Here is a 57,671-nt window from a genome sequence, read left to right on the forward strand (position 1 = left end):
CCACACACCCGACAAAGGCGGCAGTGAAAGCCAGCCACTCGTCCATGCTGCGCGCGCTCTGCGCAAAGCTGCTGCCCGTCACCACCACCGACTCACCCAGCGCAATGATCACGAACAAGCTGCAGCGCTCGGCAAAGTGGCCGCCTTCCACGTCCCATTCGCTGGTCAAGGAACGGCCCAGCCCCGGCACGTAGAAGGCCGCGGCCGGCCCCAGATACTCGATGACCATGGCCACCCCCCATAGGGCGAAGCGCGTTTGCCCCTGCATGAAACCGCCGGTCAACCACAGCGCACCGGAAACCACCAGCCAAAGGGTGATGCGATAGAAATTGCGGCGCGCCGCCAGCGGCGAGCGGCGCAGCGCCCAGACCATGAACAGCGAGCGCCCCACCTGCATGAAGGTATAGGCACCTGCAAACAGCAACGCATGCCCATCGAAGGCGTCGGGCAACGAGGTAGAGAGCAGCAGGCCCGCAAACATCAGCACCAACAGCAACAGGCGCACCGCCAGGCGCTCCGGGTCCAGCCAATTGGTGATCCACCCGGTGAAGATCCACACCCACCACACGGCGAGAAAGAGCAACAGCACGTGCAGCGCGCCGAGCACGCTCAAGTCTCCAAACAACGTATGGGAAAGTTGGGTCACCGCATACACAAACACCAGATCGAAGAACAGCTCGATATTGGTGACCTTGCCGTGCATACCCGCCTGACGGGCTCGCAGCAGACTCGGCGAAGGGGTTCCCCCCACATTCAGCGTTTCGGACATGACGCCACCTCTCCGGAGCGGCGTCCGTTATCGCATGAGCGGCATGCACGCCGCCATCTCCTGTACTCAACCGCTTCCGTCGCGGATGGCGCTGACCTTGCCGTCGGCCACCACGATAGTGATGACCCTGTTACCACTGCGGTATTGCCATTGCTCGCCGCCAGCTGATTTCGAGCCTGACCGCCGCGACTTGCTGCTTTTTCCTGAGCTGCGACCCGCGGGGGCCTTGCTGTGTGAGCGGTAAGTGGGCTTGCCCAGCAACTCCTGGACGCGGGTGGCGCTATCGCCCACCACCAGCACCTGACTGCCCACACGCAAGGTGCCGCTACCGGCCTGCACAGCAAAGGCCAGCGACAGGCCGAGACAGAAAAGGGTTCCACGCATGGACGTCTCCGTGTCCGAATCGCCGCGCGTCGCGCGCGGCGACATCACCTTAGCGATGGAACCCCGGACATCGGCAGGCGTCTGCACCTCAACCGCGTGTAGGTTGCGGGCGCAGCGTCCATCGCCGGTGTTTAGCGGGAACGATCCTCGATGTCTGACACCTTGCCGTTGATGATGGTGATGATGACGATGCGCCCGTTGTCCTTCGCATACTGCCAGCGCTCACCCTGGTAACCCCCGAATTCGCTTTCCACCGGCTCCTTGAAATCGGGCGAGCCCATCAACTGCATGGCACGCACGGCACTGTCACCCACGGTGAGCACTTCGCTGCCGACTCGGTAGGTGTTGGCGGCGTGCGCAGCCAGGCTGAGGGACAGCAGCGCAACAGCGAGAGTACGACGCATGGCGAACTCCTTCTCGAATGTGGGGTGATGCTCAGAAACCTGCGCCGGGACTGGCCAGATAGACCTGCTCAGAAGCGGTGTTTTCGCGACCGAGCACGGCGTTGCGGTGGGGAAACCGCCCGAATCGGTGTATCACATCGTGGTGGCGGCGGGCGTAATCAAGGAAGCCCTCGAATGCCGATCGCTCGGTGTGAGGCAAGGACGCCACCAGCTGTTCAAACAGGTGTACGCAATGCTGCTGCAATGCCAGATCCTCGGCATGCTCCAGCGGCAGGTAGGCAAACAGGCGCTGCTGCGGCGTCAGCTGTTGATCGTCGCCACGTGCGATGCCTGCCAGCGCGATGGCCTGTGCCTTGGCGTCCGTCTGCCATGCACGCGCGTCGTCGCGATAGATGTTGCGGCTGAACTGATCGAGCAGGATCAGCAGGGCCAGCCAGCCGCCGGGCGTGGCCGCCCAGTGGTCGAGTTCGCCGCGAGCAGCGGCCATCAGGGTTTCGCCGAAGCGCTGGCGGATGCGGGCATCAAGTGCATCGTCACGGTCGAACCAGAGCGCCTCGGTCGCGCGGTCGAACCAGAAGTCCAGCACCTGTCCCGGTGTCGTCAACACGCCTATCTCTCCCTGAAAATCGCCGCGTTCAGCCGTGCGACGTACCGGCCAGGCAGTGCATGTCCCTATGGATGCCATACAGGCGGGAAAGCTGCACGCTGAGCACGTGCGCCGAATCCGCGTTGGCGTTGGCCATCTGCTGTTCGAAGCTGTGCAGCAGAGCGCACTCGTTGCGGGCCAGGCTGTGCACCCACGCGGTATCGCGATTACTGGCCAGGTTGGCGGCCATTTCTGCAAGAGCACTGCGCACGGCGCCTGCCAGCGTGCCGTGACGGGCGGGCGTGCGCCCACTGGCGTGCACCTGTGCCTGCAGATCGCCGATCAGCATATCGAGGGTTTGCAGGTTTTCCGCCAACAGCGCTTGCAGGCCAGGTTCACGCACCTGCCCCAGCGCGCGCCGGTAAAGGTCCCGGTCGTCGATGCCCTGGCGGATCAGATCGTTGTAACGCGGTACTCGAGCGTGCGACACAAGGCCGCCTCCTACACCTAGAGGTTTACAAAGGCCATCCTGTGCCCTCCCTACTTAGCGGAAGGTTAATCGGAATCCAGCGTCAGCTTTCTACTCAGGCGGCGTTCTATTGCCCAACCTGCAATAGGTTCAGCGGCTGCCCCTGGGGCGTACGGATCCCCTGCTGCAGTTCCGCCAGCTGTTGAACCGAGGGGCACAAGGCGTGGATCTGCGGCGTCAGCGCCTGCATCCGCTGCTCCAGACGCGGCCGCAACTGGGTGGTGAGGTCGGCTGCGGTATCGCGCAGGTTGGCGGCGGCCTGCAGGTCGCCGGTCAAGGCGGCGTTGATGGCCTGCTGGCCGAGGTCATTGGCCAGCAGCGGCAGCAGGTCGGACGCCAGCTGGTTGGCGTACTGGTCGGCCAGGTTGCCCTGCCAATCGTGGGTGCTATGGCTGGCGGCAATGCGCTGCTTGAACTCGACGGCACGGGCGGCTACCCGGCGGTCGAGTTCGGCGCGCGTGTCCGCGTCGAGTGACAGGCGGGCGCCTTCGTCGTGCATGGCTGCCGCCAGCAGATCCACCCCGTGGTTGGCTACCGCCTTTACCCGGGGCTCCAGCGCGCGGAGGTCACGCTCGAACAAGGCCAGGCGATCCTGATCTTCTGCTCGCAGGCTCACCATGGCGCCATCGGTACGCAGGCTGCCGTCGCGCAGCTCCACCCGCTGGGGTGTGGGCTGGGGGCGGTCGAACAGCAGATGATCCGGCGCCAGCGTGAGGTCATAGCTGCTAGTGGCGTGACAGGTGGTGGCCAGATCCTGCGCATGCAGCGCGACACTGCCGGACGAGAGCACGAGGAAGAGAGCCAGACGGCGCAGGCGCATGGGAGACTCGGAAGAGGACAAGGTCTGCAGCGATAACCTGTTCTGCGGCAACCGTGCCTGAACCAATGCTGCCAGCGCCTGTCGCGAGCGCCCACATAGGCGCCTCACGGTCATCCCCGCGCAGGCGGGAAGCGCTTTACAACAGCGAAGCTGGTCATCTGGCGACTTTCGGTTTTCCCCAACGCATCAAACGGCACTGGATCCCCGCCTTCGCGGGGATGACGGTGAGGATTTTTTTGTGGGGACCCGAAAGTTTGAACCGTCTGTCAGCGCAGCTTGCGAAAGCCCGCCTTCACCTGCGGCCGCCCCAAGCACCAGGCCAGCCACAGCAGGATCGGCACGGCGATCGCCTTGGCCCCCAGCGCCATCATGAAACTGTGCCGGGCATGGTCCAGTGCCAATTTCGACGCCTCATCCAGCGGTGCCTGGGCATTGGTCATCGCCACGCCCTGACTGAATTCGCGCCACTGGGACAGCAGCATCAAGCCGCCAGCGAAGCCCCAACCCAATGCCAGCAGAATCGCGGCCACCTGCAGTGCCGGACGCGCCCACGCCTGGCGGAGAATCACCCCCGCGCAGATCACGATGAGCGCGAACGCGGCGACGAAGTAGCCCACGTCCCAGGCCAGAATCTTGCGCAGCTGGGCGATATCTCCGGTGTTCTCCGCCGGCAGCTGATTCAGGACACGCCAAACCTGCTCACCATGCAGCATGTACTGCAGGCAGCCGTAGGCCGCCAGCAGCAGGATCAGCCACACCAGGATGCGCCAGAAGGCGAAGCCATTGCGTCGGCTACCGTCGTTACTCAACTTCTGCAGCATCAGGACGCCGCCTTGAGCGTAGCCAGGTCAGCCAGTACCTGGGCGGAGTTCTTCTCCGGGTCCACGTCCTGGTAAACCTTGGCAATCTTGCCCTGCGGATCGATCAGGAAGGTGGTGCGACGCGCGTACTTGAAGCCTGCCTTGGAGGTCAGCACGCCATAGGCCTGCGCCGTCTTGCTGTCGGCATCCGACAGCAGCGGGAACGGCACGTGGTACTTGGCGGCGAAATCGGCGTGCGACTTCACGTCGTCCAGGCTGACGCCCAGCACATCCGCCCCTTCCTTGCGCAGCTTGGCGATGTCATCGCGGAAGGTGCACACCTCGGTAGTGCAACCCGGCGTGAAATCCTTGGGGTAGAAATACAGCACCACCCAGTGCCCCTTGTGATCGGCCGGCGTATGCCATTTGCCGTTCTGGTCCTGCAGGCGGAAGTCGGGAGCGGCCTGCCCTGCTTGCGGCAGTGCAGCAGGTTCATCGGCGTACACGGGCACGATCAGGCCCAACAGCAACGTAAGCATCATCAGCAGTGAAAGGCGGCGCATGGCGGTACTCCGGGCATGGGAAACCACCAGAGTGTACGCGCTCTAAAACGAAGGGCGCCATGCGGCGCCCTTCGAGTCCCGGGAGGCTCAAGCCATCACTGCTTGATGATCGAGAACGCTCCTATCGAAATGCCCAGGTTCACGCCCTCGCCGCTGCCATGCAGCGCCAACGAGGTCGTGCCCTTGCTCAGCACCTGCGCCTCGCCCGACTTGACCACACCGGCCTCGGCGCTGGCCTGCACGTAATCCCCGAACACGTCGTTGATGTTGCGCACATGGGTGATATCACCTCGGCCGTTGTCGATGCGGTACTTGCCGGCCGTGATGCCGCCGCCATTGACCTTGATCTTTACCTTCGCGTGCTCCCCGTTGTTGCACGTCACGGTGCCTTCGCCGGACGCATACTTATAGATAAGCGACCAACCCGAAAGGCTGAACGACAACTGGCACTTCACTTCGGCTTCGGCCGCCTGGGCCTTTGCAGTGGGCAAAGCCGACGTGGCGCATGCGCAGGCGACCACCAGGGCTGCCATACCAAACGTACGCTTGATCATCGTTGTCTCCTTGTGTGTTGGAAAACATCGGACGACAACCGCCATTGTCGGCAGCCATCCTGAATACCCCCAGACACGCGTCCGGTACCGTTCATCCAAGGGCAGTGACCGTGAAAGGCATGTGGAAACGCACCGGTTGATACTCCAGTAACAGGGTGCCGCGCACACTGTTATCGCGCGAATGCGGAAGAGCCGGCCGTGAAAATCCGCGCCACCATGCGGTAAACAACCACCAGGGCCACCCGTTGGCGAGGGTGGCGGACACTGTCAGCGGCGCGTACGCTGACCACACAACGCAGGACCACCAACAGGCAAAAAAACACCATGTGGGGCGCCGCTGTCACCCGGTCACCGACCAGAGATCAGCCTGTCCCAGGCCAGGGGGAGGAAGCGCATGCTCAAGCACTTGCTGGTCGGTTATGACGGGTCTGCCACTTCGCAGCGCGCGGTACGCCTGGCCGTGGACATGGCCCGTGCCAGCGGAGGCCGGGTGCGAGTGGTGTCGGTGGTGCAGATGACCGAAGGCAGCGCAGACACTTGCGCGCTGATGATGACCGACCCCGGCCACAAGCGCTGCACGCAGCTGTTGCAAGAAGTGAAGCAACTGGTGCCCGACGGGGAGTCGTTGATTGATGCCGAAGTAGTACAGGGCTGCCCGGGCGATGTCCTGCTCAATCAGGTGCGCAGCCACGGCATCGACCATATCGTGATAGGCCATACCGAACGCGGTGCGCTGGCGCGCTGGCTGCTTGGCTCCGTGTCAGGTGAAGTGCTGCAACGCGCTCACGTACCGGTCACCGTGGTGCGATAGGTCGCCTTCACGCCGCACTAACCGCTAGGGATGCTCTGATCCATTCCCCGTACCCGGCGGCCCTTCCGGACGTCACCCCATCCCTTCAATTCAATACGTTGGGGCCGCGCGGCATGCGCGCATACCGCGCGGTGACGGGTGAGGGGAATGGATCAGAGCATCCCCAGGTCGGCGCTCGTTAATCCCTCCGCGCCATCCCGTCGTATTCTGTTGTCATATAACAGTCATGCTAGGCCGGCCCCGCATGCCCGGCCCAGCCCGCACAGGAATGCCCGCGTGAGCTACGCCCAATCGTTACCTTGGACCCTGGAAAGCCTGGATTTCAGCAAAATCGAAGTTCAGCGCATTCGCCAAAATGAAGACCTGTTTTTCCTGTTGTGCAGTTCGTCGTTCGTGGAAAGTGGCTCGGACTTGTACACCCACAATCTCGTCGACCACTTTGCCGGCGACGAAGCCTTGCAGACCTGGCTGAGCCAGCACTGGGAGCACGAAGAACTGCAGCACGGCCGCGCCCTGGCCACCTATGTAAAGACGGTTTGGCCGGAGTTCGACTGGGACAAAGGCTTCGCCTCGTTCTGGGCGGAGTACGGCGCCGTGTGCACGGCCGAACAACTGGAATCCAGCCGCGGACTGGAGCTTGCCGCCCGCTGCGTAGTAGAAACCGGCACCGCCAGCCTCTACCGCGCACTCAACGACATCACTGACGAACCGGTACTCAAGCAGCTCACCGGTCACATCAAGAGTGATGAAGTACGCCACTACAAAAACTTCTACCAGCACTACCGCCTCTATCGGGAGCGCGAAGGCTTCAGCCGCTACAAGGTATTTCGCACCATCCTGCGCCGCCTCAACGAAATCCGCAGCGAAGACAGCGACATCGCCCTGCGCCACGTGTTCAACCAGTGCTATCCGCACCTCAAGGAGAACGAGGCGGAGTTCAAGCGCATCACTGGGCGCGCGCAGGATCTGCTGAAGAGGAATATTCCGGCGGAGATGACGGTGAAGATGTTGCTGAAGCCGCTGGAATTGCCGGCGCGCTTGCAGAATGCGATGGAAAAGCCGCTGGCGAAGTTGGCGGAGCGGTTGTTTCTCAATTGAAGGTGAGGCGCCCAGTTTTAGCGATTGGGCAAGATTGGCCCCTCACCCCAGCCCTCTCCCCGGAGGGGAGAGGGAGCAAAAGCGGGGAGCGAAGAGCTAAGAGCGAAGCCGAGCTGCATTAAGTCCTCTTCGCATTGGCGCGTTGCGGTGTAGCCGTACCGCATGTCGGGCGATCGTGACGATCGAGGCTCCGTCAGCGCCAAGGCTCGTATTAATCACGACGCTACGACGACCCCGCTCTTAAGGCCATTTTCTTTGGGTTACTTTTGACGCGAAGCTAATCCCCGTGGGACTTTTGGGCCAGCAAGAGAAAAGTGACTCGGCCTTCGGCAGAAGGTCGAAACGCCCGCCGCGTCCCACAGGGACTAGCTTCGCGTCGTAGGCGGCACGCTGGCGATAGCGCCCAACCAGAACCAAGAGCAAAGTCACTGGACCCCGGCCTACGCCGGGGTGACGTTGAGGGGTAGCAGGGTTATCGCAGATCCCACCCTAGATGGCCGGCGAAGCCAAAACACCCCCATCACTTCGCCGGCCGCGGCGCCTCTTCCACCTCACGCGGCTTCCCTTCCTGCGGCGAATTCAACTTCGCAATATCCACCGGCCGAATCTGCTTGATGAAACACGGCGCATCACCCGGCCCAGTCAGCACACGATCAAACTTGGCCATCACCTCACTGGCGCTGGACGTCAGCGCAATGTGATTGGTGAACTGCAGGTTGGGACAACGCCCGTCCAGATCCAACAACCACGCTTCATTGGAACGCGTGTAAATCGCCAACTCATAATCGCTGAGCGGCTCCCACGACCACAGACTGAAGTAATGAAAGCTGTTGACCGGCTGACCCGCCGCGGCGGCGTACGCCTGCTGGCGGGCATTGAGGCGCGCGGTGTAGTCCTTGCCGACGCGGGCGCAGCCCGCGAGCGCGAGGGCTACCGCTACCGTGACGAGAAGGTGTTTGGCTGCCATGAACTGAATCTCCGTGGGTGCTGTTCATGCCAACGCATGAAAGGGGGTAGGCGTGGACGCCGTTACTTCTTCTTGGCCTGCTGTTTTTCGACCGGCTGCCATTTGGACGCGTCGAATCCACCGGTTTCGAAGACCAGCGTTTCCTTCTTCTGGTAGTCCTGCAGCGTCACGTCCATGGTGATCTTCTTGGCTTTCTGGAGCTGAGCGATAAAGCCCTTGTCATCCTTGAAGAGCAGCGCCGGTTCGCCGGTGGTTGGCGCGAAGGCGCTAATGGTGCCTGGCTTGCCATCGAAGGTGGCCTTGATCGAACAGACACCCTTGCACACGAAGCCACGCGCACCACCGTTGAACAGGAACGCGTTCTGCCCCCATTCGGTATGACGGCGCAGCACCAGACGCACGCGCGCATCACCCGAGGGCTCGGTCGTATAGATGGTGGCGGTCGATTGCGTGCCCCCGGCCATCGGTGACACCTGGTACAGCCACAAATTGGCGAGGCGGTTTTTCTCAGCGTTCTCGGTGTAGCGCTTCTCGATCCCCGGCAGGCTTTGCTGCACCTCTTTGGCGGCGTCGCTGTTGGGGTAGCGGCTGACGATTTCCTTGCCCATCGTCACCGCCATCTCGTCGTTGCCGATGCGCACAAGCTGACGATAGGTATTGAGTTTGTCGGCCGAGGCATCGGCCAGTGCCTGCTGCGGCGCTTGGGCCTGTTCACCAGACTGGGAACAGCCTGCCAGCACGAGCAGGGTGCCAAGGGTGGTAGCGGCGAGGCGTAGACGCTGAGTCATGGACAGGGTCCTGTGTCGGATGACGCTTAGAGTGGAACGAGGTCGAGGGGCGACGCAACCTTTCCCGCCGCCGTTTTGTAGGAGCGCACTTGTGCGCGACCGTAGCGGCGGGTTCAGGCCAGGTGGCTGGGGCACGCGAGAACGACCGCATGAGGTACCGGCAACACTCTGCGGTCGCGCACAAGTGCGCTCCTACAGGGGAGGCTAAGCGTTGGCGGGGGCGTCACCAAAACGCTCGCGCAACTGGGTGCGAAATCGCCTGCTGCAGGGCAGCGTGGCGCCATCGCGCATGGTCAGACGGGCGTCGCCGGTTTCCAGTGGCTCAATCTCGGCGAGGTAGTCGAGGTTCACCAGATAGCTGCGGTGCACGCGCAGGAAACGTGCAGGATCCAGCCGCTCTTCGATGCCCGCCATGGTGGCGCGCAGCGGGTAGTCGCGGCCACGCACGTGCAGGTTCACATAGTTGCCCGAGGCCTGCAGCCATTCGATTTCGCGCGCGGCGACCAGGAACTCCTTGCCCAGCTTGCGCACCAGGAAACGCTCTGGCCGGTCCACCGGCTCCACCGGCGGACCATCGTCCGGCTCGGCCAGCAGGCGAGCCTCGCCCTGCAGGCGCAGCATGAGCAGACGGTATCCGCCGATGATCGCCAGGAAGAGGAAGTAGGTCCGGACGTCCTTCAGGTACTCGTAACCCAGCTCCTGCAGCCAATCGCTACCGAAGTGGTAGTGCCAGCCAAGGATGGCCCTGTACCCGACCATGCGCAGGACGATCATCAGGCCCACATGCGCCAGGCAGAACGGCACGCTGAGCGCCAGGTGGACCTTCAGGTTCCGCCGCCAGGTATCCCAGCGGAGCGGCCAGCGGCGACTGGCCTGCACCACGAAGGGCACCAGCGCGAGGATGACCAGGCTACTGCTGACTTCCCAGATCCAGGGCTCGATGCCGGTGGCCCGGTGGGTGCGATAGGTGACGTCGAACCACTGCACCATGCCATTGAACACGGTATTGACCGTCACTGAGACGACCCAGAAGCCAATCTCGAAAGGTCGGCGCCAGCGCTGGAGACGGGCGTAGTCGAAGGACGGTGTCGTCGTCATGGCCGTGGATGATACGTGGAGCGGCAAGTTCGTCCGCACATTTCGTCCCTTATCTCCAACCGCTCGTCCCTACTTGCGGTCGATCAGTCACTTAGCGGCAGACGACCGGCGGACGGCGGCGCAGCATGCGCGGCATCCCGACCACGGAGTTCCGTTCATGAACCGCCGCCACGACATCGACGCGCTACGCGTCCTGGCCTTCGGCCTGCTGATTGTCTACCACCTGGGCATGCTCTACGTAGGGCCAGCCGACGACTGGAAGTTCCATCTCAAGAGCAATTACATCGCCAACTGGATGGAGTACGCCATGCTCGCCTCCAGCTTCTGGCGCATGGATCTCTTGTTCCTGATCTCCGGTATGGCCGTGCACTTCCTGCGTGGACGCCTGAGCCTGCCCACACTGGCATGGAAGCGCACCTCACGGCTGCTGCTACCGCTGCTGTTCGGCATGGCCGTGGTCATCCCGATTCAGCCCTATGTGCAAGGCGTGGACAACGGGCTGGTGCAGCCGGGCTTCGGCCACTTCCTGCTGCGCTACTGGACAGGCGGCCCCTGGCCCGCCGGTGCCTTCGACGGCTGGCAGTACGGGTTCACCTGGAACCACCTGTGGTACCTGGTATACGTCTGGCTCTACACGATGCTGTTGATCGTGCTGTTGCCGGCGCTGGAGTCGAAGTGGGGGCAGCGCGCCATCGCCGCCGTCCATCGCCTGCGTGGCTGGCCGTTGCTGGTGCTGCCGGCCCTGCCCCTGTTCGCTTACAACCTGTGGCTCGCGGCGCGCTTCCCCTCGAGCCATGCCATGGTCAACGACTGGTACAACCATGCCAGCTACGCCACGATGTTCCTCTACGGCTATGTCATCGGTACCCGTACCGCCTTGTGGACCGAGCTGGCGCAGCTGCGCCGCCGCTCACTGAGTATGGCGTTGGTCTGTTTTGCCACCTTCGTGCTGATGGACCGACTACACGGCTTCCTCGACCTGTCAGCTGCAACGATGACCGAGTACCACCTGGGCATGCGTGCGCTGCACTTCCTTTACATGTGGAGCGCCATTGCCGCCGTTCTTGGCTGGGGCCACCAGCACCTCAACCACCCGTTCCGCTGGTTGCCGTACGCACGCGAAGCAGTGTTCCCCTGGTACATCCTGCATCAGAGCGTGATGCTGGCGGTGGCCTACTGGCTGCTGCCGCTGAAGCTCGGTCCCGTACTGGAACCCTCGCTGGTGTTGCTGGGCACAGTGGGCGGTTGCGCGGTGCTGCACGAAGTCGTGATTCGTCGCACCGGCTGGCTACGCCCCTTGTTCGGGCTGGATGCCAAGCCGCGCGCGGCACGACAAGAATCGTCGCTCATCGCACAAACGCAGCGCGCGTGACGATCACGGGCAGCGGGATGTCGGTTCCCGCTGCCCGTCATGCATGACATGCCGCTTTGCCGGGACGCTTGAGCTGTCGATAATGGGGTATTCCCGCAAGGATGCCCCATGCCCTCCTCTCCCGCGCAAGCTTCTTCCGACTTGCTGCGCTCGCACCCCGCATTCGTGCAGTTCTGGTTTGCCCGCATTTGTTCGGGCTTCGGCTTCCAGATGTTGTCCGTGGCGGTGGGCTGGCAGATCTACGCCATCACCGGGCGGGCGCTGGACCTCGGCCTGATCGGGCTGGTGCAGTTCTTTCCATCGGTACTGCTGGCGCTACCCGCCGGACATATCGCTGACCAGTTCGAGCGCCGTCGCATCGTGATGCTGGGTCAGATCGTGGACATGCTGGCCATTGCCGCACTGGCAACGATCACCCTGATGCATCTGGCGCACGAGGCACACATTCTCGGCCTGGTGCTGCTGATCAGCGTGGCCAAAGCTTTCGAGTTTCCGGCGCTGCAATCCATGCTGCCCGCGCTGGTACCTACCTCGGTGCTTCCCCGTGCGATGGCCGCCAGCGGTTCGGCCGGACAAGCCGCCATGATCATGGGGCCGGCCGTAGGTGGCCTGCTCTACGTGGCGGGCCCGGGCACGGTGTACGTAGTGTGTGCGCTGCTCTATCTGGTTGCTGCGATCCTGATGGGTCATCTGCGCTACGAACAAGCGCAGCCTCGCCGCGAACCGGCCACCCTCAAGACGCTGTTTGCCGGCGTGCATTTCATCCGGCGACGGCCGGATGTACTCGGCGTCATCTCGCTCGACCTGTTCGCGGTGCTGTTGGGCGGTGCCACGGCACTGTTGCCGATCTTTGCCAAGGACATCCTGCATACCGGACCGTGGGGGCTCGGCTTGTTGCGCGCTGCGCCCGCCGTCGGTGCACTGTTGATGTCGTTGTGGCTGACCCGGCACAACATGGAACGGCGCGTGGGTGTGATCATGTTCGCATCGGTGGCTGGCTTCGGCGTAGGCACGCTGGTGTTCGCCGTCTCCACCACCCTGTGGCTGTCGTTGGCGGCACTGTTTGCGCTCGGTGCGTTCGACATGGTGAGCATGGTGATCCGCGGCGCTCTGGTGCAGTTGGATACGCCGGACGACATGCGCGGCCGCGTCAGTGCAGTCAATGCCATCTTCATCAACACTTCCAATCAGCTCGGCGAATTCGAATCCGGCCTGCTGGCTGCGTGGGTGGGCGTGGTGAATGCAACGCTGATCGGCGGCGTCGGCACCCTGGTCGTGGTTGGGCTATGGATGGCCATGTTCCCTGCCTTGCGCCGACGCCAGCGACTGCACGCGCTCTGACCAGTACCCGCTATAGTGGTCCTGCCCGCCTTCGCGGTCCGGGCAACACTCAGGGGAAAACCATGTCAGTACCACCGGTTCGCTCGACGTTCGTGACCGTGCTTGCCTGGATTTTCATCGGCATCGCCGGCTTCGCCTGCCTGATCAGCCTGCTGCAGAACATCATGCTTGAGCTGGTTTTCCAACCGGCTCTGACACAGGCAGCCACCCAGTCGCCGCCAGCGGGCATGCCGGCTTCATTCGCCTTTTTGACGGCGCACATCGCCTGGTTCTTCCGCGCCTTTCTGCTGCTCGCCCTGTTTATGCTCACGGCGGCGGTCGGCTTGCTGCGGCGGAAGAACTGGGCACGGCAGTTGTTCATCGCATTGATGGCATTCGCCATCGTCTACCAATTGGGCGGATTGGCTGTGCAGTGGTGGGTGTTCCACACCATGCAGGACATCATGGTCTCGCCACCGAATGCCCCGGCAGATTTCGCCAGGGGCATGGCGACGATGATGACGGTGATGCGCGTGTTTGGCGTGCTGCTGGCGCTAGGCCTCAGTAGCTTGTTTGGATGGCTGATCTATCGTCTTCGCCTGCCCGCCGTGCGTCAGGAGTTTGGCCGTCCATAGTCCGTAAGACGCGACGCATCTGACCCGGACAACCAGGAAGGAACCCCATGTCTACCGATGCAACCGGCCGCACGCACTCCATGTTCGTGACCGCCCTGAGCTGGGCCTTCATCGGGCTTGGAGCACTCGCCACGCTGTTCTGTCTGCTGCTTTCACTGATGATGACGGCAGCGCAACGATCCATGGAACACGGCACGACGCCCTTTGGCGCGCCGTACGCCCACATGGCGCAAGCGATGGAGCGTTTGCCATCGCCGTGGCCCTGGGTTTATGCCCATGAAGGGCAGCTGTTGCTCATGGGCGCCGCCTGGGCAGCCTTGCATCTGATCTGCGCGATCGGCCTGTTATGGCGCAAGCCCTGGGCTCGCCGCAGCTTTATCGTGCTGATGGTGCTGGACATCGCGTTTCAGGGTTTCGCCATGGCCAGCGCGTTCTATATGCAACCCGCGTTGCAGCAGGCGATGCAGTCAAACTTTCCGGCCCAGATGCCACCCGCCTTCATGGCCTGGATGCAACGGGTCATGGCGTTCCAGCAGATCGAAGCCATCATCAGGCCTGTTCTGCTGGCCGTGGTGTTCGGCTGGATCGCCTGGCGACTTTCGCGCGCCTCTGTTCGTGAGGAGTTCGCCACAGTTCGCCCATAGAGCCTACTGAAGGTCGCGGTTCTTTGATGCGCGTCAAACGCCTGCGCATAGCGAGGGATAGCATGCACCAACTCCCCTGGTGCAGACGCATGCTATGAACGTGGATATCGCCATCGTCGGCGCTGGCCCTGCCGGCCTGTGCTTTGCCAAGTCACTGGCGAACACGGGCCTCAGCATTCTCCTGATCGAGCAGCAACCGTTGGAGGCCATTCGTGAACCGGCCTTCGACGGTCGCGAGATCGCCCTCACCAAGCGTTCCGTGCGCACCATGCGTGAGCTTGGGTTATGGGAAAAGTTGGGGCCAGCCGATGTGTCGCCGCTACTCAGTGCACGCGTACTCAATGGCAGCTCCACGCGCGGACTCAGCGTGGTGCCCAGCGGCACGGGCGATACCGAGCTGGGTTTCCTCGTGCCCAACGATCGTATCCGTCGCGCAGCCTATGCCTGCATCGAGCACGAGCCGCACATCACTCTGGTAAGCAACACGTCGGTGACCAGCATCATGCTCGATGATGGCTCGACCCAGTTGCAGCTATCCAACGGCACCACGGTATCGGCGCGACTGGTGGTTGCCGCCGACAGCCGCTTCTCGCAGCTGCGCCGCGATGTCGGCATCCCGGCCGACATGCACGACTTTGGCAAGACCATGCTGGTCTGCCGCATGGGACTGGAGCGCGCGCACAACAACGAAGCGCTGGAATGGTTCGACCACGGCCAGACCCTGGCGCTGCTGCCATTGCACAATGGCGAGGCGTCCGTCGTGCTCACCCTGCCGGGCCAGGAAATGAAAGCAGTGATGGCCCTGGACGACGTGGCTTTCAACGAAGACATGCGGCGCCGCTTCGACGGCCGTTTCGGCCAGATGCGCCTGACCAGCACACGGCATAGCTACCCCCTGGTGGGTGTCTACGCACAACGATTCATCGCACCCCGGTTTGCATTGATTGGCGACGCCGCCGTGGGCATGCACCCGGTCACCGCGCACGGCTTCAATCTTGGCCTGATGAGTGTCGCGTCCTTGGCCAGCGAGATACGCCGCGCCCATTCGGCCGGCAAGGACATCGCTTCGCCCAGCATGCTGTTGCGTTATCAGCGTGCGCACCGGCTGGCGACACGACCGCTCTATCTGGCCACGCTGGCCATCGTGAAGCTCTACACCAATGACCGGCTGCCAGCCCGGCTGGCACGTAGCGCCCTGTTGCAGGCCAGCCAGGCCGCGCCGCCGTTCCGCGTCGCGCTGGCGCGCATGCTCTCCTCCAGTGGGCGTGGGCCGGTACCCGTCGTGTCTCGATGAACAGTGCGAGCGGGTATTTACGCATCGCTCACGCCAGCACTGGCACCGTGCAGTTTCGGCGCTGTGCGGCTTCAACACTGTTAGGAGGACGCCATGGGCAGGTCTTACGACATCGAGAACGGCATCAACGGCGTCCGCGAGCGGGTGGGCGACCGTGTGCGCCACTACGCCAGTGAAGCGGCCGACCGGACCGACGACCTGATCGAGCGCGGCCGCCAGGCCAGCCGCCGTTTTGGGCATACACGAAATGCATATGCACGCCGGCTTGGCCATGCCGCCGAGGATTTCGCCGACGAGGCGAATTACCAGTACCGTCGGCTGCGCCGCCACGTGTCGCGTCACCCGGTAGCGACCACCGCGATCATTGCCGGCACCGTTGGCGCGTTCTTCCTGCTGCGCCATTTGTTGCGCGGGCAGGATGAGGATTGAGTCCAGGCCGATTCCACTGAAGAAGAACCCGCCGATTGGCGGGTTTTTCTTGCGTGCTTACCAAGAACCACTAACACAACGTGTCAAAGCCCACGCTTGTCATTCCGGCGCAAGCCGGAATGACGAGCGTGGGGACCGAGAGCGTTTTGTAGCACCTCTAAGGCCTTGCCGAAGCCGCCAGATGCGCACGAACGCGATTCCTTAAAGCGTTCGACGGCTCGGCTCGATCCTTGCGCAGCATTTCAACGACATTGGCGATGATCTTGTACGGGGTAATCAACAACCCGAAAGGGATACCCCACCATCCCAGCAACGTGCACATCCCAAGCGCCTTGAGGCTACGCTTGCGCCCGCAGTCACGACACGCAAGCACCGAGCGCTGCCCGTAGCGGGTCAGCAGTATCGCCGACCAGACCCAATGCTCCGTTCGATAATCCACAGCGGAGTGGCTACCCCTGCACACTGGGCAAGCACCGTTCCGTATGGCCAAGGCGTGCGCCAGCACCACTTGGTCGCTGATATCAGCCACCTGGACGTCCGGAATCCTGCATCCCCGCTCGATCAATATCTGCCGGATAGCTCCACGCGCTTCCTGCGTGAGTTCGCTGCGCGCCAGCCGGTCGAGCAGCTCATCGCTGTCGACGTGCTGAAAGTTCTTCAGATAGTCCGCTTTCGAGTACATCTCTCTTCCCCCTGATTGGCGTTGAGTGCACTACCCCCAAAAAAAAGCCCGCCGTGAGGCGGGCTTTCTTCTTGCGTCCGATGCTATCAGACCGTCAGCGGATTCGGCTTGTCCGGATCGAGCTTGTAGGTCTTGATGGCGCGAGCCACGTCCTTGGCATTGACCTTGCCGTCCTTCGCCAGCGCGGCAAGAGCGGCGTGGGCGATCCAGTAACGGTCAACCTCGAAGAAGCCACGCAGGTGTTCGCGCGTATCCGAACGGCCGAAGCCGTCCGTGCCAAGCACCGTGTAACGCATGCCGTCCGGCATGAAAGCGCGGACCTGGTCGGCGTACTCGCGCACATAGTCAGTGGCAGCCACAGCCGGACCCTGACGGCCCTGCAGCAAGCCGGTGACGTACGCCACGCGCTGCTCGGATTCCGGATGCAGGCGGTTCCAGCGCTCGGCGTCGAAACCGTCACGGCGCAGCTCGACGAAGCTTGGGCAGGACCAGATGTCGGCGGTGACGCCGAAATCCTTCTCCAGCAGCTCGGCGGCGGCGATGACTTCGCGCAGGATGGTGCCCGAACCCAACAGCTGCACGCGCGGCTCGCCCTTCTTCGGCTTGCCGGCGTCCTTGAACAGGTACATGCCCTTGATGATGCCGTCCTCGACGCCCTGCGGCAGATCGGGGTGGCTGTAGTTCTCGTTCATCACGGTGATGTAGTAGTACACATCTTCCTGCTCCTGCACCATGCGGCGGGTGCCGTCCTGCAGGATCACCGCGACTTCGTACGAGAACGTCGGGTCATACGACTTCACGTTCGGAATCGCACCGGACATCAGGTGCGAGCTGCCGTCTTCGTGCTGCAGACCTTCGCCGTTGAGCGTGGTGCGGCCCGCGGTACCGCCGATCAGGAAGCCGCGTGCGCGCATGTCGCCCGCCGCCCAGGCCAGATCGCCAATGCGCTGGAAGCCGAACATCGAGTAGTAGATGAAGAACGGCAGCATCGCCTGGTTGCTGATGCTGTAGCTGGTGGCTGCAGCCATCCAGGCGGCCATACCGCCGGCCTCGGAAATGCCTTCCTGCAGCACCTGACCCTTCTGGTCTTCGCGGTAGTACAGCAGCTGGTCGGCGTCCTGCGGACGGTACTTCTGGCCGAACGGCGCGTAGATGCCGATTTGGCGGAACATGCCTTCCATGCCGAAGGTGCGCGCTTCGTCGGCCACGATCGGCACGATGCGCTCGCCAATCTGCTTGTCGCGCAACAGCAGGTTCATGCCGCGCACCAGCGCCATGGTGGTGGAGATTTCGCGCTCGCCGGTGCCCTTGGTGATCTGCTCGAACGCCGGGAGTTCCGGGGTCTTGAGCTTCGCATCAGAGTGACGACGACGCTGCGGCAGGAAACCGCCCAGCGCGCGGCGACGCTCCATCATGTATTCCACTTCCGGCGAGTTCTTGCCCGGGTGGAAGTACGGCACGTCGGCGAGCTTGTCGTCAGTCACCGGAATGTTGAAACGGTCGCGGAAGTGGCGCACGGCGTCCGCGTCCAGCTTCTTCTGCTGGTGCGTCGGGTTCTGCGACTCGCCGGCCGCGCCCATGCCGTAGCCCTTCACGGTCTTGGCCAGGATCACCGTGGGCATGCCCTTGGTCTTCGTAGCCTGGTCATACGCCGCGTACACCTTGTGCGGATCGTGGCCACCACGGTTCAGGCGCCAGATGTCGTCGTCGGACAGGTTGGCCACCATCTCGCGCGTCTCCGGATACTTGCCGAAGAAATGCTCGCGCGTGTACGCGCCGCCGAAGGCCTTGCATGCCTGGTACTCGCCGTCGACGGTTTCCATCATCAGCTTGCGCAGCACGCCCCTGGTGTCGCGGGCGAGGAGCGGATCCCAGTAGCTGCCCCAGACCACCTTGATGGCATTCCAGCCGGCGCCACGGAACACGCCTTCCAGTTCCTGGATGATCTTGCCGTTACCGCGCACCGGACCGTCCAGGCGCTGCAGGTTGGCGTTAATCACGAACACCAGGTTGTCCAGGCCTTCGCGGCCGGCCAGCGAGATGGCGCCGAGCGACTCGGGCTCGTCGGTTTCGCCGTCGCCCATGAAGCACCAGATCTTGCGGTCGGTCTTCGGCATCAGGCCGCGGTGTTCCAGGTACTTCCAGAACTGCGCCTGGTAGATGGCCTGGATTGGGCCCAGACCCATCGACACCGTCGGCACCTGCCAGTAGTCCGGCATCAGCCAGGGGTGCGGGTACGAGGACAGGCCGCGGCCGTGACCAGCCACTTCCATGCGGAACAGATCAAGCTGTTCTTCGCTGATGCGGCCTTCGAGGAAGGAACGCGCATAGATACCCGGGCTGGAGTGGCCCTGGTGGAACACCAGGTCACCCGGATGATCGGCACTCGGCGCGCGCCAGAAATGGTTGAAGCCCACGTCATACAGCGTGGCGGACGACGCGAAGCTGGCGATGTGGCCACCCAGCTCGCCCGGCTTGCGGTTGGCACGCACCACCATCGCCATGGCGTTCCAGCGGATCAGCGTACGGATACGCCATTCCATGGCCGCATCGCCCGGCGACTTCGCCTCGTTGCCCGGCGAAATGGTGTTGACGTATTCGGTGGTCGGGTTGAACGGCAGATAGCCGCCCGCACGACGCGTCGAGTCGACCATTTTCTCCAACAGGAAATGCGCGCGCTCGGTGCCGTCGTGGTTGATGACTGCATCAAGCGATTCGACCCATTCCTGGGTTTCGGTGGGGTCGAGGTCCTGCTGGAGGATGTCGTCGAGCTGATCCATGGGGAGCTTCTCTCCGCGGCGCCATGGGGTTGGCGCGGCTGTAGGTGAATCGCCTCGGCGTGAGAGGCGGGGAACCGTCGGAGTGTAGCTCCGGCGGGGTTTTTCGCCAATTGGATCGAGGCAATACGGCGGCGAATGGAGATCATGGTGGTTTGGCGCTGCATGGATGACAGCCGGCCGGACCTTTGGCCAGGCCAAACGCTTTTCTGTAGGAGCGCACTTGTGCGCGACCAAGGCGCCACGCAGTTACCCGGCGCACGGGTCGCACCACCATCCACCGGGGCAAGCCCCGCCTCTGCGGTCGCGCACAAGTGCGCTCCTACAAACGGCATGATGCCCGCCAAAAAGAAAACGGGGCCGCTAAGGCCCCGTTCTCAAACACCTTATAACGTCAGAAGCTCAGCTGCGACGCTCACCCTGCGCCTGACGAATCTGCGCATCCACGGCCGCAATCGCCGTCATGTTCACCACACGACGCGGCGTCGCCGCCGGGGTCATGATGTGCGCGGGCTTGTTGATGCCCATCAGGATCGGGCCAATCGCCACACCGTCCGTCATCACGCGCACGATGTTGTAGGTGATGTTGGCTGCATCGAGGTTGGGCATCACAAACAGGTTGGCGCGACCGGTCAACGTGGTATTCGGGAACAAGCGCTGGCGCAATGCTTCATCCCATGCCGTGTCGGCCTGCATTTCGCCGTCCATGTTGAGCTTGGGCGAGTGCTGCTTGAGGATCTGCCACACCTTGCGCATCTTGGCCGCGCTCGGGTTGTCGTGGCTGCCGAAGTTGGAGTGCGACAGCAGCGCAATCTTCGGCTCGATACCGAACAGCTTCAGACGGTAGGAGGCCTGCAGGGTGGCTTCGGCGATCTGCTCGGCGGTGGGGTCCACCTGCACATGCGTATCGAGGAAGAACCACGCACCCTGATCGTTGATCACGCCGGTCATGGCAGAGGTGCACGACACGCCCGGATCAAGGCCGAACACGCTGCGCATGTAGCCAAGCTTCTTGTGGAAGCGACCGACCAGGCCGCAGATCATCGCGTCGGCCTCACCTCGCTCGACCATGATCGAGGCGATCAGGGTGGGACGCGAGCGCATCAGGTTCTTGGCTGCGGCCGGGCTCACGCCACGGCGCTCGGTCAGCGCGTGGTACTGCTGCCAGTACTCGTTGAAGCGCGGATCATCATTGATGTTGGTGAGCTCGAAATCCACGCCTTCGCGCATGCGCAGGCCAAGGCGTTGGATGCGCGCTTCGATGACGTCCGGGCGACCGATCAGGATCGGGAACGCCAGGTGCTCGTCGATCACCGTCTGCACCGCGCGCAGCACGGTCTCTTCTTCGCCTTCGGCGTAGACCACGCGCTTGATGTCGGCGCGCGCGCGCTCGTACACCGGCTTCATCAACAGGCCAGTGCGATAGATGAACTGGCCGAGCTTCTCCTTGTACGCCTCCATGTCTTCGATGGGACGCGTGGCGACGCCGGAATCCATCGCGGCCTGCGCCACGGCGGACGCCAGCATGACCAGCAGACGCGGGTCGAACGGACGCGGAATGAGGTACTCCGGACCAAAGGTCGGCACGTCGCCGCCGTAGGCGCCGGCCAGGTCACCCGCTTCCATGCGCGCGATCGCTGCAATGGCGCGCACGCAGGCCAGCTTCATGGCTTCGTTGATGCCAGTGGCGCCCACGTCCAGCGCGCCACGGAAGATGTACGGGAAGCACAGCGCGTTGTTGACCTGGTTCGGGTAATCCGAACGGCCGGTGGCCACGATGCAATCCGGGCGCACCTTCTTGGCGTCAGCCGGGGAAATCTCGGGGTTCGGGTTGGCCAGTGCCAGGATGACCGGCTTGTCGGCCATGGTGGCAACCATCTCCGGCTTGAGGATGCCGCCGGCGGAAAGGCCCAGGAACACGTCCGCGCCATTCACGATGTCGGCCAGCGTGCGCTTGTCGGTGTTGCGGGCGTAGCGCTGCTTGTCTGGATCCATGTGGTCGCGACCGGTGTACAGCACGCCCTCGCGGTCGTAAGCAAGGATGTGCTCGGGCTTCACGCCCAGCGCCACCAGCATGTCCAGGCACGCGATGCCCGCCGCGCCGACGCCGGTGGTGGCGATCTTCACGTCCTCGATCTTCTTGCCCACCACTTCCAGTGCATTGATCACAGCCGCGCCAACGATGATGGCGGTGCCATGCTGGTCGTCGTGGAACACGGGGATCTTCATGCGCTCGCGCAACTTGCGCTCAACGATGAAGCACTCCGGTGCCTTGATGTCTTCGAGGTTGATACCACCGAAGGTCGGCTCCAGCGAGGCGATGATGTCGACCAGCTTGTCGGGGTCGCGCTCGTTGATTTCGATGTCGAACACATCGATGCCGGCGAACTTCTGAAACAGCACGCCCTTGCCTTCCATCACAGGCTTGCCGGCCAGCGGGCCGATGTCGCCCAGGCCTAGCACGGCGGTGCCGTTGGTGATCACGGCGACCAGGTTGCCGCGTGCGGTCATTTCACTGGCGGCGTTGGCGTCTTCGACGATCGCTTCGCAGGCATAGGCCACGCCTGGCGAGTACGCCAGAGCCAGATCGCGCTGGGTGACCATCGGCTTGGTCGCGGCGACCTTGATCTTGCCGGGGCGCGGAAGGCGGTGGTACTCGAGAGCAGCGAGGCGCAATTCTTCGGAAAGGGACATGGGATAGCGAGATCGAATGTGATGGGGAATCGGGGGCCGCAACGGCGGTATCGGGCAATGGTATCACCGGCGACACCTCACTCCAGACCGTGCGGTGCAGCATGGTGGCAAGAACATTCAAACCACTGGTATGCAACAAAGGACCTTACGGTAGGAGCGCACTTGTGCGCGACCGCAGAGCACCTTGCACCTCAGTACCCGCTTGTCGCGCACAAGTGCGCTCCTACAAAAAACCTGTTCAAAGACTCAGCGACAGCGTTTCCGCTTGCACCTTGCCCATGTGAATGCGGTTGACGAACAAGGAGAAAGCCAGCTTGCCAGCCAGTCCGTGTACGTGTTGCATCCACGGCGGCAGCCAGCGCGCCGGTGCGATGGCGCCGGATTCGAAATGCGGTTGCAGGCTGATGACGTCGTGCAGCGCCAGCTTGCCCGCAAACAAATGCCGCAACATGTCCATGCGCCGCTGACGCAAGGCCCAGCGGAAGAATGTATGCACCGCCAGCAGGCCGGACAGGTACACGTTGTCCTTGGCGAATGCCGCGCCCCCCGTCAACGGCACGCCACGAAACACGCGCTGGGCCGAGTGGAAGCTGTCGGCCGGGCTTTGCCCGCAGTTGCTGAAGAACTGATAGACCTCGACGAAGTCCGCACCGCTGAGCGCCATGTCGATGGCGAGAATGCGCAGGCTGATGCGTTTGAGGCGGGAGATATCAATGGCGCCCGACATCAGTTCCGCAAACACAGCCAGCCCTTCCTGCGTAGCCGTGACACGCGGCGACGTGCGCCCCAGTGATGCAAGCACGGGCTGCGCACGGCCATTGAGTGCGGTGAGCGAGTGCACTAGCGCTTCATGGGCCAGCAACTGGTGGCGGTCGTAGTCGGTGAAGCGTGTGCCGCCACGCAGGCGGATGCGCGTCGCGCCTGCAGCCGCCTTGGCGGTCAGCTCGGGATCCACTTCCACGGAAATGATCTGTTCGCCAAAGAATGCGTCGAGCGTTTTGCTCAGGTCAGCGCGCAGTTCGTCGGCGGAAATCGCCACATTCACGTCGTCATCGATCAGATCCGAGCCGAGCTCGTCGGATAGCTCGACGAAATAGCGGGCGGCATCAAGATTGCTGCGATCGCTGCCGGGGATCACATCACCGGGACGGCCATAGAGCACGATGGACGGGGCGGTGACGTTCTCGGTACCCACTGCCTCAAGCATTTCCGCCGCAATACGCCACGATTCGGCAGTACGGCACAGGTATTCACCCAGCGGATCGTCGTAGCCGGCTTCGCGCTCGATGGCGGCCAGCTCGGCGCGTTCGGCGGAGAAATCCGGCTTTTGATACTCGACCTTGGGCAAGGTGAATTGCCCCTTGGCGTAAGCCTCGATCATGCGATCTTCGAGTGAGGCGGGCCATCCCACGGTGCCGAGAATGCGAATACCCTTCACGGCCGCCAGCAGACGCTGGTCGAGATCTGCGTAGCGCTGAAGTTCGGGGGCAACAGGGGTGCCATTCGTACTCATACCGGCCTCTGTCGCAGGGCGTCGATGCGCCGGATCAGATCGACCGCGACCGGGTTAGGTTTGAATGCGCCGAGGAAGCTACGCGGACCTGCAGGAATGAAACTCAGATTCTTGCCGAAACGCGATGATTCATTGCGCAGCATCAAGGTGATGCGTGGCGGATTGGTCATGGTCGATGCGTTGACGTTGATGATGTCGCCGAGCGCCAAGCGCGACTGCTCGCCACCACTTTTCACCACCAGCTGATTGCCATCAAGCCAAACCTCATCGACCAGATCAGCAAGCAGACGCTTGAACAGCACAAAGCCAATCACAGCCATGAACAATGGCGCCAACAGGGCCGGCCATGTATCAGGTCGCCTGGTGTCAGCGACTACGCCAGCGGCGACGAACAGGGAGACGCCAAGTATGCCGAACCAGAACAGCGGAAACACCCGCTTGTATAAGAACGTAGAAGGCGACGAAAGCCGCTGCATGCCAACACCCCAGAATGTGACGCCCCGATAGTAGCGCGTTGGAATGGTTTCAAAGTCTGCGCTGTACCCCTAATAGCGCGCCGGCATCCATTCCCTCACCGTCATCCCCGCGAAGGCGGGGATCCAGTGCCTTTTGAGCGTCAGGGAGTACCGAAAGGCACTGGATCCCCGCCTTCGCGGGGATGACGGTGAGGTGACTAGTATGGATACGGAAACTGTGCGCGGGCGCTTCCTGGAAACGCCCAATGACAACTCGGGCCACCCACTAATCCCGATCGCGCGTATGGCGATTGGCATGCGGCTTCGCTGCCGGCCTGCCACCCCGCTGGCGGCGCAGCTTGGCTTCCAGTGTGGTCGCCTGTTCTTCGCGCTCATCCCGCAATTTCAAATAGTTACGCCAACGCTCCGCGGACAGGTCACCGCTATCGAGCGCTGCCTGTACGGCGCAGCCCGGCTCGCTGCCGTGGCCGCAGTCGGCAAACCGGCACTGCTCGGCCAGTTCGTCGATGTCGGCGAACAGGTCGAGATTCTCTTCGCCGGTGAGCTTGAGCTCGCGCATGCCTGGCGTGTCGATCAGGCAGCCGCCGCTGGGCAATTGCAGCAAGGCGCGATGGGTGGTGGTGTGGCGACCGCGGCTGTCGTGGCCACGTACCTCGCCCGTGGCCATCTTCTCAGTACCCAGCAGCGTATTGGTCAAGGTGGATTTGCCGGCGCCGGATGACCCCACCAGCACCGCGCTATCCCCGGGCTGCAGATAAGGCAGCAACACCGCGATGCTGGCCGGGTCTTTGCCGTTGATGGCGTGGACCGGAGTCCCGGCCGGCAGACGTGCTCGCAATGCGGCGAGCAGCTCGTCGGCGTCATCGCGGGTATCCAGCTTGCTCAGCAGCACCACAGGCTGGGCCCCGGAGCCTTCGGTCAGCGAGAGATAGCGCTCGATGCGGGCGGGATTGAAGTCGCCATCCAAGCCGGTGAGCACCAGCACATAGTCGATGTTGGTGGCGATGATCTGGCGCTCGTAGCGCTCGCCGGCCGCCGCTCGCGAGAGCACGGTGCGGCGCGGCTGCACCTTCACGATATGTGGCGGCTTGCCCAGCTCGATTTCCACGAAGTCGCCGACCGACGGCCGCTCGGCCGGGTCCAGGCTGCGCTTGAGGAAATGGCCGGCCGGCTGGGCACCGAACAGATGCTCGCCATCATGCAATTCATAGCCAGCGCGATGCTGCGCCACTACGCGTGCCAACTGCTTGCCGTCGGTCGGCAGGGTATCGCCACGCCAACCGATCCGGCGCAGTCGCTCAATGGTCTGGACGTCCGTCATGGGGGCCGATTATGCCTTGCCTTCGAAAACGCCGATACGACGCCCTTTTTGGCTCCCATTCCGGGCCCGGACGCTGCTAGGATCCAGAAAACGGCGATTTTCTTGCGCCGCAACAACTCCAAGAACAAGGGACGCCCGCGTTGGCCTCGATCAAACCCAGTGCGCACCTGGCGGACGTGCGCTACGAAATCCGTGGTGCGCTGACCCGGCGATCGCGCGAGCTGGAGGCCGCAGGCCTCCCCATTATCAAGCTCAACATTGGCAATCCCGGCCGCTACGGCTTTGAAACCCCCGCCCACCTCCGCGAGGCGATTGCCCGCCACCTGCACGATAGCGAGGCCTACGGCCACGAGCAGGGCCTGGAGGAAGCACGCGAGGCCATCGCCGCCCAGCAGCGCCATCGCGGCGCGCATGGCGTGGAAGTGGAGCGCGTCTTCGTCGGCAATGGGGTCAGCGAACTCATCGACCTGAGCCTGCGCGCCTTGCTGCAGCCCGGCGACGAAGTGCTGCTGCCCAGTCCGGACTACCCGCTGTGGAGCGCGGCCACCATCCTCAATGACGGCAAGCCGCGCTACTACCGATGCCTGGCGGAAAACGGCCACCTGCCCGATCCGGATGAAATTGAAGCACTGGTGACGCCGCGTACCCGGGCACTGGTGCTGATCAACCCGAACAACCCGACCGGCGCGGTGTACCCGCGCGAGCTGCTGGAGCGCATCGTGGCCATCGCCGCGAAGCACCAACTGCTGCTGCTCAGCGACGAGATCTACGACGAGATCCTCTACGACGGCACCACCTTCCAGCCACTCGCCGCCATCGCCGGTGACGTACCCTGCGTGAGCTTCGGTGGCCTGAGCAAAGTGCATCGCGCCTGCGGCTACCGCGTGGGCTGGATGAGCCTCTCCGGCGCCCCCTCGCGCACGACCGACTACCGCGACGCGCTGCAATTGCTCGCCGCTCTGCGGCTGTGCGCCAACGTCACCGCACAATGGGCGGTGCGCCCGGCCCTGCAAAGCGCGCCCACCATCCACACGCTGACCACCCCAGGTGGCCGCCTGCATGAAGCCCGCCGCGCCGTGCTGGAAGGCGTGGCGGCCAGCCAGTTGCTCGACATCGTGTCGCCTGCGGGCGCGCTATACGCCTTCCCGCGCGTACGCGCCGACCGCCTCGCCGATTTCGACGACAACGCCTTTGCGCTGCGCTTGCTGGAAGAAGAATCGGTGCTGGTCGTACCCGGCAGCAGCTTCAACGTGCCCCACAGCCGCCACCTGCGCCTGACCCTGCTGCCGCCACCGGATCAGCTGCGCGAAGTGTTCGAACGCATCGAACGCGTACTTGTCGGCATGGCGGCCAGGCAAAAACCGCGCGCCGCTGCCGTCGCCTGAGGCCCACCATGCGCTACCTCGCTCTGGGCGACTCGTACACGATCGGCGAAGCCGTGCCTGAATCTGGGCGCTGGCCGATGCAATTGGCGGTAAAGCTACGTGGCGAAGGCGTGGTGATTGACGATCCCATGATCGTCGCCACCACCGGCTGGACCACCGACGAGCTGTCCGCCGCGATGGACGCCACCGTGTTCACACCGCCTTATGACCTGGTGAGTCTGTTGATCGGCGTGAACAACCAGTATCGCGGGCGCAGCGCCGATGACTACCGGGACGAGTTCCGCCGCATGCTCGAACGCGCGATAACCCTAGCTGGCCAGCGGACGGGACGCGTGCTGGTGCTATCGATCCCCGATTGGGGTGTCACGCCGTTTGCGCATGGCAGCGGTCGCAACGTTGAACGCATCGCGCACGAGCTGGATGTGTACAACGCCATCGCCCGAGAGGAAGCGGTGAAGTGTGGGTCGCATTGGGTGGATATCACCGACTTATCGCGGAACCACCCTGCGCTGTTGGCCGAGGATGGCTTGCATCCGTCGGCTGAGCAGTACACGTTGTGGATGGAGGCGGCGTTGCCGACGACGAAGGCGATGCTCGCCGGCTGACGCCTTCTGTAGGAGCGCACTTGTGCGCGACCGCAGCATGGCAACGTACTGAGGCATTTGCATTTGCGATGAATGCCCCTGCAAAAACCACCGATTCGGCGTCACCGGTCGCGCACAAGTGCGCTCCTACAGGGAGCCTTGCAAGGTCGCCACCGCAACCACTCTGCAACCTTCCCGCCATCGAGCGGTGACGAAGCGCGGGCATCCTGAGCTCCCGGTAACCACCGGGAGAGACTGCCATGGCGACCTTCCACTGCCGCAGCGCCTTCATCTCCGACGTGCACTTGGGCACGCCCGACTGCAAGGCCCGCTACCTGCTCGATTTCCTGCGCAAGTTGCGTTGCGAAAAGCTCTACCTCGTCGGTGACATCATCGACATGGAAGCGCTCGCGCGTCGTACCTGGTGGCACGCCGACCACGGTGCGGTCATCGCCGAAGTGCTCGACCTCGCTCGCCGCGGCGTTGAGGTCATCTACATCCCCGGCAACCACGACGCCCCGGTGCGCGGCCTTGCCGGCCAGTGCTTTGGCGGGGTGAAGATCGAACTGGACGCGGTGCACGAAGGTGCCGATGGGCGTCGCTACCGCGTCAGCCACGGCGACGAATTTGATCCGGAGCAGATCGGGCGCACATGGATGGTGCACCTGGGGGAAGTGATGCATCGGTTCATCTGCTGGACCAATCGCCGCGTCCACGCCATGCGCCGCCGCCTGGAGCTGCCTTACCTGCCGCTGTCCATCATCGTGAAATCGCATATCGGCAAGGCGCTGGCATATATCCGCGCCTACGAGGAGCGCGTGGCCAGCGATGCGCGCGAACGCGGCTTTGACGGCCACATCTGCGGACACATCCATTTCGGCCACGTGCGTGAGATGGACGGCGTGCTGTACCTCAACGACGGCGACTGGGTGGAACACTGCACGGTGCTGGTGGAAGACCACACCGGAGCGATGGAGTTGATCCATTGGAGCGAGCAGTTCGCCCCGCTGGGTCGCGCCAGCCGCGAACTGGTACTCCCCTCGCCCGCCGCCGCCCTGGCGCTGGCGCCGCTCACGCGCGCCAAGCTGGATCTGACGGAGCTGCGGCCGGCGGCATAAGGCAAGATTGGCGATGGCAGTGCCATTGCTCGTCATCCCGGCGCAGGCCGGAAGCGCTTTACCACAGCGAAGCTGGTCATCCAGCGCCTCAGTTCTGGGTGTTCGCCTCATCGCGACAATCGAACGATGCCGCTTCTGGATCCCGGCCTCCGCCGGGATGACGAGCAAAATCAAAAGCAGTGACCCGGCGCACCCGTTGCCGCACCTTGAAGCGGCCGTAAGCGCCGGCATATCGAGGGGGTTACAATCCGCCCTCTTTGCCGGAGTCTTCCATGTCCCTCGACAGCGCCACCCGCGAACGTATCGAATCCCTGCTGCAGAGCCACCGCGTGGTGCTGTTCATGAAGGGTACCCGCCACCAGCCGATGTGCGGCTTCTCCGCCGCCGCCACCAACACGCTCAACGAGCTGCTGCCGGAATACCACACGGTCAACGTGCTGGAAGACCCGGAAATCCGCGAAGGCATCAAGGCTTACGGCGACTGGCCGACCATTCCGCAGCTCTACGTGCAGGGTGAACTGGTGGGCGGCGCCGACATCATTCGCCAGATGTACACCAGCGGCGAGCTGCACCAGCTGTTCGGCGTGGCCGCGCCGGATCGCACGCCGCCTGAGATCACCATTACCGACAAAGCCGCCGAGGCTATCCGCCAGGGCACCGCGAATGCGCAGGGCATGGCCCTGCACCTGGAAATCGGCCCGGACCACAGCGCCGGCTTCCAGCTGGCCCCCGGCAGCGACCACGACATCGTGGTGACCTCCAACGGCATCGAAGTGCATTTCGACCCGGGTAGCGCCGCGCGCGCCAAGGGCATCGTGATCGACTGGGTGTCCACGGTGCAGGGCGAAGGCCTGAGCCTGAAGTTCACGGGCGCGCAGGAGATCGGCTCGCTCACCGTGCAGGAGCTGAAGGCCCGTCTGGCCGCCGGTGACCTGACCCTGGTGGATGTGCGCCCGGCGCAGGGTCGTGCCCAGGCCGCCCCGCTGGCTCAGGCACGCATTCTGGAAGAGGAAGGCTACGAAACGCTGGCCAACCTGCCCAAGGACGCCCCGATCGCCTTTATCTGCCACCACGGCAACTCCAGCCGCGGCGTGGCTGAGCGCTTTGCCGCGCATGGCTTCACCAAGGTCTACAACGTCGAAGGCGGTATGGACGCCTGGGCCCGTGAAATCGATTCCTCGGTGCCGCGCTACTGACGCACAGGCCGCCAAGGTAACCCCCAAAAACGCCCGCCTAGCGGGCGTTTTTTTCTGGGAGCGCCGCACCGCGGGCCGCGGCACCCGTCAAGTGACATTTTGGTAATTCGCTGTAAGACAGCTGCTCGTTAGCTTGCCAACAGAGCGGCCTGCTAGCATGTCGTATCCGTTCTGGTCCCGTGCCTTATGCGTATTCTGCTAGTCGAAGACGATTCCCTGGTGTCCGATGCCATCAACCGTGGCCTGGTCGGGTCTGGTTATGTGGTGGATGCGGTGGTTGACGCCGAGTCGGTGTCGACGCGCTTGTCCGACACGCACTACGACCTTGCCATCGTCGACCTGGGCCTGCCCGGCGAGGACGGCCTTTCGCTGGTGCGCCGCCTGCGCCGCAGCGGCAGCGCCTTGCCCTTGCTGATCGTGACCGCCCGCGATGGCCTGGACGATCGCATCAACGCGCTGGACCTCGGCGCGGATGACTACCTGGTCAAGCCCTTTGCATTGCCCGAACTGGCCGCGCGTTGCCGCGCCCTGATTCGCCGCGCCACTGCGGCTGCCGCCAACGAAATCGTGATCGGCGGGCTGCGCATCGACCTGGCGGGCCGCCGTGCGCTCAATGCCGCCGGTGAAGTGCTGGAGCTCACCCGGCGCGAATGGTCCATTCTCGAATGCCTGGCCCACCATAGCGGTCGCGTGGTGAGCAAGGAACGCCTCACCCAGGCCATCACCGGCTGGAGCGAAGACATCTCGGGCAATGCCATCGAGGTGCATGTGTCGCGTCTGCGCAGCAAGCTGGGCGGCTCAGCCACGGTGCGCGGCATCCGCGGCCTCGGCTATCGCCTTGAAGACGCGTAGACCGTCCAGCGTCCACGGGCGGTTGCTGGGCTACCTGCTCCTGCCGCTGCTGCTGTTGCTGATCGCCGGCGTGGCGGTCGATCACAAGGTAATCGTCAGCCCGATCCATAGCGCCTTCGACCATTCGTTGTCCCGCGCGGCACAGGCGATCGTGGCGCGCATCCGCCCCGGTGCCAAAGGCCAGCAGCAGGTCGCACCGCCGCCAGACCCTCCGATGCCGTTTCGACCGGGTGCCAGTGACCGCTTCGTCTATCGCGTCAGCACACCGGACGGGCAAACCATTGCTGGCACAGCCGAGCTGCCACTGGCGCCGGACAGCCGATCGTCCGATGGCTTCAGCTACACCGATATCCAGTTCCGCGACCAGCCGTTCCGCCTTGCCAGTTACCGCACCACCGAGACGGGCACCCCGCTGATCGTGAGCGTGGCGGAGAACCCCCTGCGCCGCGACCGCGCCGTGCATCGCCTCGACGTGGCCTTTCTGATCAACGACACCTTGCAGATGGCAGCCGTGCTGATTGCCGCCCTGATTGGCATACGCATCGCGCTGCGCCCACTGCAACGGCTGAGCCGACAAATCGCCAAGCGGCCACCGCTCTCCCTTTCGCCATTGCCCATTGAACAGGTACCCGCCGAAGTGCAGCCGGTGGTCGCGTCGCTCAACACCGTGCTCGGCAGGGTGCGCGACTCCGTGCTTTCCCAGCAACACTTCATGGCCAACGCGGCGCACCAGCTGCGCACACCCTTGACGGGACTCAAGGCTCAGTTGGAAGTGCTGACCAGGGAAACCTCCGGCACGCCCCTGCAGGAGCGCATCACCTTGTTGCAGGGCGGCGTGGATCGGTTGGCACATACCGCCAACCAGCTGTTGACGCTGGCACGCGCCGAACCCTCCGCCCATCGCGCCAGTCACTTCACCACCGTCGAGCTGCCTCACCTGATCGGCGAAGTCATCGATGGCATGCTGGATCGCGCCCTCGCGCGCGGCATTGACCTCGGGGCCGACACCCAGCCCATTCAGGTCTCGGGTGTGTACTGGCTGCTGCACGAATTGCTGATCAACCTGATCGACAACGCCATTCGTCACACCCCGGCCGGCGGCAACATCACCATTCGCTGCGGCATCGAGGACAGGCACGGCTTTCTTGAGGTGGATGACAGCGGCAGCGGCATTCCTCGGGAAGAACGCGACAAGGTTTGCGAACGCTTCTATCGCGGCGCGGGCAGCAGTGATGATGGCTGTGGGCTTGGGCTGGCCATTGTTGACGAAGTGGCTCGCGTGCACGGCGCCCAGCTGAGCATCCACGACGGCTCCTCCGGGCGGGGCACCCGTATGCGCATCGACTTCCCTGCCAACTCGCAGGGTTGATGTTCTGACCCGCCCCGCCACGGAGCGGCGGTCACTCGACGCGTCGGCGCACCGCACCGTCCCGATGGGCCACCTGTCATCGCTGGCGCAATACACTGCTATCGGTAAACAGAGCAAGGCGGAGCCACCCATGGAATAGCTCGGGGTGCCAAAATTCAAAAGTTCGGATAATCGGCACTTTGAATTAGCATGCGTCGCCCCCAGAGTGGTGCCACCCTTTGCAAGGAGTCCCCTGTGTCCATACCCAGTGCCGTCAAGAGCACGCCGATTGGTAGCCGCCAGCAACTGACTGATTTCCTGGCAGCGGGGGAGAAGCCGCGTGATGCCTGGCGCATCGGCACCGAGCACGAGAAGTTCGGCTTCCTCACCGATACTCTGCGCCCGCCCACCTTCGAGGGCGAACGTGGCATCCGCGTGCTGCTGGAAACGCTGGCTGCGCGCTATGGCTGGGAGGTCGCCCGTGAAGGCGACGCCCCGGTGGCGCTGTCACGCGAAAAGGCATCCATCACCCTGGAGCCCGCCGGCCAACTGGAGCTTTCCGGCGCACCGCTGGAAACCATCCACCAGACCTGCCTCGAAGTGAATTCGCACCTCTCCGAAGTGCGCTCCATCGCCGAAGATCTCGGCATGGGCTTCCTCGGCATGGGCTTCCAGCCCAAATGGCGTCGCGACGAAATGCCATGGATGCCCAAGGGCCGCTACAAGATCATGCGCGAGTACATGCCCAAGGTCGGCAACCTCGGCCTCGACATGATGACGCGCACCTGCACGGTGCAGGTCAACCTGGATTTCGAAAGCGAAGCCGACATGGTGCGCAAGTTCCGCACCAGTCTCGCGCTACAGCCGATTGCCACCGCGCTGTTCGCCGACTCGCCGTTTACCGATGGCCGTCCAAACGGCTACCAGTCATACCGCTCCCATGTATGGGAAGACACCGACCCCAACCGTACCGGCATGCTCGACTTCGTGTTCGAGGACGGTTTCGGTTACGAGCGCTACGTCGACTACATGCTCAACGTGCCGATGTACTTCAGCTACCAGAACGGCAGCTACATCGACCTGTCCGGCCAGGACTTCAAGCGCTTCATGGCGGGCGAGCTACCTGCCCTGCCCGGCGTGCACGCCACCATGAAGGACTGGGCCGACCACCTCACCACCGCCTTCCCGGAAGTGCGCCTCAAGCAATACCTGGAAATGCGCGGCGCCGATGGTGGCCCGTGGAATCGCCTCTGCGCCTTGCCGGCTTTCTGGGTGGGCCTGCTGTACGACGACGAAGCGCTCACCGCCGCCTGGGATCTGGTCAAGGATTTCAGCCGCGCCGAACGGCACGCGCTGCGCGATGGCGTGCCGAAGCACGCCCTGAAGCTGCCGTTCCGCCAGCACACCGTGCGCGAACTGGCGATGGAAGCGCTGAAGATTGCCGGACACGGCCTCAAGCGTCGTGCGCAGCTCAACCGCAACGGCGCCGACGAGAGCATCTTCCTTGAGCCACTTATCGAAATTGTCGAAGCCAACCTGACACCTGCGGAACGCAAGCTCGAGTTGTTCCATGGGCCGTGGGGCGGCAGCGTGGACCCGGCATTCCGCGAGTTCGCCTACTAGGCTTCATGGCGCTGACAGCAAAGAAACAAACCCCGCCTTATGGCGGGGTTTGTTTTTGCGGATCATTCGAATCGTCGGACGCGCAGATCCGTCATCAGGTGATGACGATGATGCGCGCTGCTCATTCCGACTCGTCGTCGATCTCTCGTCCATTGATCTTTTGCAGCGGTCGATGGTTGTCAGGAAAGATTCGGGTGAACGCCGCGATCTGATCCTTCGACATCTGAATGGGCTGCGTCATCACGATCCATTGCACGCCCTCGGTGCAGGGCGGCGTGGTCAGTGACCCGGAATAGACATAGGCCCGGTGATCGTGGGGAAGCACCGAGGCAAGGTCCACATTGACCGGCGTGGCACTCGCCTTGCCCTCCGTCTCCGAGGCGGGCAGATTCTTGAGCACCGAGGCCAGGCTCTCGTTCGGCTGGCCCAGCTTCACCATCACGCCAATGACCGCAATCCGCTTTCTTCCATCTTCATTGACGAAATGAATTTCCAACGGGAAGTGCGTTCCGTCCATCGTGTGCTCACTCGGAGCATGAAAATGGAACTGGGCCAGCCGATACGTGTCGCCATCGAAAACCACGGTGTCCTTGGCGTCGCTGACATTGGCCTGGACCGTATGGCCATTGTTGACCATGGCGACCGCACCCTCTTCATAGTCGATATGAAACTCGCCGGTCTTTCCGCTCTTGGCATCACGCGATTCGAGGTCAATGGGCGACTGCGCCTTACCATCACCACACGCAAGAAACCTCGGGTCCATGGCCGACCAATGCGAGGGATCGGTTTTTCCCGAGTACGACCAGTGTGGCGGCGAGGCCCAGTTGTCCGATGACAGCGGCAAGGCCAGAACGCTCACGGAGGCCACCATGATCGCCAGAGCGATCAAACCGGCCAGGTGTCGCTTGGAGCTACGCATGATCATTCCCCAAAGGTTATGAAACGCCGCCCGCGCGTCCCGCTCTACCCTTGTGTCGGCATGGAGCTGGTCCAACTAGCCACTACGGGTTTCCGTTCGAAGCGTAACGTGCGCCATCCGGCCCAAAACTGTCATGGCCCTGTTCGCGATTCAGGGCGAAACACCGACATACGGTTGCGGGAGCTCAGCATCCCTTACCACGAGAACATTGAAAGCCCGCCGAGCGCAGTCATTTTCGCTCGCAGATCCTCGTGCTTCTGTGAAGGAAGAGCTGATGTCTGCCTCGGGTCGCATGCGAACTTTAGCCAGTGCGATCTCACGGCCTTCGCCGTCTGATCAAGGCACAAGCCAAAGCCGTCACGCCTAGGCAGGCGCCCACGCAAATGCATGACCAGAATAGCAAGAGGAAGACCACTGGCCGCTGGCATCGAATGAGCTTAGCGTCCAGTGAAAAAGTCCCATCACAGGGCACAAACGCCAACGAAAAGCCGCTGACTGCATACGCCCAAAAGACAGCGGCAAGAAGGCACATCACCACCGAAGCGACAACTAGCCACTTCTGGGGCCGTCGATGTTCCGTCATGTGGGGCTCCTCCCGCTCTTGTGATGTGCGCTTCGGGTCGGAAGCGGGCGCCCCAGGCCGGCTAGTCAGCATGATCGATTCATGCTGACCAGATTCAATATGTCACCCGGCAACAGAGATCAAAGGCCCGCAGCGATATCGATCACTACGCCACTGGACATCAACGTCAGATAGAACCGGCCACCATCGGCACGCACCCAGCGATAGCCCGGATCTGGGCGACGCAAGTGATACGTCTCGTAGTCGGTGACGTAGTACTCGCGCGTGTAGTAGTAGTCAGGCAGGCGCTCGCCCTTCTTATACCAACCCTTGTGCTTACCGTTGTCATGGTGCCCCCCGTGACCATGGCCCTGATCATCGTCGTCGTCGTCACCCCCATGTTTATCGTAGCCGTGACCATGCCCGTGATCATCCTTTGGTGATGCAACCGCCATTCCACTACCTGCAAGCAAGGCAGCAGCGATGGCGAAAGTAAGAAGACGTTTCATGCAGGCTCCGCATATTGAGGGTGTAAACATTCGATGGACGTCGCTAGGACTGGGTCTCCTATAGGAGGCACATCAGCGTGGCTGGAATAAGCCGCATGACAACCTTGGCGTCCAAAACCACCAGATGGCCAAAACCCAATCAGCACCCACAAGGATGCTGCCCAGTATGGGTAAGTCGCAATACCCACGCAGATTCATTCCACGACATGCGGGAGGTCGTGAGGGCGGATTAAGCTCGAAGTCATTTTTCCCTGGCACCTTACCGCTCGCGTCTAGTGTCGGCTGGGGGTCGGAAGCGGACTTTCCCTAGATCAATAGAGCTTGCGGCAATGATCGCGACGGAGCTAACTGCGCTGCCGCCGAAACAGCCTGATCCATCCCCAGACGATGGATAACAAGCCACCGGCGATCCCGGCAGCGACGACCACGGCCCCAATGGCCTCCAGGCGGCGGAATCCGAAGTACAACGACAGGACGACGAGTCCAAAACCAAGGAGCGCGCAAAGCAATCCGATGCCACCATAAATGGCTGGGCGGAGTACCTCGTCTTTTTTTTCTAAATGCATGACGTTCATCAATGGCTGGTACGGCATTTGAGTCTAAGAACTAGGCCCGCCATAAGTCGGCACCGGACCTTTCGGGAATGCAGCTGAAAGCATCTTCCGCATGACGTTCAACCCAGTTCGAACCTGCAGCCTGGTCGGCTATGGTTTGGTCGCCGCTCCTTCAGCACGTCATGCGTCGGGATGTCCTTCTGACGTACGCATGGCAGCGCCGGTGAGACATCAAGTGTTGACCTCAACTTCCTTCAAGAAATCCAACCCGCTGACCACACGATGCAGCGATCGGACAAGTGGAGGCGAAACCTGTTCTTCGCGTTGAATCTGGCGACGGCAGGGTCATGGCGGTCGTGCCCATCCACAAGCCCTCAACCACCAGCTCGATTGAAAATCGAGTCATCGCTGAAACGGCGTACAGAGACCACGGTTCTCAGCGCGTCGATCAGGATAACGATCCATCGTGTTGCTTGCGGAATGGGCCGGCACGGCAGAAGCCATGCCGACCACATTCCCCATTTGGCTACTTACAGATCCACGCCGAAGCCGGCGCCCACCGAAGTCTGCGAACTGCTGGCCGTGGCGCCTACGCTGACGTGCATGCGGCTGCCCAACGGGGCCGCATAACCCACCGAGAGCGCCGAACGGCCGGATTCCACGCCTACGCCTGCAGCAAGGCGGCCATTGCCAGTGGCGCCCGCTGCGTTGATCGCCATCTGCGTCGACGCGGCGCTCATGGCGCCTTCCTCATGGATGCGCTTATCGACCTGTTGGAACTGATCGTTCATCTTGCCCAACTGCGAGTTGGTATAGGCATTGGCAGCATTCAAGGTCTGCTGGGTGCTGGCATCGGTATAGGTCTTCGCGGTCTGCAACGCTGCGCTTACCTGGCTCGAGACCTGGCCGACGTTGGCGGCATCAGTGGCATTCACACCCGCAGCGACATTAGTGATCTGGCGCTGGTTGGTCGCCGAACCAACGGACACCGTGTTGGCGACATTGGCCACCGAGCCCTGGCCCAGGGCCACCGCGTTGGTCGCGGTGACAGACGAGCCCTGGCCAATCGCAGTACCCGAGGCGGCCGTCACCGACGCGCTCTCACCCACCGCTACGGCATTGGTCGCAGCGACCGCAATCGTGGTGTTCGCGCCAACAGCCGTGCTGCCGTCGGCATTCACCTTGGCGTTGCCGCCAATCGCGGTGTCGTGCGGGCCGGCGGCATAGCTGCTGCCACCGATGGCGGTTCCCATCGCGCCACCGGTCTTGGCGCCATCGCCGATGGCGATATCACCCGAGTTGGCCTGCACGGACGCGCCGTTACTGCCGTCAATGGCGATCGTCGACGGCATCAAACCACCACTAACGTTTTGCTGCAGCGTCGTAATGGAGTTCTGCACGGTGCTCATCTGGCCATTGAGCGTGGTGATCGCCTGCATGTCCTGGCTCTCTAGCGCGCTCAGCGCGTTGAGCTGGCTCATGTTCACCACGTCTGTATTGGCGACGCCGGCGGCAACATTGTGGATTGTCGTGCCGTTGGCCCCACCCAGCGTGACGCTGTTCAAGCCTGCCGTGTCGTAGTTCACCGCCATGGCGCTGACCTGCGACATACCCGAAGAGACCGCCGACGTCAGCTGGCTGAGATTCACCGCATCGGTGGCCTGCGTGCCGGCTGCAACATTGGACAACTTAACGGGCGTTGTGCCGTTACCCAAAGCCACCACAGTCCGCGTGGGGTCGGTATAAGTCACGGCGACCTGCGCGACGCCACTGCTGTCAATCAGCCCCGAAGCCTGCAACTGCGACACGTTGACCGCATCGGTGGCGGCGGTGCCAGCCGTGACATTGGTGATGCGGCTGGTGAACTTGGTACCGCCCTGGGTGCCATCATTACCCACCGACACGGTGTTGCTGACATCGGCCAGCGCATTGGCGCCCAAGGCGACAGCATTGGTCACCGGGCTGGCCGCCCCGGTCGGAGTCAGCACTTTCGCGCTGGGGCCAAGCGCCATCGAGTTACTGGCCGCAACGTTCGCACTGTAACCCAGTGCGACTTCGTTCGTGAGCAGGCTTGTCGCCGTAGACGGATTCGGAGTCTGCGCATTCGCGCTGGCGCCGATCGCCACCGAGTTACTGGCCGAGGCTTGTGCGGAGGAACCCATCGCCACCGCGGAGGTGACCTGGGTGGTCGTGCTCGACAACGCACTCGGCGTCTTCACACTCGCGAGGTAGCCGATCGCCACGGAGTTGCTCGGCGCATAGTTCTGGGCGTTGCTGTTAGCCGGGGGCGAGAAATTGTAGATGCTTGCACTATAGCCAACCGCGACGTCATTTTTACCTGCCAAAGCCGAGTAACCCAGCGCGGAACCGTTTTGGTCTGCCTGGGCGTTGGAACCAATCGCCGTACCGTTGGCATACCAATACTGGTTCCCTGCCGCATCCTGCCATCCACCGATCGTCGCCCATTGACCAACAGCGGTCGCATACTGGCCGTTGGCCCACACGTCGTAACCAATGCCGACGGCATTGTGGCCAAACGCCTGGGAGTACCCACCCATGGCCATGCTATTTCCACCATTGGCCTGAGCGAACGGACCAATGGCGACCGCCCCGCCGCCCTGAGTCATGGCATTCAAGCCGATCGCGAGGGAGGCCCCAGCATAGGAAAAGGCATAAGGGCCGATCGCAATGGACTGGTCACCTTGGGCAAGCGATTGAGGGCCCATGGCAGTCGACCCGCCACCGCTGGAAGTGGCGGTATTACCGATAGCGATCGCGCCACTGCCCGATGCAACGGCGTTGTAGCCACTGGCGACGCTGCCGCCGCCGTTTGCCTGCGCCGCAAACCCGGTGGCCGTGGCGTACTGGCCCTGTGCCAGCGAACCTGCCCCCAAGGCCATGCTGGTATCCCCGGCGGCAATCGCCGAATTGCCAATGGCCACGGCATTCGCGCCGCTGGCCTGGGTGCCGATGCCAAGGGCGACGGCGCCAGCTTTCGACGCCACCGCACTGGGGCCGATGGCTGTGGAGAGATCACCGGTGGCGGCCGCCGCCTGCGGATTGCCGAATACGTCGTAAACGTCCGGGTTACCGCTGGAATCCACGGCCACCCCACCCATCGCCACGCTGCTACGGCCAGTTGCCTGCGCATTGGCGCCGACGGCGATGGCGTTCAAGTTCGTGGCACCCGCACCGTAGCCGATCGCGGTCGCATAGTCGGCTCCGGTGAAGGCGCTGTGGCCGATAGCTGATGAGCCGATGCCGAACGCCTGCGAGTTGCCACCCACGGCGGTGGAGTAGTCGTCATTGGCGAAGCTGTTGTAGCCCAGGGCAGTGCTTTCGGTGCCTAGCGCCGTGCTCAGGGCGCCACCAGCCGTGCTGTTCGTGCCAAGCGAGAGCGCGTTGTCGCTACCATCATTGGCGCCGTCGGCAGAGAAATAGACGACGCCGTTCGGGTCGGGCACCGGCCCGGAGGCTTGCGTCGTCACTTGAGGCGTGGTCGGCGCATCGGCGGCCGTCGCGGACGTTGCCGAAAGCGCCATGCCGATGGCCAGCGACAACGCCGCCGCGCCGCAACGCACGCGCTTTGCGCTGCCACCCTTGCCGTTGGCCTTGGCCAACTCGCTGGCAACGACGGTGGCGCCCAGTGATTTGCTCCAGATCTTGCTGTGAATCTTGTTCATGAAATCCCCCGGAATATTGGTTCCGTGTGCATCGCCCAGCTCGCCGGTGATTGGCTGCGGATCGCGTCATGCAACGGTCATCGGACGTTTAGACGTCCAACAGAAAGAGTTGAGAAGTCGGTGATCTCCCTGACTCGGGGACAAACCGTCCCGCGGCGGCTTCGAGAAGCCACCCAAGGCACAAGGAAGATCACTTGCCAGGAGCCCGGACTTGGCCGGGCTCCTGGCAGTTCAGGCAGGCGCCCGACCGCTTACTGGTAGCTACCCAGCACGCTGACCCCGCTGAAGATCTGGTTTCCACCCGAGACCGTCACGTTGTAGGTGCCCGCCGCCGGTGCGCGGAGCGTCACGGCTTCGGTATTGGTGTTCGCGTGCGCCGACGTCCAGATCGAGGCGCCGAGGGCCACAGTCAATGTGACGTCACCTGTACCACCCGAGGTGCGGAAGGTCAGGGTGGACTTGCCAGCTGGCACCTGCAGAGTGAACTGCTGCGCCCCACCGGCTCCGCCCTGCGTGGTGACCGCGACATTGTTGGTCAGCGCGGTGACGGTTGGCGGCGGCGTGGTGCTGGCCGGCGGGGTGCCGTCGCCCCAGGTGTAGGCCAGCTGGTTGAAGGCGTTGATATCGAGCGAGCCGAAGCCCGTGGTGAAGTCCCAGCCCGGCGCGCCGTTGTAGCCATAGGTCGTGCCGGCGTAGTAGACGCCGTTGTTGCCCGACATTACGTCATGCAGCACCTGCGGGTTGTTCGGGAAATCCCGGTACATATCGCTGGCCGGGAAGCCGATCGAGTTGTTCGCGTAGGTCTGCGCGCGCGCAAACACACCCACGAAGATCGGCGAGGCGAGGCTGGTACCGCCGACGCCATACTTCTGGCCGCCGATATAGATGATGGCGCCGGTATACGAGGATGCATCGAAGGCGATATCCGGTAGCTGACGCACGGTCGCGCCCAGCGCCGTAGCCTGCCATGCGGGTGCCTTTTCAAACAGGCTCACGCCACCACCGGTGGCCCAGATGCGGTTGTTGCCGTCGCCAGCATCCGCGATGCCGTCATTCCAGGTGACTTCGCCTGCCCATGCGGTGCCATTGGTGGTCAACTCGGTGCCACCCACGGCGATCACGTTCGGCGACGTCGCGGGCTCACTCGACGAATAGTTGCTGAGGCTGAACGGTGCTGGCAGCACCACGCCAGCGTTGGTCTCAAACTCGCCACCGTTCGCGGTGTACACGCCCTGGTCACCGGAAGAGACCGAGAAGGTTTGACCCTGCGCCACGGCCTGGGCAAAAACCGCGTCATCTGCCGCCTGGGTGCCGTCCTGGTTGTCAGCCGTCTCGTCTCCGCCCAGCGACACGTTGATGATTTTGGCAATGTTGTCGGTAACCGCCTTGTTATAGGCAGCGGTGATGCCGGCGTTGGTTAGCTCTCCGTCATTGGCGCCATCCAGGCCGTTGGCGGCCGTGTAGAACACGAGCTGCTTGACGCCGCCGGACGTGCCGACGATGGTCTGCGAATCAAGACACCACTCGTCGTCAGCGCTGGAGTCATCGGAGAAGTCCTTCGCGCCCGTAATCGTGACCTTCACCACCTTGACGTTGACCGGAGCCATGCCGTTCACCGTCGTCATCGTATTGAGGTCGGCCTGCGCCTGGGTCAGGTCGCCCCAGGTGATGATGCCCACCGTGGTGTTGTATGCCGTCGGCGTGTTGCCGGCGTCATAGATCAGCGGAAACTGCGTCGGCGGGTGCAGCACATTGGTCGGGCTCGAACTCGTGCCCGCCTCGGTCACAGAGGAAACCTGTGCACCGCGATGGCTCATCGGATGCTTCACGCTGACGTTCTGCAGGCCCGTCACCGCGCCGATGATGCCACTCAACGCCTGGGGCACCATGGGGTCGCTGTCGTTGGCGAACTTCAGCTTGCCATTATCGGTGTACGACTTCATCGTCGCGTTGAACGCCCTGCCGACGGCGGCAGCATTGCCGTCCGCAAACACCAGTGTGTTGTTGGGCGACACTTCGATGTTGGTGAACCCCGACTGTTGCAGGTGCGTCACGACCGCCTGCACCTGCGCGTCGGTCGGCGAGAAGGTCGCCTTGAACTGATCCGGGGTGAGGAACTGGTGGTAATTGGCGCTGCCCAGCGTGTTCACGCTCTTGTTGAACGTCTTCAACTGGTCAACGTTGCGCAGATTCACGCTCACCGACACATGCATCACCTTGGTGCTATCCAGCGGTGTGACCTGCGCCTTGACGGCGGGCTTGCCGTGCGCATTGATCACGTACTTGGCGGCCGAGGTCGAGTCGGCCTTCAGCAGCGCAGCGTGCGTCGCGGTAGGAGCCCACGCGGTGGCAGTGGCCGCGTGGCCACACAACGGGCTCAGCGCCAGGGCAAGGGCCATGGGCAGCAATGCCTTGTTGCAGGATTTCAGCTTTTGTACACGGCAAAACATTTTCGATCCCCCAAAAGAAAATGGAAGGACTCCGCGGCGACTCGCAGGCGGAGGCCTCGTTTTTGACATGCGCCACCAGGCGCGTATGCAAAGCGCAAAGGGCAACAACCAGCGAAGCGAACAGGACGCATTGGTGGCCGACCAGGCCATGGCCGATGCAACGGCCCCCGTGCGCATGTGTACCCACGCTCCCCCGTGAGTGCCGACAAGAAGGCTCGGCTCGCCGTTGTTGACTTCACTTGTGAATCGCCAGTGACCCAGCGACTCTCCCCGATGCAACAATCGACCCGAGAGTGATCGTTGTCACCCACGTAACATCGCGCTACCTAACCAAAACCGGTGAGCTTTGCCCGCGGCGGCATGGGTAGTGGTTGGTCACCTGGATATTTAGCGATAGGGTCTCTGTCTCCCGACATGAAACCGGCGCGAGACATGGTGCGGCGAGATGTCGGCCAGCCACTCGCGAATTGAGCGACGCCCGTCGTTGCGATGGGTCACATGGCATGAATGGCGTACGCGTCGCGCAACGCTATGCAGTCAGGATCACCGATGTCCGCTATCGCGGCACGACCGAATGAAAAGCGAGGGAAGTTCGACTTCTCGATATGCTGTGTATGAACTTCGTCCGGCCCCATTTAGGGGCATCGCTCAGGATGAGGTGAAGCAGCGGATTTGCTCGCCGGGTAACTACGGTCGCTTGACGAACAGGTATCCCGTTCGACGCGACGTAAGTATCGGGTTTTGTCCGCAGTTGGCATCGCTGAGCTTGCGGCGAAGGCGATAGACAAGCATGTCGAGGCGATGATGATCAAATAGGTGCGGATCTTCGCCCAAGGACTCAATGAGCGCGTCGCGCGTCACCGGCGATCCATCGGCTTCCATCAAGGCATTTACGATGAAACGCTCTGACGACGTCAGGGCAAAAATCGTCCCGTCCGGTGCCACGAGACACCAGCCGGTGGGGTCCAGGTGCCACTCACTCGGTGCGGCGGGGGCCGCCTCACTCACGGCCGTGAGGCGGCGAGCGAGGCTGCGTAGTGTCACAGCAAGTACGTCAACGTCGATCGGCTTGGGCAAATACATGTCCGCGCCTTCCGAGAGTGCTTGAATCCGATCCTGACGCTCACTGCTGGCCGTGAGCATGATCAAGCCGATGTTCGCGTTGAGTTGTCGAATGTGTCGGACGACATTCAGCCCACTATCGTCTGGAAGGCCGATGTCCAACACGATGATGTCGAACTGGCGCGAAAGCATGACCTTGTAGAGCTCGCCAGCGGAACCGACGCCCACAACGTCGAAGCCAAAATCGCAGAGCCCTGGAACGAGTACCGCTTCGCGAAAGCGCTCTTCATCCTCCACGATCGCAACGCGGAGGGCGGGTGTCGCCGCGGACAAGTCGTGTCGCTTCGGATCGGACATCGTCACTTCATCGAATACGGTGTGCGCCAAGGTGCCTTTTCAACCTATGACATTCAGCATTGGCTTGACAATAGGAGGTATACCCCATGCCGCTAGAACCCGGTGTCGATGCAGCTGCGAGAGAGCGCGAGTTGTCGGTCTCGTACATAGGGACCTCGACGGACGCGGGTTGGGTCAGGATTCGCACGGGCTACCGGGAGGCTTACAACGCGACCCTGTCACGCGCAGCGCTTAAGGCAATCCGGGCTCGCTCCGTATCAGTGTAGTCATGAGTTATCAGAGGCAGTCGCAGCTCGAATGTGGTGCCTTCTCCTGGTCTGCTGTCGACCGTCACGTTGCCAGCCGCAGCGGTAAGGATGTCGTATACCGCGGAAAGACCAAGACCCGTGCCATAGCCCCAAAGCTTGGTCGTGAAGAAGGGCTCAAACACTCGCTGCCGGACCTCTTCGCTCATGCCGTGGCCGGTGTCTTGCACCGCCAGAGTCAGCAACTTTTCACGAACGTCCTCAGCCAGCCTGATGATGAACTCCCCTCCGTGCGGCATGGCATCGGCGGCGTTTGCAGCCAAGTTAAGTAGCATCAGCTCAAACTGGCCTCGATCCATTTTTATCGGAAGGCCGTCTCTTGGTGCTTCCAGCCGAACGCGAGTGCTCGCTCCGAAGAACTGGCGAAGCATCGGCTGCAATTCATGCACCGCTATCGCCGCATCGAAGGTTTGAGACCGGACAACATCCTTGCGTCCAAAGTTGAGCAGTTTGCGGCTAATGGAGAGCGCACGTCTGGCCTGGAGCTCAATGTCCTCCATCGCGTCCATCACCGCTCGCATGCCGCGATCGGCGAGGCGGTCACGATGGGCCGCATAGCCGAGCACGACGTTCAGTACGTTATCGAAATCATGCGCCACGCCGGTGGCGATGCGGCCCACAGCTTCAAGCTTCTGGGCATGAATAAGATGATCCTGGGCCTTTTCGCGCATGACGATCTCTTGCGCCAGGTTAGCGTTGAGCTTCTCGAGTTCTTGCCCTCGCAATTGGGACTCGGTCAAGGCCGCGCGAAGCGGCGCCATCGTCTGGTCCACGATGACGGCGATGAGAAGAAAAATCAGTGCGCGCAGCAGCCGCAGGTATGCGATCGTCAAAAGGCCTGGCGCGTGTGTAACGATGACAGTCACGAGAGCGCCCAGGGCCATACAGACGAGTAGCGCCAGATAAGTCGTCCACAACGCTCGACGTCCGAGGACTTGCCCAGCTAAGGCGAGAACGATCCAAGGGGTTGGATCGCCCCCAGGTTGGACCATCCCAGGGGACATTTCGCCGATCGCAAAGGACACAAGCAGGACGCTCAGGAAAAGCAGCACGGCTTGCCGGAAATGGCCACGCCTGATCAGGAATAGACCCATCCAGGCGGTTACGGTTGTCAATGCGTCAGTGCCAAGATCGAGAATCTGATCGAGACGTTGTTCCCGGTGCATTGATGCGCCAAGGATGATCGCGACGTAAAACGCAATTTTGATCGCTGGCACGACGACGCCGACGGTAGCGAACAGCAGCTGCATAAAAGACGCGACCTGCTGTTCGATAGGATCGGAAATGGGCGTCTTGTTCAGCCACCTGCGCAATCGGCGCCACATAAATCTCTCACCACAATTTTTGTTGGAACGCGACATCCGGGGCAGCATCGAGACCGCAAATGATCTCCAACGAGCAGATGTCTCGCCGAGGGCAGTGGTCCGTTGGCTGGGGTGCCATTCCATCCTTCAGTGGCATAACCATCTGTCACCGCGACTCACTTCTGAGCCCTACCCTCTTGTCGCGATTCAACCCCTTTTCCCAGTCTATCAAGTAGCGACCTCGCCACCCCCACCAAAAAAGGGGGGGCGGCCAAAAGATTGCAAGGGCAGCGCCCGACCGGACCTACTTCAAGCCTCGCCACCAACGTCGCCTTGGGTCCGCTTTACTTTCGGCCGTCACGCCACGCTCGGCCATCACCCAAGCCGTTGGAGCGGCATCTCGTGATCGCCCTCGTCCGGCGCAACGGAAAGCGTCCGCTTCGGGTTGCGGATTCAGCCGATCGCTGCAACACACTAAAGACTGCGCGAGCAGCAGGAATGTTGCAGCGACCGGTTGCATCCGCTGTCGGATGCGGACACTCAAAACTGTGCAGTCACTTGCTTGAAAGCAAGGTCTATACCAGCAAACTAAGTACTTTTGCTTAGGCGAACCGCGTGTCCTTACCGTTGTTGTAGCCATCACGGCGGGTGGAGCATGGTCGATACGTCGCCACAACCTACGACCCATCGCCAGGATGGCGTGCTGCACCGAAAGCTTTCGACGAGTTGCCGCCACACCCCAGTTGCTCACTTCGGAGAGGCCCGTCATGTTCCCCTGGCTCTGCTGTGTGGTTCGCAATATGTCATTGACCGCGCTTGCAACTTTGGCGTGGGGTATCGCATCGAACGCTTTGCTTCCCGACATCGCTGTTGCGCAAGGGGCGGCAGCGACTAAGCAAACACCCTACGTGCTTCCCGTACCGCCACCACCTTTCAAGGGTGTCATCGGCCGAACGTACAAAGACTCGAAGCCGGACAAGATCCCAGTCGTCCATGCACCGGATGGCGCGCCCAATGTCCTGTTGATACTGATTGATGACTCGGGCTTTGGTCAGTGGAGCACTTTCGGCGGCCAGATCCCAACACCGAATCTCGATCGACTCGCTAAGGAAGGCTTGCGCTTTACGCGATTCCACACGACAGCCTTGTGCTCGCCGACCCGCGCCGCTTTGCTGACCGGTCGAAACCACCATTCAGCCGGCACCGGTGTGATCACCGAAATTGGCGACGGATACCCTGGTTACAGCGGGGAGATTCCGGCCAGCGCCGGGATGGTGTCGGAGATCCTGCGGCAGAACGGCTACAGCACCGCCTGGATCGGCAAGAACCACAATGTCCCCGATTGGGAGACGAGCATTTCCGGCCCGTACGATCGGTGGCCGAGCCGCCAGGGCTTCGATCATTTCTATGGCTTTGTCGGCGGCGAGGCCAACCAGTGGTCACCCGCGCTCTATCGCGACAATACGCCTGTGGAGATGATCATTCCCAAGGGCAAATTGGGCCACTACACCCTCAATGATTCCCTCGCCGACGAAGTCATCAGCTACATCCATCAGGAGAAGTCAGTCACTCCTGACCGACCGTTCTTCGTCTACTACGCACCAGGCGCCACGCATGCCCCCCACCATGTGCCACAGGAATGGATCGCGAAGTTCAAGGGTCAGTTTGATCAAGGTTGGGACAAGTATCGCGAGCAAACTTATCAGCGCCAGTTGAAGATGGGCGTCATCCCTCCGGATACGAAGCTAACGCCCCGGCCCAAGGAAATTCCTGCCTGGGACTCGCTATCGGCCGATCAAAAACGAGTCGAGGCGCGCTTGATGGAGACGTTTGCCGCGTATACGGCCCAGACCGACTACGAAGTAGGTCGCGTACTAGAAGCGCTGGAGGCGACGGGCCAGAAGGACAACACGCTGGTGATCTGGGAGATCGGTGACAACGGCGCCTCCATGGAAGGCACGCTCACCGGCGTTTTCAATGAGATGTCATCACTGAATGGCCAGCCCGAAGACACGGCCTTCGTCGTCAAGCATATGGACGAGATAGGCGGACCCAAGGCGTACAACCATTTCCCTGTCGGCTGGGCTTGGGCGATGAATACGCCGTTTCAATGGGGAAAACAGGTGGCCTCGCACTTTGGCGGCACGCGCAACCCCCTGGTGATTTCATGGCCTGACCGCATCAAGGACAAGGGCGGCGTCAGGACGCAATTTCACCACGTCATCGATATTGTCCCGACGATTCTTGACGTGGCCCATATTCAACAGCCCACGGAGTTGAATGGCGTCAAGCAGAAACCCATCGAGGGGGTCAGCATGGCCTATAGCTTCGATGACCCCAAGGCGAAGGAACGTAGACAAACTCAATACTTCGAAATGTTCGGCAACCGAGCCATCTATCATGACGGCTGGATTGCCGTCGCCCGGCATGGCCGCTTGCCATGGGAGAACGCTGGCAGCTACGACTTCGACAAGGATACGTGGGAGTTGTACGACGTCGATCACGACTTCAGCGAAGCGGACAACCTTGCCGCCAAGAACCCGGACAAGCTGAAACAGTTGCAGGATCTATTTTGGGTCGAGGCGAAAAAGTACAACGTGCTTCCCCTGGATGATCGCTTCATCGAGCGCGCCGATCCGAGCCTCAGGCCAAGCCTCATCGCAGGCCGCACCAACTTCATCTACTTCGCAGGTGCAACGCGCATTCCGGAGAGTTCCTCGGCGAACATCAAGAATCGCTCGCACACCATCACGGCCTACTTCGACATGCCACCCCAAGGCGGGGATGGTGCACTGGTCGCGGCAGGTGGCGTTGTGGGTGGATACGCGCTCTACATCAAAGGCGGCAAACCCTGCTACGAGTACAACTGGTTCTCACAGGCGCGTTACAAGATGTGCAGCTCAGCCAAGCTAGCCCCTGGCCCACAAACCGTCCGCGTCGATTTCAAGTATGACGGCGGCGGCGTAGGCAAGGGCGGCACGGCCACGCTATTTGTCGGTGACAAGAAGGTCGCTGAGACCCGTGTTGACAAGACGGTTCTGGGGCGTTTTTCCGCCGATGAGACATTCGATATTGGCATGGACACCGGTTCGCCAGTCAGCACGGACTACGAATCGCCTTTTGTCTTTAATGGAACCATCAAGAAGGTAGTGATTGACCTGAAGCCACAGCCTTCAGCCGTCGCTGATGCGGCCGCAAAGGCAACTCGGGAGACAGAGCACGCCATGGCTATTTCGGAATAACACTGGACCCTCGAATCTGTCCGCTTCGGGTTGCGAGCTCAACCGGTCAACGCAACACGTTGATGAAATCGTTTTGCGCGGCATATCCATCTTCTACGCGTCCAGGACTGCCCGACTAACGATCCCGCACTACCAATAAGCTAGATCACTCCTGGAATTAAGGTACTTCCCACCTACTGGCTTTGGAGCAATGAGTCTTGGCTCCGGGCGCCATCGCAACGCACCTTCTGCTGGCGCAGTGTCGGGGTGTTGCGTTCACCGGTTGAGCTCGCAACCCAAAGCAATGAGATGGACTCCTCCCCGCCTTCGGCATCGAGTGCCAGACTGGAAGCGATAGAACCAGTCAACGGCGAAGAGGAGTCCACCCATGAAGCTTAAGCGCATTGGGGTCGATCTGGCCAAGAACGTGTTCCAGGTCCACGGCGTGGATCAGCGAGAGAAGACGGTGTGGCGCAAGCGCCTATCGAGAGACCATTGGTTGCAAGCGGTGACGGAAGCGGCCGAGCCGGGATGTGAGATCGGCATGGAGGCCTGCGCCGGTGCCCACCATTGGGCGAGGCAACTGCAGGCGCGTGGTTTTCGCGTGAAGATGATGGCGCCGCAGTACGTGAAGCCGTACGTGCCGCGCAACAAGAACGATGCCAAGGATGCGCAAGGCATCTGCGAAGCGATGAGCCGGCCGAGTATGACGTTCGTGCCCATCAAGACGATCGAGCAGCAGGACATGCAGGCCGTGCACCGCATTCGCACCGGTCTGGTGGAACAACGGACGGCTAAAGGCAATCAGATCCGTGGCCTGGTCGCTGAGTACGGCCTGGTGGCGCCCAAGGAACTGTCGTCGCTGCGCTGCGCGATTCCGCGCTGGCTGGAAGATGCGGATAACGGACTGACGACGCGCTTCCGCCACTTGCTCGACGGCTTGTGGCACGACCTGATGCTGCTCGATGTGCGCGTGGCCGAGCTTGATCAGGAGATTACCGTCATGGCCAAAACCGACGCGGCGGCAGTGCGCCTGCAGCAGCTGCGTGGTGTGGGGCCAATGATCGCCACGGCGCTGGTGGCTGCGATGGGCGATGCCCGGCAATACACCAACGGTCGTCAGCTCGCCGCGTCGTTGGGCCTGACGCCGGCACAGAACAGTTCCGGTGGTAAGGAAAGACTGCTGGGCATCAGTAAGCGCGGTAACGCCTATGTGCGCGCACTGCTGGTGCATGGCGCTCGCGCGATGTTGCGCACAGCCGCCACCAAGGACGATGCCTTAAGCCGATGGGTCACCCGGTTGGCGGAGCGATCCCATCCGAACGTGGCCTGCGTGGCGCTCGCCAACAAGACGGCGCGCATGGCCTGGGCCATGTTGCGCCATGGCACCGACTATCAACCGGCGCTGGCGGCCGCCTGAGCGTAGCCATAATCAACTCTTCGAAGTTGGTTGTGGTTAGCGGGTCGTGTGAGCGTCAACTCACACGGCCCGCGCCTCGTGACATCACTGTCACGGTCACTCGTGCAGCCGGTTGCGGTGACCCCGCGAGTGACACGCCGAAACTAGCAAATGGTCTCGGCGTTTGCCTGTCGGCTTTTGCTGATTCTTTCTATGCGTGTTCTGGCGAGTGTCGCTGTCAGTGATGGCGCTATGGAGCGCACCTCGGCGGCACCCTCAAACCATCAAAAGCGACCCGTCCCCAAAGACGGTACCCGGTTGACTTATAGGCAAGGCAAAAACTCAACCTGGGACCGTTATTGCATCGCAACGGAGATCATGTCCGTTTCGGGTCGGAAGCGGACATCCCTAAGTCATCTAGTCGGCATTGCCGGGCCTTCTCTCGTGCTTCCGCCCACTGTCTTCAGTCGCCCACTCGGGAAGGCCGCAGTGCACGCATTTCTTTGAAAGACCACTGTATGCGAGAAAGTTGGGCATGAAGAAGCGCTTATTGCATCGCGGGCAGCGGAACGCCTTTGCGACGCAACTGACCAGAAACGACGCGCCGAACCAACATGGAACGAAATAGTTATTGGCGTTACCGAACGACGGAAAAGAGAGCGCAAAGGCGACGGGGATACCCAAGGCGAACATCCCGTAGGAACCGTAGGTCCACACCCGGAATCGGCGCCATTTGTCTTCGTACATCCCATCCCCCTGAAGGATTCCAATCTTTGAGTTAGGCCAAGCCACGAACCAAGCTTGAGCCCGAGTATAAGGTCCGCTTCGGGTCGGAAGCAGACAGTTCTAGCTTATCGATCATCCGGGGTGAATGCGGCGCCTGCGGTTGTCCGGATGGTGATTCGGCGCTCACGAAGTTGGCCGGCAACCAGGGCTAGGAGTGAAGCTTTGTCTTTCCCAACCCAAAACTCAAAAGAAGGAGCCACGATCCGGCCACCCTTGGTTTTGAGAACCAGATTTCCGCCACCAACTTCAGCAGCGACAAGTTCATTCCAGTTTAGAGTCGCTTGCTTGTGAGGTCGCCTAACAGTCAATCCATTCTCGTCTGCCAACACATGGGCTGACATGAGAAGAAGAGCAGCTCCCAGGCTGCCAAACAGCGAGCACAGCATAAATACAGCTAGCCAATTGCCCCAGGCCGAAATGACACCGAAGAGTGCCAACGCAAGAGTCGAAGCGCCGAACCAGAAGAGAAATGGTGTCTTGACCGAGTAACTCACATGATTTCGCCGTGCCTCAATCATCGGGATTGGATGCCTTCAAGGGCCTGTCTACTAGCAGATCGTATCCAATGTCTGCTCTGGGTCGGAAGCGGACGCTTCGATCGACTATGTATAGGGTATGCGCGTGGCCGCCACAGTTACGCCCGATTGATCCTGGATCTCAACCGGAATCGCATACTGTGTAATCGCGCGATTCAAGGCAGTAATGAATTGTCCAGGCATCTCTACCCTCGTATCGAGTAGCAACCGCTGCCTGCTCCAGAGGGGAAAGCGGGATTCGACCTTGCCTATGATCTGAATCGCCTTGAATGGCTCGGGCAGGTTTCGCCCTTGGGCGTCTCGGACGGTGACGAGGGTGACGTCGGACCATTTCGCGGTCGCCCAGGTACTGCCGAAAGAACGCCTGCAGACGCCGTTTGTATCAACGCGCGTATCGGAGAGGGCGACTAAGCTAAGGCAGCCGACATAGAACATCACCAGGAAGGCCCCTGCAATAAACAGGAACTCTTGGTTATAGAGGTCAGGACCGTACAGGACTTGGCCGAAGACAAGGCAGTAGAAGAAGGCGGCCGGCGCAAGGGCAATGAGGGAGATAGTCTTCACCAGTCGACCGCCAAAGCACTCAAAGGTCTGACCTTCCACTGTCTGGTCCATGCTTCTTCTCCTCATCTTCGGCCCGCTTTGGGTCGGAATCGGACTTCTGGCCCACATCACCAGGCCCATGGGGGCACGGAATCTGCCTTCTTCAATTCTGACACTTTGCCAATGACCCAGGCGCCGCACCAAATCCCTAGGGCTACGAGCGACCCGATGATTGCGGCAGCAAAGATGAGACCCAGCTTCTTCCCGTCTTCGCCTTGGAACGGCATTCGATTGAGCACGCCACTTCGCTCAATCCTCACCCACACAAAGATGCCGAGTGGTGAACTCACCCCGACTGTGACAGCGCTAAAGAGCAATCGCGCCCATAAGCCTGTGGCAAGCCACTCGTTGCACAAGGGACATCGAAAGTCCTTCCAGTAACGCGACGGCACAAAGTCCCAAACATTGACTTCGATTGCCCGCTCACAGACGGGGCAAGTCCTATGAATGAGCAAAGTTGTTCCCCTTAACAACGATGTGCCAGTCCTTCTTACACCACTTTTGGTCAGGATTGACTATGTCCGCTTCGGGTCGGAAGCGGCCATCAAGAAGGCGACTGGGCTGCCTCCGGAATGCTCGTTCGCCTGGCTTTGTAGCTTACAAGTAATGCCATCATGACCACGATGCCGAGCGAGGACGGAATGACCTGGCTCCACGGTTGGAAGTGCCTTAACGAGTTGCCGGCCCCAGATGACAGCATGGCGAAATAGCAGCCGGTCATCTTTATCCCATGATCGATTGGCCGGGCATAGCGGACCCAATACGTTCCCCAGAACGTTCGGCTCAAATCGTAGAGCGCAATACACGCCACGTAGGTCGCTGTTGAATAGCCAATCATGGGAGACCAAGATCCAGTGCCCACGCTCTTCGACAAGGCAATCCAGGCGCACCCCATCAGTGCGGCACAAGCAAGCAAGATATCGATGGCCGATGGACTCCGACTTCGCAGCGCCAATGCGCGCAGGCCGCTCACATACTGATAGCAGGCAGAAAGCGTCGCAGCGATTAACGCCGGTGGCTCGTCCAGAAAAATATCGGCTAACACCGCCGTTGCCAAAACGATGCCGGCCAAGATGACAAATACTCGGCCACTGCGTCGATGAATTCGCCCCCCTTTGGTCGACAGCAAAGGCACGATTCCGCAAATCAAACCGGCCACGCCAAGACTGATGTGCACGGCTAGGTTGACATCATTGAGTTGCATATCCCTCCCCTAGGGACGATGTTTGGTCCTGGCTCACTTCGACCCCGAACCTGGATGCTAAATGTGTCTGCTTCGGGTCGGTAGCGGACCTTGCTGAGCTAGATATCTAGGGCTTGTGAATCTGTGAACTAGGAACAAACGCAGGAAATGTCGCGCCACGCTCCTTCAGCATCGCGATGACCTGGTCCTTCTGTCGCTGGGCCTCGGAATCAGGGGGTACGTGACAAATTTCCACGCCCTTCGCCAAGACCTGTAGGTTGTGAGTAAGGCCGTGCTCCAAGAGAAAGACGACGTAGTCGAAACGGCCAAGTGCCACCGCTATGCCCGCGGCGGTATCACCGACGCGGTCCGTCCTATTGACGTCGGCACCGTGCTGAACCAATACCCGAACGTTTTCGTCGCTTCGCCCCCTCACGGCGGCAAAGAGCAGGGGTTCATCCTTCATCCCCGTCAGATTGACGTCGCCACCGTGCGCCAGGAGTACCTCTAGCAAGTCGGAGCTCTTCCAGGCGGCCGCGAGATACATCGCCGACATGCCATCGTCGGTCCGATAGTTCGGGTCAGCTCCGATGCTCAACAGATAGTCGATCTTCTTGGCATCCAGACTCGCGATTGTGATCCACAGCAATGGGGAAATTGCTTCTTTGCCGACCGTGTTCACGTCGGCGCCTGACAAACGTTGATGCTCCGCTTCCGCATAGTCGCCACGATTGACTGCGACCACCAAGCGAGCCAAGCGCTCTTCAGGGAAGGCTTGTTGTGCCGTCATTCCGCCCACTTCCGTATGCGCATGACCCAACGAAGTAAGGGTCATTGCGAAGCACAACAACCAAGCCTTTGCTCGATAGCCCCAAAACCCCTGCATTGCCTTAGCTCTCCTAAGTGAAGCTCATCTAGTTACTCGATCACATCGCACCGCAATGATCGGGGTCAGATCCTGACGCCCAAAACAGTCCGCTTCGGGTCGGAAGCGGACATAAGACTCGCGACATCCAAAGCGCAATCAGCGCCAGCAATCTTCGGAGATCTCACCTTGAACCATGACGGGCTGCGCGCTCCATTGCCGCGCTGCTCGCGCGTCGGGCATCCTCCCTATCACTGCGGTGATCGGCGGGAAGCAGGACTGGGATGGTAAATTTTAGCCTGCTCATTGCCTGGGTCGACTCCGAAGACTGCCCTTGGCTTCCAAGAGCAAGCACCCCGGCAACTACGCCGATACCTCCCTTAGTGCCCGTCCCTTCAGTCGTCGTCACCGCAACGTCGAATTCGATGTGTTGAGTGACATTGCCATCGTTTGTAACGCCGTGACCCTTAATCTGGTCATCTTTAAGGCGAAGTCCACTCGGATTGACGGATGCGCCTTTCTCGGCAACTTCCTTCTGGGCCTCTACGACACCGTTCACGATTTGGACAATCGATTGCTTAATGAAATCCTGAAGCTCCATATCTCCCCCTTAGTAGACGTCTGCCATGGGTCGGAAGCGGACATTAGCTTGCTGCATTCAGCGGTCCCTGTGAACCCAACTCGGAAGATCCCATAGAGACTTTGGGGACACTATCCAACCCGCAACACGGCGGATAACCAACACAGTTGCAAGCAAGGACACCAGTATCGGGATACCAGCCACAACAATTGCGACGATCGGGTTTTCGATCGGAATTACACGGTGAATTAGCGGCAAGTTCAGGAGTACCGGCCAGGTCAAACCCATCCAAACGCCGAACATCACGAAGAACATGATGAGTCGAGTCCGCCCATCAATGGTGAGCCACGTACCGCAATGGGGGCACTTGTACTGTTGCCTGCTAACGCGGGGCGGCAGGTATTCGAACAGCGTTGGTCGAAAGGTCGCCTTACACTTTGGGCAACGATCTTCGTTGTGCATCAACTCTCCCCAGATTGAGCATCGAACCCGCTCAGCTTATGGCGCATGTCCGCTTTGGGTCGGAAGCGGACCTTCCGACCCTGTCACGGCCCCCAATAATCGAACTTGAAGACGGTGCCACTTTTAACTTCGAACAGAATGCCGTTCTCTCTTTCATTAATGGACGGGTCTACATCTCCACAGCCGATCGCGTGTGATCCTGGCGCTATCCGCGCAGCCTCTCCAAGCTTGTGAGGCCAGACGTTACCGTCGATTCTGATTGGAAAGCAGGCGCTTCCGCTGCTACTCATGACCGCGAGGTATGTCCCCCCGTCCGAGGACTGCTCGACCGAGCCTCTCAGCGGGCGGTCCGAGCAAGATGCGAGCAACACAACGCTCATAGCCACAATAGACGGAACCCGCATTGCTACGATCTCCCTTCGTGGTGAACTGTCCGCTCTGGGTTGCGATTTCAACCGGTCAACGCAACACATTGATGAAATCGTTTTGCGTGGAATATCAACCTACTACGCGCCAAGGACTGTCCGACTAACGATCCCGCACTGCCAATAAGCTAGATCACCCCTGGAATTAAGGTACTTCCCGCCTGCTGGCTTTGGAGCAATGAGTCTGAGCTCCGGACGCCATCGCAACGTACCGTCTGCTGGCATAGTGTCGGGGTGTTGCGTTGACCGGTTGAGCTCGCAGTCGATAGCAGACACACGACTAATGCTCAATCGTTGCCAGAGTAGCTCGAAGGTAAGCACATCAAATCTCTCGGATCGCATTCAGCAATTCTTCGGCGCGCAATTTCGAGCCAATTTTGTATCGCATGTTCTTGAGCTTCGAAAGAGCCGCATTGATCTCCGAAAGAGAAGGCTGTAACGGCTGGAGCGACTTGCTTAGCGGCGGCACGATCTTACGCGTCATAAAGCGGTGACTGGAGGTCAAAAACATCCAGAAAACACCAATGGTGCCTACCGCAAGCAAACCTTCAAATACGGCACCTACTCGTCCAGGAGCTAAGAATTCGACGAGCGGGCGCGACAGAAACATCGCCGTAGCGGCTGCAGCCACGGTTAACCAGGTTTCTTTATCTAAGCGTATTGAAGAAAAGCGCTGCTCTACTAGTGGCGATATCGCCATAAAAGATCGTTGAATCATTGCGGCACGCCCTTCAATAGTGGAGATGTCTATCGAGAGTTCGGCTTCCTTTTCAGCGCGAAGGCGTTTAGCACAGGCCTCAATTAGCTTCGGGTTGGTTCTTTCGCAAAGTGCGTCGAAGTCGGCTCGTCGCTTCGACATGGATTCATAGGTTTCGATATTTGCCTTGAGCTGCACCCCACAGTCAGTGCATATCCGATAGTGCGCTATCAACCGTTCCTCCCTTAGGGGGATATAAAAAACATGCGCAGCGATCGCGATGCGACCGACCCGAAAAGGCCTTGGATCACGAGATATCGGACAAAAGTCGGCCACATATCCCATGCTTCGACGAATTTGCTTTTTACCCCAGACCACGAAGAAGAACATTTCACCCCCCCTGCTGATTCATCTATCAAATGGGAATCGCTTTTTCTTAAAAGCCCAGACCGCCCTGTTTGCAGTTGGGATTGAACCCTCCCTTTCGGATCTGGACCGCTGCGAGACTGCTTAGGGTCGGAAGCGGGCTCTCGTTTCAACTATTGGAACCCCGCTTTCCCCGCAAAATCTGAACGCACTCACGAAGGCCGAAGGCCAAAGCAATCAAGCCAAAGGTTCCTGCGAGCAACTGCCATAGGCCAAGGCCTCGAAGGACCTCGCCGGCAACGGCAAACAGCAGAAAAATGGTCAGCGCCCCAGCGACAAGCCAAAACAGTGCAGTCGCGATCTTGTCACCCATGCCGCCCCCTTACAGCTCTCTACCCAGCATATGCGTAGGGTCCGCTATGGGTCGGAAGCAGACCTTACACCAGCCCCGCCTTGAACCCAGCCATGCTCTTCCCAAACTAAACCGCGCGCCCATGGGCATTAGTTCACGTCCCCGGGGCAGCACTCTGCTTCTTGCTCTCAGCTACGGAAGGCACACCCTTTACGATCTCGAAGTGAAATATATAGTCCATGCTGAAAGGGACGGTTTTTGCCGCGACTCTATGCATGCTGCCGTCATCACCTTGCACCCAATTTGATACGACGAGTGGGTTGTAGTGCCAGTTACCAACAGCACCTACCACCGTTCTAAAGAAGGTTGCGGCAACAACGTCATTCAGCACCTCCGGATCAACACTTCGCACTTCGCTGACTTCACCATCGGTGTCAACGATAACCTTAACGCTGATATCTGCGGGCGGCAGGTTACGGGCAACAAGCTCGGAGGGATATTCGACCGCCACGTGATCCACCGGGGTCACGTCGGTCGCGACCTGGTCTGGATTGAGCACGTATCGAGGCTGACCCGGATCCACCACGGCCTTCCAATTTACATCGCCTTGATTTGCTGGCTTTGAAGGCACCGCTTTTACGCAAGAGCAAAGTCCCACGGTAACAAGGAGACATGTGGCGATTGCACGAAAATTGATCCGCATCTTCTTCTCCGCCTGTAGCCCAGGGTATCTCGGAACAGCACCACCCCATTCGGGGAGGTGCTGTTTTCGGGTCGGAAGCGGACCCTCTCTGCGCCACGGTTCAATTGCTTAACTGCGAGATGCCTCACCCGTCCTTTCAACCTGAAACAGCGAGCGTCACAGCCTGCGAGCTGATCACCTCGTCATTGTCGCGAACATCACTGGAGTAGCTGGCAGTAGGTCCAGACGGATCTACCGTAACCGTGATATCCACCGAAATAAGGCCTGGTGCACCCTTTGCCCCTACTTCGATCTTTGCAGGCATACCCGCGCGGGTCGTCACCTTAGGCGCTGCCAAGAGTCGCCCTGAGCGAA

At 61.5% G+C, this 57,671-nt stretch carries 51 protein-coding genes (2 of these 51 cut by a window edge); 17 read left to right on the forward strand and 34 right to left on the reverse strand.

From position 1 onward, the window contains the following. The 9 genes from AC0GUR_RS13285 to AC0GUR_RS13325 form a co-directional block, all read right to left on the reverse strand. Positions 1-769: the 5' portion of a low temperature requirement protein A gene (locus AC0GUR_RS13285; RefSeq protein ID WP_472877965.1), read on the reverse strand. The gene continues 452 nt to the left of window position 1, outside the view; the window shows 769 of its 1,221 coding nt (coding positions 1-769); the start codon lies at positions 767-769; its stop codon lies off the left edge, out of view. 66 nt (positions 770-835) lie between these two features. Further along, a complete protein-coding gene (locus tag AC0GUR_RS13290; protein ID WP_472877966.1) occupies positions 836-1,153 on the reverse strand; it encodes a DUF2845 domain-containing protein in 318 nt (105 codons plus the stop codon). 131 nt (positions 1,154-1,284) lie between these two features. After that, positions 1,285-1,557 carry a DUF2845 domain-containing protein gene (locus AC0GUR_RS13295; protein ID WP_472877967.1) on the reverse strand — a complete coding sequence of 91 codons (273 nt, stop codon included), beginning with the start codon at positions 1,555-1,557 and terminating at the stop codon, positions 1,285-1,287. 31 nt (positions 1,558-1,588) lie between these two features. Beyond that, positions 1,589-2,164 carry a DUF924 family protein gene (locus tag AC0GUR_RS13300; protein ID WP_472877968.1) on the reverse strand — a complete coding sequence of 192 codons (576 nt, stop codon included), beginning with the start codon at positions 2,162-2,164 and terminating at the stop codon, positions 1,589-1,591. 28 nt (positions 2,165-2,192) lie between these two features. Then, positions 2,193-2,633 (reverse strand): PA2169 family four-helix-bundle protein, encoded by a 441-nt coding sequence (locus AC0GUR_RS13305; RefSeq protein ID WP_472877969.1) that lies wholly within the window; start codon positions 2,631-2,633, stop codon positions 2,193-2,195. Positions 2,634-2,739: 106 nt separating this feature from the next. Next, positions 2,740-3,492, reverse strand: coding sequence for a DUF2884 family protein (locus AC0GUR_RS13310; RefSeq protein ID WP_472877970.1), 753 nt, complete (start codon positions 3,490-3,492; stop codon positions 2,740-2,742). Between the two features lie 266 nt (positions 3,493-3,758). Beyond that, complete coding sequence (locus AC0GUR_RS13315) at positions 3,759-4,313, reverse strand: hypothetical protein (RefSeq protein WP_472877971.1); 555 nt, start codon at positions 4,311-4,313, stop codon at positions 3,759-3,761. After that, positions 4,313-4,855 (reverse strand): peroxiredoxin, encoded by a 543-nt coding sequence (locus AC0GUR_RS13320; RefSeq protein WP_472877972.1) that lies wholly within the window; start codon positions 4,853-4,855, stop codon positions 4,313-4,315. The genes AC0GUR_RS13315 and AC0GUR_RS13320 overlap by 1 nt, the downstream gene beginning before the upstream one ends. A gap of 95 nt (positions 4,856-4,950) precedes the next feature. Then, the gene (locus AC0GUR_RS13325) at positions 4,951-5,409 is read right to left on the reverse strand and encodes a hypothetical protein (protein ID WP_472877973.1); all 459 of its coding nucleotides are present in this window, start codon (positions 5,407-5,409) and stop codon (positions 4,951-4,953) included. Between the two features lie 394 nt (positions 5,410-5,803). Here AC0GUR_RS13325 and AC0GUR_RS13330 point away from each other — a divergent pair, with 394 nt between their 5' ends. Both AC0GUR_RS13330 and AC0GUR_RS13335 read left to right on the forward strand, forming a co-directional pair. Next, the gene (locus AC0GUR_RS13330) at positions 5,804-6,220 is read left to right on the forward strand and encodes a universal stress protein (RefSeq protein ID WP_472877974.1); all 417 of its coding nucleotides are present in this window, start codon (positions 5,804-5,806) and stop codon (positions 6,218-6,220) included. A gap of 276 nt (positions 6,221-6,496) precedes the next feature. Continuing rightward, positions 6,497-7,318 (forward strand): ferritin-like domain-containing protein, encoded by an 822-nt coding sequence (locus tag AC0GUR_RS13335; protein WP_472877975.1) that lies wholly within the window; start codon positions 6,497-6,499, stop codon positions 7,316-7,318. Between the two features lie 520 nt (positions 7,319-7,838). On the opposite strand, the gene AC0GUR_RS13340 is transcribed toward AC0GUR_RS13335, so the two are convergent. The 3 genes from AC0GUR_RS13340 to AC0GUR_RS13350 form a co-directional block, all read right to left on the reverse strand. Further along, entirely contained in the window at positions 7,839-8,285 is a 447-nt protein-coding gene (locus AC0GUR_RS13340; RefSeq protein ID WP_472877976.1) for a DUF6491 family protein, read from the reverse strand. Positions 8,286-8,347: 62 nt separating this feature from the next. Beyond that, on the reverse strand, positions 8,348-9,073 hold the full coding sequence (locus tag AC0GUR_RS13345) for a hypothetical protein (RefSeq protein ID WP_472877977.1): 726 nt from the start codon (positions 9,071-9,073) through the stop codon (positions 8,348-8,350). Between the two features lie 204 nt (positions 9,074-9,277). Beyond that, complete coding sequence (locus tag AC0GUR_RS13350) at positions 9,278-10,171, reverse strand: LytTR family DNA-binding domain-containing protein (protein ID WP_472877978.1); 894 nt, start codon at positions 10,169-10,171, stop codon at positions 9,278-9,280. A gap of 157 nt (positions 10,172-10,328) precedes the next feature. Here AC0GUR_RS13350 and AC0GUR_RS13355 point away from each other — a divergent pair, with 157 nt between their 5' ends. The 6 genes from AC0GUR_RS13355 to AC0GUR_RS13380 all read left to right on the forward strand — a co-directional run bounded on the left by AC0GUR_RS13355 (position 10,329) and on the right by AC0GUR_RS13380 (position 15,865). Further along, entirely contained in the window at positions 10,329-11,543 is a 1,215-nt protein-coding gene (locus AC0GUR_RS13355; protein WP_472877979.1) for an acyltransferase family protein, read from the forward strand. Between the two features lie 108 nt (positions 11,544-11,651). Further along, complete coding sequence (locus AC0GUR_RS13360) at positions 11,652-12,884, forward strand: MFS transporter (protein WP_472877980.1); 1,233 nt, start codon at positions 11,652-11,654, stop codon at positions 12,882-12,884. Positions 12,885-12,946: 62 nt separating this feature from the next. Then, positions 12,947-13,498 (forward strand): hypothetical protein, encoded by a 552-nt coding sequence (locus tag AC0GUR_RS13365; protein WP_472877981.1) that lies wholly within the window; start codon positions 12,947-12,949, stop codon positions 13,496-13,498. A 47-nt stretch (positions 13,499-13,545) separates the two neighbouring features. Beyond that, positions 13,546-14,142, forward strand: a complete 597-nt coding sequence (locus AC0GUR_RS13370; protein ID WP_472877982.1) for a hypothetical protein — start codon at positions 13,546-13,548, stop codon at positions 14,140-14,142. A 94-nt stretch (positions 14,143-14,236) separates the two neighbouring features. Beyond that, the gene (gene ubiM, locus AC0GUR_RS13375; RefSeq protein WP_472877983.1) at positions 14,237-15,436 is read left to right on the forward strand and encodes a 5-demethoxyubiquinol-8 5-hydroxylase UbiM; all 1,200 of its coding nucleotides are present in this window, start codon (positions 14,237-14,239) and stop codon (positions 15,434-15,436) included. A gap of 93 nt (positions 15,437-15,529) precedes the next feature. Continuing rightward, positions 15,530-15,865, forward strand: coding sequence for a hypothetical protein (locus tag AC0GUR_RS13380; protein ID WP_472877984.1), 336 nt, complete (start codon positions 15,530-15,532; stop codon positions 15,863-15,865). Between the two features lie 157 nt (positions 15,866-16,022). Here the strand turns inward: AC0GUR_RS13380 and AC0GUR_RS13385 are convergent, their stop codons facing one another. The 6 genes from AC0GUR_RS13385 to rsgA form a co-directional block, all read right to left on the reverse strand. Continuing rightward, positions 16,023-16,547, reverse strand: a complete 525-nt coding sequence (locus AC0GUR_RS13385) for a hypothetical protein (protein WP_472877985.1) — start codon at positions 16,545-16,547, stop codon at positions 16,023-16,025. A gap of 86 nt (positions 16,548-16,633) precedes the next feature. Beyond that, positions 16,634-19,327, reverse strand: a complete 2,694-nt coding sequence (gene aceE / locus AC0GUR_RS13390) for a pyruvate dehydrogenase (acetyl-transferring), homodimeric type (RefSeq protein ID WP_472877986.1) — start codon at positions 19,325-19,327, stop codon at positions 16,634-16,636. A 399-nt stretch (positions 19,328-19,726) separates the two neighbouring features. Continuing rightward, complete coding sequence (locus AC0GUR_RS13395) at positions 19,727-22,018, reverse strand: NADP-dependent malic enzyme (RefSeq protein ID WP_472877987.1); 2,292 nt, start codon at positions 22,016-22,018, stop codon at positions 19,727-19,729. A gap of 238 nt (positions 22,019-22,256) precedes the next feature. Then, complete coding sequence (locus AC0GUR_RS13400) at positions 22,257-23,531, reverse strand: flavohemoglobin expression-modulating QEGLA motif protein (RefSeq protein ID WP_472877988.1); 1,275 nt, start codon at positions 23,529-23,531, stop codon at positions 22,257-22,259. Then, positions 23,528-24,007, reverse strand: a complete 480-nt coding sequence (locus AC0GUR_RS13405; protein ID WP_472877989.1) for a hypothetical protein — start codon at positions 24,005-24,007, stop codon at positions 23,528-23,530. The genes AC0GUR_RS13400 and AC0GUR_RS13405 overlap by 4 nt, the downstream gene beginning before the upstream one ends. 265 nt (positions 24,008-24,272) lie before the next feature. Further along, entirely contained in the window at positions 24,273-25,328 is a 1,056-nt protein-coding gene (gene rsgA, locus AC0GUR_RS13410; protein ID WP_472877990.1) for a ribosome small subunit-dependent GTPase A, read from the reverse strand. Positions 25,329-25,468: 140 nt separating this feature from the next. Between rsgA and AC0GUR_RS13415 the strand changes: the two genes are divergently transcribed. From AC0GUR_RS13415 to AC0GUR_RS13445, 7 genes are all read left to right on the forward strand, one after another. Next, the gene (locus AC0GUR_RS13415; protein WP_472877991.1) at positions 25,469-26,713 is read left to right on the forward strand and encodes an aminotransferase class I/II-fold pyridoxal phosphate-dependent enzyme; all 1,245 of its coding nucleotides are present in this window, start codon (positions 25,469-25,471) and stop codon (positions 26,711-26,713) included. An 8-nt stretch (positions 26,714-26,721) separates the two neighbouring features. Next, a complete protein-coding gene (locus AC0GUR_RS13420; protein ID WP_472877992.1) occupies positions 26,722-27,318 on the forward strand; it encodes an SGNH/GDSL hydrolase family protein in 597 nt (198 codons plus the stop codon). A 239-nt stretch (positions 27,319-27,557) separates the two neighbouring features. Continuing rightward, positions 27,558-28,415, forward strand: a complete 858-nt coding sequence (locus tag AC0GUR_RS13425) for a UDP-2,3-diacylglucosamine diphosphatase (protein WP_472877993.1) — start codon at positions 27,558-27,560, stop codon at positions 28,413-28,415. 272 nt (positions 28,416-28,687) lie between these two features. Then, positions 28,688-29,611, forward strand: a complete 924-nt coding sequence (gene grxD, locus AC0GUR_RS13430) for a Grx4 family monothiol glutaredoxin (RefSeq protein ID WP_472877994.1) — start codon at positions 28,688-28,690, stop codon at positions 29,609-29,611. 186 nt (positions 29,612-29,797) lie between these two features. Next, positions 29,798-30,463 carry a response regulator gene (locus AC0GUR_RS13435; protein ID WP_472877995.1) on the forward strand — a complete coding sequence of 222 codons (666 nt, stop codon included), beginning with the start codon at positions 29,798-29,800 and terminating at the stop codon, positions 30,461-30,463. Further along, positions 30,450-31,832, forward strand: a complete 1,383-nt coding sequence (locus AC0GUR_RS13440) for a sensor histidine kinase (RefSeq protein WP_472877996.1) — start codon at positions 30,450-30,452, stop codon at positions 31,830-31,832. Before AC0GUR_RS13435 ends, AC0GUR_RS13440 begins: the two co-directional genes overlap by 14 nt. 234 nt (positions 31,833-32,066) lie before the next feature. Next, positions 32,067-33,434 carry a glutamate--cysteine ligase gene (locus AC0GUR_RS13445; protein WP_472877997.1) on the forward strand — a complete coding sequence of 456 codons (1,368 nt, stop codon included), beginning with the start codon at positions 32,067-32,069 and terminating at the stop codon, positions 33,432-33,434. A 121-nt stretch (positions 33,435-33,555) separates the two neighbouring features. Here AC0GUR_RS13445 and AC0GUR_RS13450 read toward each other — a convergent pair whose 3' ends face one another. The 7 genes from AC0GUR_RS13450 to AC0GUR_RS13480 form a co-directional block, all read right to left on the reverse strand. Beyond that, positions 33,556-34,353, reverse strand: coding sequence for a carbonic anhydrase (locus AC0GUR_RS13450; protein WP_472877998.1), 798 nt, complete (start codon positions 34,351-34,353; stop codon positions 33,556-33,558). Positions 34,354-35,055: 702 nt separating this feature from the next. Continuing rightward, the gene (locus AC0GUR_RS13455; RefSeq protein WP_472877999.1) at positions 35,056-35,424 is read right to left on the reverse strand and encodes an RcnB family protein; all 369 of its coding nucleotides are present in this window, start codon (positions 35,422-35,424) and stop codon (positions 35,056-35,058) included. 344 nt (positions 35,425-35,768) lie between these two features. Continuing rightward, the gene (locus AC0GUR_RS13460; protein WP_472878000.1) at positions 35,769-35,999 is read right to left on the reverse strand and encodes a hypothetical protein; all 231 of its coding nucleotides are present in this window, start codon (positions 35,997-35,999) and stop codon (positions 35,769-35,771) included. A gap of 509 nt (positions 36,000-36,508) precedes the next feature. Continuing rightward, positions 36,509-39,661, reverse strand: coding sequence for an ESPR-type extended signal peptide-containing protein (locus AC0GUR_RS13465; protein WP_472878001.1), 3,153 nt, complete (start codon positions 39,659-39,661; stop codon positions 36,509-36,511). A 251-nt stretch (positions 39,662-39,912) separates the two neighbouring features. Then, a complete protein-coding gene (locus AC0GUR_RS13470) occupies positions 39,913-42,111 on the reverse strand; it encodes a protease pro-enzyme activation domain-containing protein (protein ID WP_472878002.1) in 2,199 nt (732 codons plus the stop codon). 687 nt (positions 42,112-42,798) lie between these two features. Then, positions 42,799-43,530 carry a response regulator transcription factor gene (locus AC0GUR_RS13475; RefSeq protein ID WP_472878003.1) on the reverse strand — a complete coding sequence of 244 codons (732 nt, stop codon included), beginning with the start codon at positions 43,528-43,530 and terminating at the stop codon, positions 42,799-42,801. 202 nt (positions 43,531-43,732) lie between these two features. Further along, on the reverse strand, positions 43,733-45,160 hold the full coding sequence (locus tag AC0GUR_RS13480; RefSeq protein ID WP_472878004.1) for a sensor histidine kinase: 1,428 nt from the start codon (positions 45,158-45,160) through the stop codon (positions 43,733-43,735). A 746-nt stretch (positions 45,161-45,906) separates the two neighbouring features. On the opposite strand from AC0GUR_RS13480, the gene AC0GUR_RS13485 reads away from it, so the two are divergent. Continuing rightward, on the forward strand, positions 45,907-48,381 hold the full coding sequence (locus AC0GUR_RS13485) for an arylsulfatase (RefSeq protein WP_472878005.1): 2,475 nt from the start codon (positions 45,907-45,909) through the stop codon (positions 48,379-48,381). Positions 48,382-48,748: 367 nt separating this feature from the next. Next, a complete protein-coding gene (locus AC0GUR_RS13490; RefSeq protein ID WP_472878006.1) occupies positions 48,749-49,780 on the forward strand; it encodes an IS110 family RNA-guided transposase in 1,032 nt (343 codons plus the stop codon). An 830-nt stretch (positions 49,781-50,610) separates the two neighbouring features. On the opposite strand, the gene AC0GUR_RS13495 is transcribed toward AC0GUR_RS13490, so the two are convergent. From AC0GUR_RS13495 to AC0GUR_RS13535, 9 genes are all read right to left on the reverse strand, one after another. Then, the gene (locus AC0GUR_RS13495; RefSeq protein WP_472878007.1) at positions 50,611-51,039 is read right to left on the reverse strand and encodes a hypothetical protein; all 429 of its coding nucleotides are present in this window, start codon (positions 51,037-51,039) and stop codon (positions 50,611-50,613) included. Between the two features lie 108 nt (positions 51,040-51,147). Continuing rightward, entirely contained in the window at positions 51,148-51,696 is a 549-nt protein-coding gene (locus AC0GUR_RS13500; protein ID WP_472878008.1) for a hypothetical protein, read from the reverse strand. 532 nt (positions 51,697-52,228) lie between these two features. Then, the gene (locus AC0GUR_RS13505; RefSeq protein WP_472878009.1) at positions 52,229-52,888 is read right to left on the reverse strand and encodes a hypothetical protein; all 660 of its coding nucleotides are present in this window, start codon (positions 52,886-52,888) and stop codon (positions 52,229-52,231) included. Positions 52,889-52,994: 106 nt separating this feature from the next. Further along, positions 52,995-53,753, reverse strand: a complete 759-nt coding sequence (locus tag AC0GUR_RS13510; protein WP_472878010.1) for an ankyrin repeat domain-containing protein — start codon at positions 53,751-53,753, stop codon at positions 52,995-52,997. A 163-nt stretch (positions 53,754-53,916) separates the two neighbouring features. Further along, the gene (locus tag AC0GUR_RS13515) at positions 53,917-54,333 is read right to left on the reverse strand and encodes a hypothetical protein (protein ID WP_472878011.1); all 417 of its coding nucleotides are present in this window, start codon (positions 54,331-54,333) and stop codon (positions 53,917-53,919) included. A 1,188-nt stretch (positions 54,334-55,521) separates the two neighbouring features. After that, the gene (locus AC0GUR_RS13520; RefSeq protein WP_472878012.1) at positions 55,522-56,286 is read right to left on the reverse strand and encodes a hypothetical protein; all 765 of its coding nucleotides are present in this window, start codon (positions 56,284-56,286) and stop codon (positions 55,522-55,524) included. A gap of 145 nt (positions 56,287-56,431) precedes the next feature. After that, the gene (locus AC0GUR_RS13525; RefSeq protein ID WP_472878013.1) at positions 56,432-56,635 is read right to left on the reverse strand and encodes a hypothetical protein; all 204 of its coding nucleotides are present in this window, start codon (positions 56,633-56,635) and stop codon (positions 56,432-56,434) included. A 133-nt stretch (positions 56,636-56,768) separates the two neighbouring features. Continuing rightward, positions 56,769-57,317: a hypothetical protein gene (locus tag AC0GUR_RS13530; RefSeq protein WP_472878014.1), complete on the reverse strand. Its 549-nt coding sequence runs from the start codon at positions 57,315-57,317 to the stop codon at positions 56,769-56,771. Positions 57,318-57,453: 136 nt separating this feature from the next. Continuing rightward, positions 57,454-57,671, reverse strand: the 3' portion of a protein-coding gene (locus AC0GUR_RS13535; RefSeq protein ID WP_472878015.1) for a hypothetical protein. It continues 178 nt past the right edge of the window; 218 of the gene's 396 nt are visible here — the last part of the coding sequence; its start codon lies off the right edge, out of view; its stop codon occupies positions 57,454-57,456.

Source organism: Dyella sp. PARNA 12/25, assembly GCF_055702865.1.

Bases quoted from the DNA above. Each gene is read 5' to 3' on its own strand.
- AC0GUR_RS13290 (WP_472877966.1), bottom strand. From the start codon at position 1,153: ATGCGTGGAACCCTTTTCTGTCTCGGCCTGTCGCTGGCCTTTGCTGTG.
- AC0GUR_RS13295 (WP_472877967.1), bottom strand. From the start codon at position 1,557: ATGCGTCGTACTCTCGCTGTTGCGCTGCTGTCCCTCAGCCTGGCTGCG.
- AC0GUR_RS13310 (WP_472877970.1), bottom strand. From the start codon at position 3,492: ATGCGCCTGCGCCGTCTGGCTCTCTTCCTCGTGCTCTCGTCCGGCAGT.
- AC0GUR_RS13315 (WP_472877971.1), bottom strand. From the start codon at position 4,313: ATGCTGCAGAAGTTGAGTAACGACGGTAGCCGACGCAATGGCTTCGCC.
- AC0GUR_RS13320 (WP_472877972.1), bottom strand. From the start codon at position 4,855: ATGCGCCGCCTTTCACTGCTGATGATGCTTACGTTGCTGTTGGGCCTG.
- AC0GUR_RS13325 (WP_472877973.1), bottom strand. From the start codon at position 5,409: ATGATCAAGCGTACGTTTGGTATGGCAGCCCTGGTGGTCGCCTGCGCA.
- AC0GUR_RS13330 (WP_472877974.1), top strand. From the start codon at position 5,804: ATGCTCAAGCACTTGCTGGTCGGTTATGACGGGTCTGCCACTTCGCAG.
- AC0GUR_RS13340 (WP_472877976.1), bottom strand. From the start codon at position 8,285: ATGGCAGCCAAACACCTTCTCGTCACGGTAGCGGTAGCCCTCGCGCTC.
- AC0GUR_RS13345 (WP_472877977.1), bottom strand. From the start codon at position 9,073: ATGACTCAGCGTCTACGCCTCGCCGCTACCACCCTTGGCACCCTGCTC.
- AC0GUR_RS13350 (WP_472877978.1), bottom strand. From the start codon at position 10,171: ATGACGACGACACCGTCCTTCGACTACGCCCGTCTCCAGCGCTGGCGC.
- AC0GUR_RS13355 (WP_472877979.1), top strand. From the start codon at position 10,329: ATGAACCGCCGCCACGACATCGACGCGCTACGCGTCCTGGCCTTCGGC.
- AC0GUR_RS13360 (WP_472877980.1), top strand. From the start codon at position 11,652: ATGCCCTCCTCTCCCGCGCAAGCTTCTTCCGACTTGCTGCGCTCGCAC.
- AC0GUR_RS13365 (WP_472877981.1), top strand. From the start codon at position 12,947: ATGTCAGTACCACCGGTTCGCTCGACGTTCGTGACCGTGCTTGCCTGG.
- AC0GUR_RS13370 (WP_472877982.1), top strand. From the start codon at position 13,546: ATGTCTACCGATGCAACCGGCCGCACGCACTCCATGTTCGTGACCGCC.
- ubiM (WP_472877983.1), top strand. From the start codon at position 14,237: ATGAACGTGGATATCGCCATCGTCGGCGCTGGCCCTGCCGGCCTGTGC.
- AC0GUR_RS13380 (WP_472877984.1), top strand. From the start codon at position 15,530: ATGGGCAGGTCTTACGACATCGAGAACGGCATCAACGGCGTCCGCGAG.
- AC0GUR_RS13385 (WP_472877985.1), bottom strand. From the start codon at position 16,547: ATGTACTCGAAAGCGGACTATCTGAAGAACTTTCAGCACGTCGACAGC.
- aceE (WP_472877986.1), bottom strand. From the start codon at position 19,327: ATGGATCAGCTCGACGACATCCTCCAGCAGGACCTCGACCCCACCGAA.
- AC0GUR_RS13395 (WP_472877987.1), bottom strand. From the start codon at position 22,018: ATGTCCCTTTCCGAAGAATTGCGCCTCGCTGCTCTCGAGTACCACCGC.
- AC0GUR_RS13400 (WP_472877988.1), bottom strand. From the start codon at position 23,531: ATGAGTACGAATGGCACCCCTGTTGCCCCCGAACTTCAGCGCTACGCA.
- AC0GUR_RS13405 (WP_472877989.1), bottom strand. From the start codon at position 24,007: ATGCAGCGGCTTTCGTCGCCTTCTACGTTCTTATACAAGCGGGTGTTT.
- rsgA (WP_472877990.1), bottom strand. From the start codon at position 25,328: ATGACGGACGTCCAGACCATTGAGCGACTGCGCCGGATCGGTTGGCGT.
- AC0GUR_RS13420 (WP_472877992.1), top strand. From the start codon at position 26,722: ATGCGCTACCTCGCTCTGGGCGACTCGTACACGATCGGCGAAGCCGTG.
- AC0GUR_RS13425 (WP_472877993.1), top strand. From the start codon at position 27,558: ATGGCGACCTTCCACTGCCGCAGCGCCTTCATCTCCGACGTGCACTTG.
- grxD (WP_472877994.1), top strand. From the start codon at position 28,688: ATGTCCCTCGACAGCGCCACCCGCGAACGTATCGAATCCCTGCTGCAG.
- AC0GUR_RS13435 (WP_472877995.1), top strand. From the start codon at position 29,798: ATGCGTATTCTGCTAGTCGAAGACGATTCCCTGGTGTCCGATGCCATC.
- AC0GUR_RS13450 (WP_472877998.1), bottom strand. From the start codon at position 34,353: ATGCGTAGCTCCAAGCGACACCTGGCCGGTTTGATCGCTCTGGCGATC.
- AC0GUR_RS13455 (WP_472877999.1), bottom strand. From the start codon at position 35,424: ATGAAACGTCTTCTTACTTTCGCCATCGCTGCTGCCTTGCTTGCAGGT.
- AC0GUR_RS13460 (WP_472878000.1), bottom strand. From the start codon at position 35,999: ATGAACGTCATGCATTTAGAAAAAAAAGACGAGGTACTCCGCCCAGCC.
- AC0GUR_RS13465 (WP_472878001.1), bottom strand. From the start codon at position 39,661: ATGAACAAGATTCACAGCAAGATCTGGAGCAAATCACTGGGCGCCACC.
- AC0GUR_RS13470 (WP_472878002.1), bottom strand. From the start codon at position 42,111: ATGTTTTGCCGTGTACAAAAGCTGAAATCCTGCAACAAGGCATTGCTG.
- AC0GUR_RS13475 (WP_472878003.1), bottom strand. From the start codon at position 43,530: ATGTCCGATCCGAAGCGACACGACTTGTCCGCGGCGACACCCGCCCTC.
- AC0GUR_RS13480 (WP_472878004.1), bottom strand. From the start codon at position 45,160: ATGTGGCGCCGATTGCGCAGGTGGCTGAACAAGACGCCCATTTCCGAT.
- AC0GUR_RS13485 (WP_472878005.1), top strand. From the start codon at position 45,907: ATGTTCCCCTGGCTCTGCTGTGTGGTTCGCAATATGTCATTGACCGCG.
- AC0GUR_RS13490 (WP_472878006.1), top strand. From the start codon at position 48,749: ATGAAGCTTAAGCGCATTGGGGTCGATCTGGCCAAGAACGTGTTCCAG.
- AC0GUR_RS13500 (WP_472878008.1), bottom strand. From the start codon at position 51,696: ATGGACCAGACAGTGGAAGGTCAGACCTTTGAGTGCTTTGGCGGTCGA.
- AC0GUR_RS13505 (WP_472878009.1), bottom strand. From the start codon at position 52,888: ATGCAACTCAATGATGTCAACCTAGCCGTGCACATCAGTCTTGGCGTG.
- AC0GUR_RS13510 (WP_472878010.1), bottom strand. From the start codon at position 53,753: ATGCAGGGGTTTTGGGGCTATCGAGCAAAGGCTTGGTTGTTGTGCTTC.
- AC0GUR_RS13515 (WP_472878011.1), bottom strand. From the start codon at position 54,333: ATGGAGCTTCAGGATTTCATTAAGCAATCGATTGTCCAAATCGTGAAC.
- AC0GUR_RS13520 (WP_472878012.1), bottom strand. From the start codon at position 56,286: ATGTTCTTCTTCGTGGTCTGGGGTAAAAAGCAAATTCGTCGAAGCATG.
- AC0GUR_RS13525 (WP_472878013.1), bottom strand. From the start codon at position 56,635: ATGGGTGACAAGATCGCGACTGCACTGTTTTGGCTTGTCGCTGGGGCG.
- AC0GUR_RS13530 (WP_472878014.1), bottom strand. From the start codon at position 57,317: ATGCGGATCAATTTTCGTGCAATCGCCACATGTCTCCTTGTTACCGTG.